A 57,021-nucleotide genomic window follows, 5' to 3' on the forward strand; every position below is an offset into this window, starting at 1 on the left:
CCGGCCTGCTGCTGGTTATGGCCGTGGGCCGGACGGTTGGTGCCGTTGTTGCCCCAGCCGGCGTGATGCTGGTTGTGGCCCTGGCCCGGACGGTTGGTGCCGTTGTTGCCCCAGCCGGCGTGATGCTGGTTGTGGCCCTGGCCCGGACGGTTGGTGCCGTTGTTGCCCCAGCCGGCCTGCTGCTGGTTATGGCCGTGGGCCGGACGGTTGGTGCCGTTGTTGCCCCAGTTGTTCTGCTGTTGGTTGTGGCCGTGGTCCGGACGGTTGGTGCCGTTGTTGCCCCAGCCGGCCTGCTGCTGGTTGTGACCGTGCTCCGGACGGTTGGAGCCATTGCCGGGCCGGTCAAAGGCCCAGGACGGATCCCGGGCAATCTCGGGGCGACCGCCTTGACCCGGACGGCCTGCGCCGTGGTTGTGGTTCCCGCCCTGGGCGCCCGGATGGCGATCGATCGGGCGCTCGCGTGGCGGGAGCGGGGCGTTGTTGCTGGTGCCGTGATGGCGATTGTTCGCGCCATCGGCCCTGTGATGTTCCTTGCGGCCCTCCGCCTTCGGCTGGTTGTCAGGCCTGGCGTCACCCTGCTTCCTGATGTCGCGATGCCTGGCTTCGAACCGCTTTGCGCCGGCCTTGTCGGCCTGCTGGCCGGTATGCTCCGGACGATGGTGCGCCTGCCCGGCGCCGGTTGTGTTGTTAATATGAGTCATTGTTCAAATCCGCATTCATGGGGTTGATACACGGGAACAACCATCGCCCCAGGGCCGGCATCCGGACACCTGCGCTGACTACGCCCAAGGGTCGTGTTAACTACCTAGTAACCATCCGTAGTCGGAGACCGGCCCGGCGGCGCCTATGCCGGTTTCAGGGCTGCCCGCTGATCTTGCGGCGCATGGCCCACTGGTACAGGCGCGGCGATGCCCGCACCATCCAGGACGCCAGCCTGGCGACACGGCCGACGGGGATGAACTCCCGGCCCTTTTCCAGGCCGCGCAGGATCACCCGCGCGGCATCGTCGGGCATCATGTAGTCGACCCCGTCAGCGGCTGCACCCGGCCGCACGATGCCGCCCTCGGCGCGTTCCGGATTGCCAAGGTTGGTGGCGATGAAACTCGGCGCGGCGATCAGCGTGCGGACGCCGTAGGGGGCTTCCTCGGCGCGGAGCGAGCCGAAAAAGCCTTCCATGGCATGCTTCGACGCGGCATAGGCGGTGCGGTTGACCAGCGGGGCGAAGCCGGCGACCGACGAGATCGCCAGGTGGGTGCCGGCGCTGTCCCGAAGCGGCTGCAGAAAGGCCCGCGCCATGGCCACGGCGGCAAAATAGTTGATCTCGAACACGCGGCGGTGGGACGCGTCGCCGGTTTCGCCGAACGGAGCGATCTGCGACACGCCGGCATTGTAGATGACGAGATCGATGGAGGGCCGTGCCGCGATCACCCCGGCGGCTGCACGCTCCAGCGCATCCGCGTCGGTCAGGTCGACTTTGACCGGCGTGCGGTCCGGCGAAGCTTCCAGCCCGGCGATGTTGACATCCATCAGCACGCAGTGCCATCCGCCGGCTTCGAGCCGCGCCGCCAGCGCGCGCCCGAGACCGCCGTTGCCTCCCGAGATGACAGCGGTCTTCACAGGCCGGCCTCCCGCTTCCACAGATCGAAGACCTCGGCCGAGGTCAGTTCGGGCCGGTAGCCGAACACCGACTTGAGCCGGGTGTTGTCCAGCACAGGCCGGAATTGCAGGAAACGCACCTGTTCGGGGCCGTAGCGCGACAGGCCCAGGGGACGGGCGATCCCGAGCGCTGCCCGGATGAGCCAGGCCGGCAGGCGGAGCACCGGCTTGCCCAGCACGCGGGCCAGGGCGTCGACCCCGAGCCAGCCGTCGCCGGCGACGTTGAAGATGCCGGGTGGGCCATCGGTGGCGGCGCGCTTGAGAATGCGGGCCAGATCCCGGGTCCAGATGAAGACGAAGGGGCTTTCGCTGCCCCGGACCGCCAGCAGGCGCTTGCGGTGAAAGAGCGCGGTGATCTGGTTCTCGACCCCGGCGCCGAGCACCGTGCCGACCCGCAGGACCACCTGTTCGAGGTCAGGATGGGTTTCGCGCGCCGCGGCCAGCATCTCCTCGACCTGGCGCTTGTGATCGGAGTAGGCGAATTCGGGATTGCCGCGGCACGGCGTGTCCTCGTCCATCGGAACGGGGTTGCCGGCATGGTAGCCGTAGGCCGCGCCGGAACTGGTCACGACCAGCCGCTTCACGCCATGGCGGAGGCAGGCCTCGAGCACGTTGCGGGTTCCGGTGACATCGACGGCATGGGCGGCCTCGCGGCTCATGCCGGGCGGCGGCGTGACGATGGAGGCAAGATGCACCACCACCTCCGGCCTTTCCTCGCCGATGACCAGGGCCGGGTCCTGGCCGGTGACATCCATCGCGCGGAAGCGCATGTCATCCGGCAAGGCGCCACGATCGAGATCGGTGGCGACGACATCCGCGCCCGCCAGTTCCGCGACCAGTGCCCGGCCGACCATGCCGGCGGCTCCCGTGATCAGCAGGCGGCTCACCGCGGCGCCTCCGTGCGGCCCATGACGGAGGCGAGCGCGATGCCGGAAATGGCATGCCAGATGCCCCAGAAGGCAGCGACGACAGCCATGCCGCCCAGGCCGCCGAAAAAGCCGAAGATCAGGACCAGCCCCAGGCCGGAATTCTGGATGCCGGTCTCGATGGTCACCGCGCGCCGGTCGTAGGGTGACAGGCGGGCCAGCGTGGCGGTGGCATAGCCGCCGCCGAAGGCAAGCGCATTGTGCAGGATGACGAGACCGGCAATCCCGCCGGCATAGGCCAGGAACTGGGTCCAGTTGGCGGCAAGCGCGATGACGACGAAGGCCACGAAGATGCCCATCGACAGCCATTGCAGCGGCCGGCGGATCCGTAATGTCATGTCCGGGCGCCGGGCATTCAGCGTGACGCCGAGGACGAGCGGCAGGATCAGCATGAGGCCGACCGTGACGGCGATCTGCACGGGGTCGATCCGGGTGGCGCGCAGGATCTGCGCGGTCGGTTCGTAGAGGCTGCCCCAGAAGGCGATGTTGAGCGGGGTCAGGACGATGGCCGCCACCGTCGCCAGCGCGGTCATCGAGACCGACAGCGCGGCGTTGCCACCGGCCCTGTGGGTGATGAAGTTGGAGATGTTGCCGCCCGGGCAGGCGGCGACAAGGATCAGGCCCAGCGCGATGGAGGCCTGCGGCTGCACCACGAGCACCATCAGGAAGGTGAGCAGCGGAAGGACCACGAACTGGGAGAACAGGCCGACGACCAGCGGCCTGGGTGCCCGCAGGAGAAGCTGGAAATCGCCCGGTTTCAGATCGATGGCCACGGAAAACATCACCACGGCGAGGATGGCGTTCAGCAGCATCAGCGAGCCGGGCGCGAAATTGAGGACGGCGTCGTCGATCATGTCATCTGCCTCCGAGCCGGACGATCCACTTGCCGACGGCTGTCCTGTAGGTCGCCTTGTCGACGTAGTAGGCCATGCGGGGAAGGTCGATGTAGTTCATCCCGCCGGTCGCGCGCGAGAAACCCCTTGCCTTCGTTTCCTTCAGGGCCCGGGCGGCATCCGTTCCCTTTCGCAGCCCCTCGATGTAGCGCACCACCATTTCGGCCTGCTCGTGGCGGCCCTGCCAGCCGAGGCCCGATGCCTCGACCATGCCCAGCACGAAAAGATCGTCGCGCCCGGGGTGCATGCAGTTGAGAAAGAGATGCGGTGCGTCGCCCTGCCAGTTGAGCAGGGCGCTTTCGATGAAGGGGTAGTCGAGCTTGTAGCCGGTGGCGGCAAGGACCATGTCGTAGTCGGTGCTGGTGCCATCGCGGAAGTGCACCGTCCCGCCTTCGAAGCGGTCGATGTCGGGCCGGACCCGGATATCGCCGTGACCTGCATGGTAGAGTACCAGCGAATTGACCACCGGATGGCTTTCGTAGAGCTTGTAGTCCGGCTTGGGGAAGCCGTATTTCTGCGGATCGCCGACGAACCACTTGAGGATCGCCTGGTCGACCTTGCGCTTCAGGGCCATGGGCAGGCGGATAGCGCCACCCAGCGTGTCGGCCGGCCTGCCGAATATGTATTTCGGGACGAAATAGTAGCCGCGCCGCATCGAGAGATCGCACAGCGTGGCATGATGGATCGCATCGACCGCGATATCGCAGCCCGAATTCCCGGCCCCGATCACCAGGACGCGCTTGCCATCGAACTGGCTGGCGCTCTTGTAGGCGGAGGAGTGGATGAGTTCGCCGTCGAAGTGGCCCTTGAAATCCGGCATGTTGGGCGTGCTGAGCGTGCCGTTGGCGATCAGCAGTCCCGAAAAGGTTTCCGTGTGCTCGGTTCCGTCACGCTCCCGCCAGGTGACGTTCCAGCCCTCGCCGTCGCCGCCCAGGGGGACGCAGCGCAGAACCTCCGCGTTGAACCGGTAGTGGCGGTAGAGATCGAAATGGCGGGCGAAATCGCGGAAGTAGGTCTTCAGTTCGCGGTGCGACGGATATTCTGCGACCTCCTCGCGCATGGGGAAATCCGCGAATTCCGTCATCCGCTTCGACGAGATCAGGTGCGCCGATTCGTACATCGTGGAGCGCGGACCGTCGATGTCCCACAATCCGCCGACGTCGTCGTGCAGTTCGAAGCCCTGGAAATCGATCCCGCGTTCGGCGAGCAGCTTTGCCGTCGCCAAACCCATCGGCCCGGCCCCGATCAGGGCCAGCCGGCCTTGTCCCTCGTTCAATGGCTCCTCCCGAGCTCGTTTTTCTTATCTTGAACAAATGTTCTAAATAAGACAAGCTGTTTCCATGACTGCTCCGCAAGCTGCTGAAACCACGCGAAAAAGGGCGCCGTCAAAGCGTTCGCTCGCCACCCGTGACCGGGTGCTGGATGCCGCCGAGCGCGTGTTCGCCGACAAGGGTTTCGACGGTGCGACCATCCGGGACATCGCGGAGACGGCCGGGGAACCCATCGGGTCCGTGCATCACCATGGCGGCGGCAAGGAAATGCTGTTCCACCAGGTCGTCAAACGCCGGGCGGAACCGCTCGCCAGGGCCCGTCTCGACGCGCTCAAGACGCTTCGCCGCGACGGACACCCCGGCCTGGAAACCCTGCTTTCGGCCTTCTTGCGGCCGCTGTTCGACCTGGCAAAGGACGAGCCGCGATGGCGCCACTATGCCCGGCTCGTCGCCTATGTCTCGGCGGACGATCGCTGGCGCGCCATCGCGCGGGACTGTTTCGATCCCACCGCGGCGATCTTCCTGGAAGAGATCGCCGCGCTCCTGCCGGGAATCACGCGGAACGAGGCGGCCGAGGGGTTCGTCTTCAGCGTTTCGGCGATGCTGGCGCTGGCCACCTCGCAGCAGCGCATCGGTGCGCTGGGGGGCGGGGAGGCGGCCGACGAGGCGGCACAGATCGACCACCTGATCCGGTTCTGCGCCGGGGGGCTGTCAAACCGGCGGGCCAGAGACTGAGCCCCGCTTCCCGTCAGCCGATTTCGTGGATGCGAACGGATCCCTCGCACACCTCGCGAGCGATCTCGACGACGTGGCGGTGGTGGGTGAGATAGATCGCCTGGCCGGTTTGCCCGATGCGCTCCATGATGCGGCAGGCGGAACGCGTGCGCTCCTCGTCAAAGGTCTCGAAGATGTCGTCACAGAAGAAGGGCAGGGACGTGCCCTGCGCGGCCAATTGCTCGTAGGCGGCGGCGCGCAGCGCGAGGTAGAGCTGGAAGCGGGTGCCCTTGGACAGGTCTTCGACGCGTTTCGCGGTTCCGCCCGCATCGATCACCAGCAGGATTTCCGATGAGCCGTCGGGCTGGCTGCGCAACTGGGTGTAGGCGCCGTTGGTCAGCGTCGTGAAGGCGGTCTCGGTGGTGGCCATCATCTGGCTGCGATGCGCATCGCGGTAGCGGCGGATGGCCTGGTCGGCAAGGCGCAGTCCCAGCGTCAACTCCAGGTATTGCAGCGCCGTTTCCTCGATCTCGAGTTCCAGCGTGGTCTTTTTCTCCACCAGGCGCGCGATACCGTCATCCCCCGTCACAGCAGCAAGGTCGCGCCCGGCGGACGTGCGCGTCTCGATCGCCGCGGTCAGGCGGCGCTCGATATCCTCCATGTCGGACTGGAGGATCGCGGCCCGGGCCGTGAGTTCGGGCATGCTGGTGCCGGACAGCGCCCGACGCGCGGCATCGAGATCGGCCGCGGAGAGCGCATCGAGAAGCTGGCGGGTGAGGCTTTCGCGGCGCTGGCGCAAGTCATCCGCCTTGCGCGCTGTGGCCATGGCTTCGCGCAGGTTGGCGAGCGTTGCGGTGGCAACCTCTTTGGGAAACAGCGCGGCAAGTTCGCTCGCCTGCCTGCCGATGCCGGCCAGCCGCTGCCTGGCTTCCTCCAGGGCGGCGCTGTCTTCCGCCTGCCTGCGCAGCGCATCGGCGCGGCGGGCGGCATCGCGCTGCGCGGCTTCCGCCCGCTCGCGCAGCCGGTCAAAGGTTTCGAGCGGGTTTTCGTCTGCCGGCATGCCAAACCGGCCGGCAAGCGCTTCGACGCGGTCGATGAACTGGCGCTGGTCCTCTTCCATGGACGAGACCTGGCGGCCGGTGGCCAGACGTCTCGTCTCGTGCTCACGCAGGTTGCGCAGCGGTTCCAGCGACCGCTCCAGCGTTGCCGATGCGACGGCGCCGCCAAAAAGGCGTTCAACAAGGCCGGTCCAGGCATGGCGGGAGGCCTCGGCCTCGGCTGCGCGGCGTTCGCGCGTCATCTTGCGCTCGGCAAGGTCACTCTGGAGCGTCCGGGCGCGCTCGTCGGCCGCCTTGACAGCTTCGGCATGTTCGCGTTCGGCGCGGGCCAGTTGCCGGGCCGTCTCCAGGCAGGCACCGAAGGTCGGGTCGGCGAGATCGAGGAGGGGCCGAAGGGCGGCGGCGAGCGCTTCTGCCTTTTCCAGCATCGGACCGTTCTGCTCGCGGGTCCGCTCCAGACGTCGATGGGCCTCCACTGCCACGCCATGGCGATCGACCCAGGGAAAGAAGGCCGCCGGCGACGTGGCGGGGTCCAGGCCGGCGGCTTCGGCGACCGCTGCGACCTGTTCCCTGATGGCGGCCAGTTCCGCCTGCAGCGCCTCCAGCCGGGCCTCGCCCTTTTCCGCCTGGATGCGCGCGTCCGATGCGGCCCCCTCGGCGAGACGAAGTTCGGCGAGGTCGCGGGTGCGGGCAAGACGCCGGGCGGCCATGTCGTCGACACGCAGCATGGCGGCCTCGAACCTGTCGGCGGTCTCGGGAGACAAGGCTTCGCGGTGTGCAGACCAGCGTGCGTCACGATCCTTCAGCAGCGCGTTGGCCTCGCTGTCGCCAATCAGGGCACCGGCGGCGGTCAGACGGGCGATCTCGCTGGCGCGCAGGTCCGCGGCCTCGCGATGTTCGGCGATCCGCTCGGCCTGCGCCGCGATGGCACCTTCCAGTTCGAAGTAGCGGTCAGCCAGGGACCTGGCGTCCTCGCGAGGCATGGTGCAGGGAGGGAGCGTGGCAAAGGTCCGGCCACCGAGCGCCATGGCGTCGAGGCTGTCACGGGCCTGTTCTTCCGCGGCGCGGATGGCTTGGCGGGCGGTGGCCTCGGCCGGCGCCAGGCGCTCGGCGTCGAAGCGGGCCAGAAGCGCGGCGACTCCCTGGCCGGGCGGAGGGGCGGCCTTCACGTCCGCTGCATCGGCCAGCGCCTTGCGAAGCCGGGTTTCCAGGTCTTCCACCTCGCGCGTTTCGCCGTCGCGATCGCGTTCTGCCTGGCGGACAGCCTCACGGGCCTGTTCCAGTTCCACGATCTCGGCGGGCGAGCGGACCAGCCCGAGCGGATCGACAGCCTCATCCGCACCCAGGTCGCGGGCCGCATGGCGCATGTCGTGCAGGATATCCCGCAGGATGGACCGGCGGCGATCGAGATCCTCGGCCGCGGCCGTGTAGCGGCTGCGCAGCGTGTCGAGTTCCGCCAGGTCGCCGGCGAGGTGGAGGCTCGGCGTGTCGACGTCAATGGAGGCCAGCGTTTCGTCAAGGGCGGCGAGGGCGGTTTCTAGGCGGCTGGCGGTCTCGGAGACCCTGGCCTGTTCATCGGACAACGCGAACAGCTCCGCGTCCCGGCCCTCGATGCCCGCTGGGTAGCCGGCGAGCGGCGCGATGGCCGACTCCAGTTCATCGATGGCGGCAAGCCAGGGCAGCGCCTGGCGCATGGCTGCGACGCTCTCCGCTTCACGGCGCAGGCCATCGCGCTCGGCGCGGGCGGCCTTTTCCTCGTCGCTTGCCTGGGCCAGCGCCTGCTTGAGCTTCTTCCACGCGCTGGCAGAGACATCATCCTCGCGGATCTGCCGGTCGATCTCCGCAAGCTCGCGCTTCAGTTCGGCCATGCGGGTCTTGCTTGCGCGCGGGCGGTAGAGCGCGGCCGCCTCGTCGCGCACCTGGTCGAGCACGGCATTCAGGTCGGCCACGCCGGCGGCGGCGGAAAACAGCAGGCGGCCGATGTCGCCCTTCGCATTGGCGATATCCTCGCCGCCACGCTCGATGGTCTCATCGTCGAGACACAGGAGATTGCGGTAGTCGTCCAGCGACAGGCCGCCAAGATGGGCGGAAAGCGCATTCTCCGGTACCGCTGTCCCTGACGCATCGACGAGGGAGGGCGCCTTGGTCGGCATGCGTGTGAAGGCGTGGGGCGCACCGTCGATCTCCAGCGTAGCCGACACGCGCAGGTTCTTGCGCTGGTGCTGGAAATCGTAGGGCTCGCGGTGGGGAAAACCGTAGAGCAGGCGAAGGAAAGCTTCCTTGGTCGTCGTCTTGCCGGCCTCGTTCGGTCCATGGATGACATGGAAGTCGGTGGCGCCTCCGGCCGGGCCGAAATCGAAGCCCTTGCCGGCAAAGTGGCCGAAGAAGTCGAGGTCGAGCCGCCTGATCCGCATCACTTGCCCGCCCCCTTCATCCGGGCGACCAGGCGGGCGGTGCCGGTCTCGGCAAGCTGGCGGCCGAGCGCCGATGCCGCGGCCTCGTCGGGGATGAGGGCAGCGCGGCGGTGCGGGGGCAGTTCGGCCAGCGCGGCGTCAAGCTCGCCGCGCAGCGTCTCGGAAAAACCGGGCTCGCGGGCAATCGTCTCCATCAGGCGGGCGAGTTCGTCGGTGGCTGCCGTGCGCTCGCCGGTCTCCCGTGGCTCATGCAGGTCGAGAACGAGCTTTTCCAGCCAGAGGCGACCTGTCTCGCGGGCGAGGTCCGCAACGGTCTGCATCCAGACGTCACGGTCGCGCAGGATCTGCCAATGGCGTTGCGGCCGGCCGGTCAGCGTCAGGCGGAGGATGCCATCCCCGGCGACGAGACGCGCCGCGATGTCCGCGAGGGCCTCGCGCAACCGGGCGCGAAGGGCATCGTCGTCCTCGATATCCGTGATGTCGATGGCGTGGGGCGTGAACTCGATGCGCGCGGTGGGGATTTCACGAACATCGATGCCAGCCTCGCCGAGGGTCAGCAGGGTCGCGGATTTCGGCCCGGCCTCCCCGATATCGCGTCCCTGCGGGATGCCCGGCATGACCACCCAGGGCGACTGCGCGTGGACCTGGCGCTTGTGCACGTGGCCGAGCGCCCAGTAGTCGAAGCCCATGCCGGTGAGTTCGGCAACCGAGCAGGGCGCATAAACGTCATGGCCCTCGGCACCGGCGAGCGACGTGTGCAGCATGGCGATGTTGACGGCATGGGGAACCGGCGGGGCGAATTTTCCGAGCAGGCTCTCCGGCGCGTGCCGGCCGGCGAAGCTGACGCCATGGATCCAGATACCCTCGGCCAGTTCCACCTTGCCGCCCCGTCCGTCGAAGACATGGACGTTGTCGGGCAGCGACAGGTCGCCGGTGATCGGGTTCTCGGCGTCGTGGTTGCCCTTGATGGTGAAGACCCGGATGCCTGCCTGGCGGAGCCTGTCAAACTGTCCGGTCAGAAACGCCGCCGTGCTGGCGCTGCGCTCGGCGCCATCGAAAAGGTCGCCGGCGATCAACAGGGCGGCAACGTTCTCGGCAATGGCGATGTCCACGATGGTCCGGAAGGCATCGCGGGTTGCCGCCTGGACGACGGCGCGCAGGCTTTCGTCCTTGAGGGCGAGCGACTTCAGCGGCGAATCGAGATGGACGTCGGCGGTATGGAGTATGCGGGTCACGCGTCGGCCTTCTGGTGGGCAGTCGAAGTGCGATCCTGAATCGCTTCCACAGAAGAACGGTCAGACGGCCGCGAAGTCAATGACGACGGCGGCCCGAGGGAAGGACGGGCGGCAGACGCGAGGCCTGCCGCCGGTGCCGGGAAGGCGCGCGCTGGCGCCGGGTTTCAGGCGGCGGCCAGGCCGGCATCGAGTGCCGAAAGGATGGTCGCGACATCGGCTTCGGTCAGGATCAGCGGCGGCGAGAGGATGATGTTGTTGCCGGAAATCCGGACCATGGCCCCGGCGTCATAGGCGCCGCGGTGAATGCGGGCGATGGCGGTCTTGTCGATGGGCGTCTTCGACGCGCGGTCGGAGACCAGTTCCAGCGCGCACATCAGGCCGTGACCGCCGCGCACGTCACCGATGATGTCGTAACGGTCCTTCAGGTCGTTGAGGCCGGCGAAGAGCTGGGCACCGCGGGCCGCGGCATTGTCCTTCACGTTCAGGCGCACGGTTTCCTTCAGGCAGGCGACGGCTGCCGCCGCACCCACCGGATGGCCCGAATAGGTGTAGCCCGAGCCAATGGACCCGGCGCCGGTGGCGTCCTTCTCGAAGACCTCCGCGACAGCCTCGCTGATCATTACCGCGCCGAAGGGGAAATAGCCGTTGGTGATGGCCTTTGCGGTGGTCATCAGGTCGGGCCTGACGCCCCAGTGACGGCTGCCGGACCAGCTTCCGGTCCGACCGAAGCCGGTGATGACCTCGTCGGCGATGAGCAGGATGCCGTAGCGGCTGCAGAGTTCGCGCACGCCGGGCATGAAGCTCTCATGGGGCGGGATGACGCCGCCGGCGCCAAGCACGGGCTCCATGATGAAGGCGGCGATAGTCGAGGCATCCTGGAAGCGGATCTCGTCCTCGATGGCCGCCAGCACGAGGCCTGCCAGCTTCGCCGGATCGGTCTCGTTGAAGGGGTTGCGATAAGTGTAGGGCGCCGGCACGTGGTAGCAGCCCGGCATCAGCGGCTCGTACTGGGTGCGGAAATTGGCGTTTCCGTTCACGCTGGCGCCAAGGGTATGGGTGCCGTGGTAGCCCTTCTTGAGGGACAGGAATTTCACCCGCCCGGCCTGGCCGCGCAGCTTGTGATACTGGCGAGCGAGACGCAGGGCGACCTCGACGCTGTCCGAGCCACCCGACGTGTAGAAGGCGCGTGTCAGGCCATCGGGCGCGAAGAAGTCCTTGAGCACCTCGGCCAGTTCGATGACCTGGTCGTTGGTGGTGCCGCGAAAGATGGAGTAGTAGGGTAGCCGGTCGAGCTGGCGGGCGATCGCCTCCTTCACGGGAGCACAGGAATAGCCGAGGTTGACGTTCCACAGGCCGCCGACGCCGTCGACGAGGCGCCGGCCGTCCACGTCGATGATCTCCGCGCCCTCGCCGCCGACGATGATGTCGGGCGGATTGGCCTGCATGTCGCCGGGATGGGCCATGGGGTGCCACAGGTGGCGGGCGTTGTGTTCCTTGAGGAAATTGGCGTCTTTCATGTCGGCCTCTCCAGTCAGATTTCGTTGTTGCCGCCGGAATTCCAGGCGTTGAGGATGGTCGCCGGGACCGTTCCGCCAAGGGCGCCGGTGATCCTCGAAACCCCCGCTGGCAGCCGGCGCAGGATTTCGCTCCGCGTGGTGCCGGTCATCCGCGGAACGGGCACCGCGACGGCCAGGGCACCGATGACGTTTCCTTCCGGTCCGGTGACGGGCGCGGCCACCGAGGAGACTTCGTCGTCGAAGCCCTTTTCGTTGATCCCGAAGCCGCAGGCACGTACGGCGTCCAGCGCGGCGCGAAGTTGCGGTCCGTCGGTGATCGTTCCGGACGCATGCGCGGGGAGCGGACCCTTCAGCACGTTTTCGCGAAGGGAGCCCGGCCCGAAGGCCAGGACCGCGAGCCCGGAGGAGGTGGCATGCAGGGGCAGCACCTCGGCGTCATCGAAATGCACCTGGGTGCCATGCAGGCGCGGGTCGAAATGATAGACCGGCGAAAGCCTGGCGCCCTGCAGCAGCGAGAAATGGACGAGTTCGCCCAGGTCCTGTGCCAGGGCTTCGACGATCGGCGCGACGACGGAGCGCATCGGCATGGTGGCTTCGCGCACCGCCGTGAGGCGCAGGATCGCCGGGCCCAGGCGGTAGGCGCGGGTGGCCGGATGCTGTTCCAGGAAGCCGTTCTCGGTCAGTTCAACGAGATGGCGATGCACGGTCGCCTTGTCGCGGCCGGTCAGGCGCACGAACTCTCCCAATCCCAAGGCGGGCGTCGCGCTTGAGAAAAGGTTCAACAGTTCCAGTGCCTTGGTGATCGTTCCCATGCCGTCCCGAATTTGTCTGCCGTGATCTGAAGGTTTCCGACGAAGCATTTGTTGACAGAAAAACGATTCTCTTGCAAGAATATTTGATACCAATGGTTTGAATAATGAACCTCACAGGGGAGAACTGACATGAAAAGATTTCTGGCTGCAGCCGCCGTGACGCTCGTCGCGGCCATGCCGATGCCGGCCTTCGCGGAATATCCGGAAAAGCCGGTGGAGTTCGTGGTGCCGTTCCCGCCCGGTGACCTGGAGGACGTGCTGACGCGCATGATCGCGGACGAGGTCCAGGCGACCTACAACGTGCCCGCCGCGGTGGTGAACAAGCCCGGCGGCGGCGGCGGTCCGTTCCCGGGCGCGGCGGAAGTCGCCCAGGCGCCGGCGGACGGCTACACCATCGGCTCGTTCGTTGTCGGCGTGCCGCTGGTCGGCCCCGAGGTGGGCATCCCGGCGCTGAACCCGGACCCGTTCGACCCGGTCGGCATCTTCCTGACCTATCCCTTCGTGATCGCCACGTCGGCTGATGCGCCCTACAAGACGATGGAAGAGCTGGCGACCTATGCCAAGGACAACGACGTGGCCCTCGGCCATTTCGGTTCTTTCCTCATCCCGACCCAGATGACCTTCGCGCTGGCCAAGAAGATGGGCTTCGACTGGGGTTCGGAAGCGGCCTTCGACGCGCTCGACTGCAACACGCTGGCCTCCGGCGATGCCGACGTGATCAACACCACGCTGCAGCTCATCCTGCCGTGCCTCGACAAGGTCAACGTGCTGGCTTCGATCGGCGAAAAGCGCATTCCGCTGACGCCGGACACGCGCACGGTCGGCGAGATCGTCCCGAGCCTCGACCTGCACCTGTGGAACGGCCTGTTCGTGCGCAAGGACACGCCGGCCGACGTGCGCGAGAAGATCGCCGCGGTGGCGCAGAAAGTGGTCACCTCGGACAAGGCCAAGGAACTTTCCGAGCAGACCGGCGCCCTGATCTACTGGCAGGATGCCGAGGCCTCCAAGGCGCAGATCGAACGCGACAAGGCGTCGCTTGCCACCGTCATGCAGCTGATCGGAAAATGAGATCGGCCACGGCCCCGGGCTTCGCTTCCCGGGGCCATCCCGTCCGGAGGGCGACATGAGCCGCATCAAGACCCTGCAGGATCTCTTCCGGCGTTACCGGCGGCCGGGTGATTTCGTCATCGCCTTCCTGTCCTTTGCGTTCGCCCTTTTCCTGGCGGCGAACCTGCCTTTCCAGACCACCTGGGTCGCGCGGACGAAGCTGTTTGCCCAACCGGCGTTCTGGCCCACCGTGGCGATCGCCTTCATGGTCCTGTTCAGCACGCTGCACATGATCGGCGCGCTGGTTTCGGAGCGGATCCCGGGACGGCTGGCCGAGGTGATGCAGTGGATCAGGGCCATCGAATATGCGCTCTGGTTCATGGCCTACGTGCTGCTGGTGCCGATCCTCGGATACCTGCCGGCGACCCTCGTCTTCACGGTGACGCTGACCTTGCGCCTGGGCTATCGCGGCTGGCGCTGGATGCTTGCCGCCGTCGTTTTCGGCGCGGCGGTCGTCATCCTGTTCAAGACGTTCCTGCATGTGAAGATCCCGTCCGGCGCGGCCTACGAACTGATGCCGCCCGGGGCCTTGCGCAGCTTCTTCCTTACCTATCTCTAGGGGACCCGCATGGACGCCTTCCTTTCCGGCCTCCACATGATCCTCGTTCCCGAGGTGGCGCTCGCGCTGCTGGTCGGTTCGCTCGGCGGGGTCATCATCGGCGCCATCCCGGGTGTCGGGGCGGCCGTCGCCATCGCCATCCTTCTGCCGGCCACTTTCAGCTTCGAACCGATCGTCGGGCTGACCATGCTGCTCGGCATTTACGGCTCGTCGATGTACGGCGGTTCGCTGCCCGCCATCCTCATCAACACGCCCGGAACGCCGGTCAACGCGCTGACGACCTATGACGGTCACCCGATGACCAAGCGCGGCGAGGCGCTGCGCGCGCTGGGCCTGGCCTACGGTGCATCCTTCGTCGGCGGTATCCTGTCGATCGTGGCGCTGATCGTGCTGTCGCCGGTGCTGGCGAAAGTCGCGCCGATGTTCGGATCGCGCGAGATCTTCCTGGCGGCGCTGCTCGGCATCGTGCTGGTGGTCGTCGCGCATCGCGGCCAGACGTTCGCGGCCGGATCGCTGGCGGCCTTCGGCGTCTTCCTCGGCACGATCGGGCTGGAGCCGGTCAAGTATACCCAGCGGTACACCTTCGGCTTCGATTTCCTGGCCTCGGGCGTCGATCTCATCGTGGTCGTCCTCGGCCTCTTCGCGGTGAGCCAGGCCTTTGTCCTGCTGGTCGATCCCGATCATGCGCCAAAGTCGCAGCATGTCTCCGGCAACATGTTCAAGGCCATGCTCGGCGTGTTCCGGCACAAGCGGATTGCCTCGGTCGGCTCATCCTTCGGCGTGCTGATGGGGATGATCCCGGGCGTGGGCGAGTTCACGGCGCAGTTCCTGACCTATACCTATGCGCAGAAGACCTCGAAGGACCCGGATGCCTTCGGCAAGGGCAGCCCCGAGGGCCTCGTCGCGTCGGAAAGTGCGAACAATGCCGTGCCGGCCGCGGCGATGATCCCGCTCCTGGCGCTCGGCATTCCCGGCGAAGCGCTGACGGCGATGATGCTCTCGGTCTTCTACGTGCATAACGTGGTTCCGGGACCGGGACTCTTCCGCGACCATCTCGATTTCATCTACGCGCTCTACATCGCGATGATCCTGCTCAACGTGCTGGTGGTCATCTTCGTCGGGCTGAGCTCCAACCTGCTGATGAAGATCATCCAGATCCCGACCCGCTTCCTCGGCATGACGATCCTCACGCTGGCCTTCGTCGGCGTCTACAGCCTGCGCAACTCGGTGACGGATGCCATGCTGGCGGCCGGCTTCGGGCTGCTCGGCCTGGTTCTGAAGCGCCAGAACCTGCCGATCGTGCCGATCATCCTCGGCATCGTGCTGGGTGGCATCATGGAGGTGAAACTGCGCTCCGCCATGGCGCGGGTGAAGACGCCGCTCGATTTCGTCGACCGGCCGATCGCCGCCTTCCTGGCGTTCGCCATCGTCGCCATGATCGTCATCCATTTCTGGGGCATTGTCCGGGAACGCCGGCTCAGCGAGCCGGAGTCGGCGCATGACCACGACATTCATGACAGCCAGCAGGGGTAGGCCATGAACACGGAGCGGACCATTCTCGTCGTCGGGACCTATGACACCAAGGACGACGAACTGTCCTACATCGCGCAGGTGATCGAAGGGCAGGGCGGGCAGGTGCTGACGATGGATGTCAGCGTGCTCGGCGATCCGTCCGAACCGGCGGACATCTCCAAGCACGAGGTCGCGCGGGCAGGCGGCAGTTCCATCGAGGCGGCGATCGCGGGCGAGGACGAAAACCGGGCGATGCAGATCATGGCGCGCGGCGCCGCGGCGCTGGCCAGCGGGATGCATGCGGCCGGCCGTTTCGACGGCGTGCTGGTGCTGGGCGGCACGATGGGCACCGACCTGGCGCTCGACGTCTGTTCCGCGCTGCCGCTGGGTGTCCCGAAATACATCGTCTCGACGGTCTCCTTCTCGCCGCTGATCCCGCCGGAACGCCTGCCGGCCGACATCCAGATGATCCTGTGGGCCGGCGGTCTCTACGGGCTCAACTCGGTGTGCAGGGCGTCGCTGTCGCAGGCCGCCGGCGCGGTGCTTGGCGCGGCGCGGGCGGTGGAGCCGCCCAAACGCGACCGGCCGCTGATCGGCATGACCAGCTTCGGCAAGACGGTGCTGCGCTACATGGTGGCGCTGAAACCGGCGCTGGAAGCGCGCGGCTTCGAGGTGGCGGTGTTCCACGCCACGGGCATGGGCGGGCGGGCCTTCGAGAGCCTTGCCGCGGACGGCGCCTTCGCGGCGGTGATGGATTTCGCGCCGCAGGAACTCGGCAATCACATCATGGGCTCTTCCATCAGCGCCGGGCCCGACCGCATGACGGGTGCCGGGCGGGCGGGCACGCCGCAACTCGTTTCGACCGGCTGCTACGATCTCGTCGATTTCGTCGGCTGGCAGGCGGTGCCGCCCCGGCTTGGGGGGCAGGACGTGCACGCGCACAACCGCCTGCTGTCCTCGGTGATGATGACCGCCGACCAGCGCCGCGAGATGGCGCGCGCGATGTGCGCCCAACTCGCCACGGCGACCGGCCCCGTCACGCTGCTCCTGCCGCTCGAGGGCGGCAACGAATGGGACCGGCCCGGCGGGCCGCTGTCGGATCCGGACGGGCTTGCCGCCTTCATCGAGGAAATCCGCCGGTGCTGCCCGGCCAATGTCTCGCTGATCGAGATCGGCGCCCATATCAACGATCCCGCCTTCGCGGAGGCCGCGCTGGCCCAGGTCGACGCCTGGATCGCGGACGGGACACTGCCGGACGCCGGCTAGCTTTTCCCGCAGTCCTGGATACCGGACCGGCTGATGGATGCCGGCGCTCATGGCGTCGGCCGCCGGACCCGTTTCGACCATCGTTTTGCCTCGCCACCGCTTCGCTCCATGGCGGACGGCCCCTCGCCATTTCCGGGCTTGACAACCGCCGATAAATTTAACATGTTAAGTTTTATGGAGGAGGATCCATGGCCCACCTGATGATCGAATATTCGGCCGCGCTCGACGAGGACGGACTGATCGCGCCGCTCTGCCGGGCGACGCATGCGGCCATGGTCGGCTGCGGCGTCTTTCCCGTCGCCGGCATCCGCGTTCGCGCCCACAGGGCCGACCACGCCATCGTTGCGGACGGCCTGGAGCAGAACCGGTTCGTCGCGATGACGCTCAGCGTCGGCGCCGGACGACCGACAGCAGTCCTGCAGGACGCCGGTGCGGCGATCTTCAGGGCGGCCCAGGAAATGCTGGCATCGCCCCTGTCCGAACCCCATTTCGCGCTTTCCCTTGAGATCCGGATCATCGATCCGGAACTGAGCTGGAAAGACACGCCCATCCACGCCCGGCTGTCGGGCAAGACGTGAGGACTGACCATGAGCGTCGTTGAAGCCAATCTCGCAAAGGCAGAGGCCTACCTGCTGCGGTTTCGCCGGGGAGGCGTGCAGAACCACATCGACGGCGCTTCCGTGCCGGCGGTGTCCGGCCGGACATTCGAAACGGTTTCCCCGGTCGACCTGTCTGTCCTGGCATCGGTGGCCCGCGGCGGCGCGGAGGACATCGACCGGGCGGTCGCCGCGGCCAAGGCCGCGTTCCCGTCCTGGTCGCGCACGCCGGGTGCGGAACGCCGCAAGATCCTGATCCGGGTCGCGGAAGCGATCGAGGCGCGCGCCGAGGAAATCGCCTTCACCGAGTGCATGGACACGGGCCAGGCGCTGCGCTTCATGTCCAAGGCGGCCATTCGCGGCGCGGCCAACTTCCGTTTTTTCGCCGACCAGGCGCCCTCGGCCGAGGATGGCGCGGTCACGCGCACGCCGACGCAGATGAACACGACATCGCGCCGCCCGATCGGCCCGGTCGGCGTCATCACGCCGTGGAACACGCCGTTCATGCTGTCGACCTGGAAGATCGCGCCGGCGCTGGCATCGGGCTGCACGGTGGTGCACAAGCCGGCGGAATTCTCGCCGATGACGGCCAAGCTGCTGGTCGAGATCGCGGAGGAGGCGGGGCTTCCCAAGGGCGTGCTGAATGTCGTCAACGGCTTCGGCGAGGATGCCGGCAAGCGGCTGACGGAACATCCGGACATCAAGGCGATCGCCTTCGTCGGCGAAAGCCGGACGGGATCGATGATCATGGCGCAGGGGGCGGCGACGCTGAAGCGCGTGCATTTCGAGCTCGGCGGCAAGAACCCGGTCATCGTCTTCGACGACGCCGACCTCGAGCGCGCCGTCGATGCGGCGACCTTCATGATCTACTCGCTCAACGGCGAACGCTGCACCTCGTCGTCGCGCCTGCTGGTGCAGGACACGATCTACGACGACTTAACGGCCCGCGTGGCCGAGGTGGCCAAACGGATCAAGGTCGGCCACCCGCTCGACCCCGAGACGGTCGTCGGCCCGCTCATCCACCCGGAGCACGAGGCGAAGGTGCTGTCCTATTTCGACCAGGCGCGCCAGGAGGGAGCGACCATCGCGGCGGGCGGCGAGAAGGTGGGCGAGGTCGGCTGCTACGTTGCGCCGACGCTGTTCACCGGCGCGACCAACGGGATGGCGATCGCCCAGGAGGAGATTTTCGGACCGGTGCTGACGGCGATCCCGTTCAAGGACGAGGACGAGGCGCTGGCCCTGGCCAACGACGTCCAGTACGGCCTTGCCGCCTACCTCTGGACCAACGACCTGAACCGGGCGATGCGGATGACCGACAACCTGGAAGCCGGGATGATGTGGGTGAACTCGGAAAACATCCGCCACCTGCCGACCCCGTTCGGCGGCGTCAAGGCGTCCGGCATCGGGCGCGACGGCGGCGACTGGTCGTTCGACTTCTACATGGAGACGGTGAACGTCAGTTTCCCGCGCTCGCTGCACAAGATCCCGAAGCTCGGCGGCTGATCCACCGCACCCGGAACAATTCGAGGGAGAGACCAGAATGCCGATACCGGCCCCGAACCTCTATCCGCCGTTCAACATCATCCGCCTCAGCCATGTCGATTACGGCGTGAGGGACCTTGCCGCCAGCAAGGCCTTCTACGTCGATACGCTCGGCCTGCAGATCACCGACGAGGATGACACGGCGGTCTACCTGCGTGCCATGGAAGAGCGGGGCCACCACTGCGTCGTCCTGCACAAGTCGGATGCGCCGCACGTCAAGGCGCTGTCGTTCAAGGTCTTCGACGAGGACCAGCTCGACAAGGCGCATGACTGGTTCATGGCGCAGGGTCACGCGGTGACCTGGGTGGAGCGGTCGTTCCAGGGCCGGACGCTGGCGACGACCGATTGCTTCGGCATGCCGATCGAGTTCTTCTTCAGGATGGACCGGCTGGCGCCGATCCACCAGAAATACGCGCTCTACAAGGGCGTGAAGCCGCTGCGCATCGACCATTTCAACTGCTTTGCGCCGGATGTCGACAAGGCGGTCGGCTTCTACAACGAGATCGGCTTCCGGGTAACGGAATATACCGAGGACGAGGAGAGCAAGCGGCTGTGGGCGGCCTGGACGCACCGCAAGGGAGGGGTGCACGACATCGCCTTCACCAACGGCACCGGCCCGCGCCTGCATCACACGGCCTTCTGGGTTCCAACGCCGCTCAACATCATCGACCTGTGCGACCTGATGTCGACGACGGGCTATCTCGCCAACATCGAGCGCGGCCCGGGGCGGCACGGCATTTCCAATGCCTTCTTCCTCTATGTCCGCGATCCCGACGGGCACCGGATCGAGATCTACTGCTCCGACTACCAGACGGTCGACCCGGACCTGGAAGCCATCAAGTGGGACCTGAAGGACCCGCAACGCCAAACGCTCTGGGGCGCACCGGCACCGCGTTCCTGGTTCGAGGAAGGCTCGCTCTTCGAGGGGCTGGAACCGGTGGCCTCGACACTCGGCGCCTCTCCCATCATCGCACCGTGAGGACAGCATGACAGAGAAAGCTCCTCGGATCGCCGCGTTTCACGCCAATGGCGCCGACCGCTACGGCGCCGTCACGGACGACGGGATCATCGACCTGACGCCAGAATTCGGTGCGCGTTTCAAGGGCCTGAAAGAGGTGATCGAGGCCGGCGCGCTGGGCGACCTGGTGCAGGCGGCGCAAGGCCGCGCGCCGGCGTTCCGGGACCGGGACGTGACCTATCTCATTCCCGTCGCCAACCCGGAAAAGCTGATCTGCGTGGGCGTCAACTTTCCCGACCGCAACGCGGAGTACAAGGACGGCCAGGACGCCAAGTCATATCCCTCGCTCTTCATCCGTTTCCCGCGGTCGTTTACCGGCCACGGCCAGAACCTGGTACGGCCGCCGGAAAGCCCGCAACTGGATTACGAGGGCGAGATCGCGATCGTGATCGGCAAGGGCGGCCGCCGCATTGCGCGGGAAGAGGCCTATGACCACATCGCGGCAATCACGCTGTGTAACGAGGGCACGATCCGCGACTGGGTGCGCCATGCCAAGTTCAACGTGACGCAGGGCAAGAACTGGGACCGTTCGGGCGCCATCGGCCCCTGGCTCGTTCCCTTCACCGATGCGGCGCAGCTCGACGACATCACGCTTGAAACGCGGGTCAACGGGGAGGTGCGGCAGTCCGACCGGACCGGCCGGATGATGTATGATTTCCGCTACATCGTGGCCTATGTCTCGACGTTCACGACGCTGGTTCCAGGCGACGTCATCGTCTGCGGCACGCCCACGGGCGCCGGCGCGCGCTTCGATCCGCCGATCTGGCTGAAGCCCGGCGACGTGATCGAGGTCGAGGCGGAGGGCATCGGCATCCTGCGCAACGGCGTCGAGGACGAGGCATGTTGAGTGCGGCCGAAATCCGCCAGGCGGCCGCCGACCTGCTGACGGCGGAGGAGACGCGCCGGCAGACCGGCCTGCTGTCGCTGCGGCATCCCGGGATGACGCTCGACGACGCCTATGCCATCCAGGCTGCCCAGATGGAGCAGAAGCTGGCGCAGGGCCGTTCCATCCTCGGCTGGAAGATCGGCCTGACGTCGAAGGTCATGCAGGAGGCGCTCGGCATCGATACGCCGGACTCCGGCGTTCTCTACGACGACATGCTGTTTGCGACCGGCGGCACCGTGCCGGCCGGGCGGTTCATCCAGCCGCGCGTGGAAGCCGAGATCGCCTTCGTCATGAAGGCGTCGCTGGGCGCCGATGCGACGCGCGGGGACGTGCTTGCAGCAACCGAAGCCGTGGTGCCGTCGCTGGAGATCCTCGACACGCGCATTCTCCGCGTCGATCCGGAGACCGGGCAGGCGCGGACGATCGTCGACACGGTCTCCGACAACGCGGCCAATGCGGGGATCGTGCTGGGTGCCGAACGCCATGCGCCGGAGGCACGGGACCTGCGCTGGACCGGCGCCATCGTGCGCAAGAACAGCGAGGTGGTGTCGACCGGTCTGGGCGCCGCGGTCCTCGACGATCCGGTCATGGGGATCGTCTGGCTGGCCCGGCGGATGGGGCAATACGGCAAACGGATCGAGGCCGGCCAGGTGATCCTGTCGGGCAGTTTCATCGCGCCGCTGGAATGCCCCGCCGGTACGGTGATCGACGCCGATTTCGGCACCTTCGGCACTGTCTCGATCTCTTTTGCGTGAGGCGACGGCGCGGACGCGCGGCATGGGCGCTCCGGCTTGATCCAGGTCAATGCCGGGATCGCGGCGCGGCTCAATGATGCACATGTTAAATATTGGGAGGAGGCCCGATGGGCAAGATCGTTCTGGCGGCGAAGTGCACGCATGTTCCCACGATGCTCATGTCGGAACAGGAGGGGCGGCTGAAAGGCTGCCGCCAGCCGGCAATCGACGGTCACCGGACAATCGGCGACATGGCGCGGGCCGCGGGCGCGGATACCTTCGTGGTTCTGGACACGCACTGGCTGGTGAACGCGGGCTATCACATCAATGCCAATCACCGCTTCAAGGGCATGTTCACGTCGCACGAGTTTCCGCAGTTCATCCGCGACCTGCCCTATGAATACGAGGGCAATGCCGCGCTCGGCGACCTGATCGCGCAGACGGCGCGGGACATGGGCGTCTACACGCTGAGCCACCAGGTCGACAGCCTCGACCTCGAATACGGCACGCTGGTCCCGATGCGCTACATGAACCCGCAAGCCGACCTGAAAGTGGTTTCCGTGGCGGCGATGTGCACCGTGCACAGCCTGGAAAGCTCGCGCCGGCTGGGAGAAGCGATCCGCGCCGGCATCGAGGCGTCCGACAGCAACGTGGCGCTCATCGCGTCGGGTTCGCTCAGCCACCACATCTGGGCCAACGAGGACTACGAGGCCAACAACGGGACCTTCACGATCTCGTCGAAGTTCAACGAGGTCGTCGACCGCCGCGTGCTGGAGATGTGGCAGGAGGGCGATATCGAGCTGTTCCTCGAAATGCTGCCGGATTACGCCCGGCATTGTGACGGCGAGGGCGACATGCACGACACGGTGATGCTGTTCGGTGCGCTTGGCTGGGACGCCTACAAGGGACGGGGCGAGGTGGTGACCGAGTATTTCCCGTCCTCCGGCACCGGCCAGACGAACGTGGTGTTTTCCCTCTGACGGGCGGGCGGCGCGGCTGGCTGAATTCCAACCGGCGCCCGCCAACGTTGACGCATGTCAATTCCAGGCAAGCGGCCTTGTGAAAGCATTTCCTCATGCAACGCGTGGCCTGTGCCCGCAGCGGATGGAGACAAGGTGATGGGTTTTCGAAACATGACGAAGGCGTGGTGGCCTGCCGGAGTGCTGCTTGCCCTGGCAGCTTCGCTTTCCCCTGCGCATGCCCGCGACTGCGCGACGATCGGCACCACGGAACTGGTCGATTCCGTGCGCTATTGCGTCGACAGCGTGCTCGAACCGCAGTCGGGCAACTGGTACGGCGCCGACAACCTGATCGACGGGGCCGGTGACACCGCGTGGTGCGAGGGCGTGAACGGTCCGGGGCTCGGCCAGCGGATCGTCATCTCGATCCGGGGCGGCGCGCCGTTCGACCGGATCATGCTGTGGAACGGCTACCAGAAGAGCCGAACCGCCTTCACCCGGAACGGTCGTCCGAGCGCGCTCAGGGTCGAGACCGATCTTGGCGAAAACATCACCTTCCAACTGCCGGACAAGCTTGGCGAAGTCGTGCTCGGGCTGAACCGGATGGCGGTTCGCTCGGAGGTCGTGCTGACCATCGAGGATATCTACCGCGGGTCGCATTACGCCGATACCTGCATCAGCGACGTTTTCATCGATTTCGAATCCGGCCGCAATTTCCCGATGAATGGCGGCAACAACTGACGCCGGGGGCGGCCGCTCCGTTTGCAGGACGCCGCTGCCTCCTCAGAAATCCAGCCGGGCCCTCAGGAAGTCGAGAACGTCCTTTTGCGCGGTGTCGAACTCCAGCAGGCCATGGCTGGAGGCCATCTCCCCGTCCCGGTAGACGATCGACCTGCTGCCGTTGCCGGGATCCTGGAAGCCGGCGCAGTTGCCCCTTGTCCAGCGATCCTGGTACCAGGGGTCTGCCTCGCCGACGAGGGTCAGCACGGGTTCGCTTGCCGGCGCCTTGATCCCGCGATACTCCGGCCATGGCGCCTGGCATGTCCAGCCTTCCGCGACCCGGGCGCGAACGCGTTGGCGTTCGTTCGCCGCCCGGAACGTGACGGCGGCGACGGCGCCTTCGCTGAAGCCCATGAGAACCATTTTTCCGCCATCGACGACGGAAAGTTGCCTGGCCATCTCGATGGCATGGCCGGCATCGTTGCGGCGCAGGACGAGGGTGCCGCGGAAGAGCCCGCCTTCCCGGGTCTCGACGTTGCAGGATCGCGGGTAGGTCTTTCGCGCCAGGCTGGCCGGCGCAATGACAAGAAATCCGTTGTCCGACAGGAATTTCATCCGCCTGTGCGTGCCGGGCCAGATGCCGCTGCAGCCATGCAGGTAGATGACGGTCGGGTATTTCTTTCCGCCTTGCCGCAGCAGGTCATCGGTCGTTCCCTGCCTGGACCGTCCCGGCGCGACCGGAATGCGGACGATGGCTGCCTTCCAGGTGCGATCCAGTTCCGCCGGATCGTCCCAGTCCTTCCACGAGAGATCGGCCGGGGCCGAGAAAGCCTTCGAACTGTTGTGCAGGCCTTCGTCCTGCGCCGACGCCGGGAAGGGCAGCGCGACAGCAGCGATGACCGCGATGGCCGTGAAAATCCGCGTTGCCCGCATGGGCGGCTGGAAAGCCAAGTCTTCAGCCTCCGTACGTTGCGGCCGGTTCGCTCAGCCGGTGTCTCCGAAATGGCGAAGAGCGGCACGGGCGATCGGCTCGCCCCATTCCTGGACGAAGTGCCCGGCCTCGTCGACGATCATCGGTTCCGGACAGCCACGTATGGTGTCACGCAACGTGCTCATCACCGGCACGCCCAGGACCGGGTCCTTCGCGCCCACGGCCATGAAGCTTTGGCCCTGCCATTCCGTTTGCCAGAACTGCCGCGCGCGCCTGGCCGTCTCGACTCCCTCCATCCCGGGCTCGATCATCACGAGTTGCGGAAAACGGCGCACGCCGGCCTTGTACCGCGCGTCCGGGAAGGGGGCCTCGTAGGCCAGCGCCTCGGCGTCGCTCAGGTGGGGACAGGCCCGCTTCATCAGCGCAGCACAATCCAGGTCGGGCCGGCTGGCCACGTAGTTCCGCCAGTGCCGGAACCCGTCGCCGACGCCTTCGCCGACCGGTATCGCCGTGTTCATGACGATCAGCCGGGAGAAGCGCTCCGGCATGTCCATCGGCAGCGTCAGCCCCAGGATGCCGCCCCAGTCCTGCACGACGAGTGTCACGTTCTGAAGATCAAGCCGTTCAACCAGGGCCAGCATCATGTCGCGATGAAAATGAAAGCCGTAGACCCCGTCATCGACCGGCTTGTCGGACCGCCCGAACCCAAGCCAGTCGGGCACGACAACGCGGGCGTCCGAAGCGGCGAACACCGGGATCATCCGCCGGTAAAGATAGGCCCATGTCGGCTCGCCGGGCAGGCACAGGAAGGTCCTTGCGGCGTCCTTGCGGCCTTCGTCGAGAAAATGCACCCGAAGGCCTTCGTAGCCCTTGAGCGTATCGACATAGTTCGGGGCGAAGGCATAACCGGGCAGGTTCGAGAACCGGTCGTCCGGCGTTCGCAACACGTCCATGAGCAGTCCTCCCTCCCGCCGGTTGACGCGGCATTATGTCGGGCGAAGGCGCGGCCCGCAATCTTGCCATGTAAGGGCCGGCCATGGCGCCTTCCCTTTCCTGCAGGCCCGGGCCTGTTTCGCGCCCGCCCGGCTGCCGGCAGACGTCCTGTGGTCGCTCAATCGCTGCCGCGTTCGATCATCTCGTCGAGCCTGGCGACAACCGATTTCGAAATGGAATGGCTCGCCCTTGTCTCAATCAACGGGCAGGGACCGGAAAGGCGTTTCAGGGCATCGGCGATCGAAAACCCGTCTGCCGCGGTCTGTCCGCCAAGTTCATCCCAGGTCAGTGGCATTGCCACCGGTGCACCGGCGCGATTGCGGACGGAATAAGGAGCAACGGCCGTGGCGCCACGTTCGTTGCGCAGCCAGTCGATGAAGATCCGTCCCTTGCGCTTCTGTTTCGACATGCTGGCCGTGAAGCGGTCAGGATAGCGGTCCGCGCAATGCGATGCGATGGTTTTCGCGAAGATGCGGACGGTCTCCCAGTCCGCTCCCCGTCGCAATGGAGCGATCACGTGAACCCCCTTTCCGCCCGTGACCATGGGAATGGCGGGAAGATCAAGCTGCCCGAGCAGGTCGCGCAACCCGATGGCGGCGTCGGTCACGGCGCTGAAGCCGAGGCCTTCATCGGGATCGAGGTCGAAGACGAGGCGATCCGGCTGTTCGAGACGGTCTTCCTTCGCCCCCCAGACATGGAACTCGATGGTGCCCATCTGCACGGCGGCGACGAAACCCGCCTGTTGCCGGATCACCATGTAGTCTTCGCCGCCGCCGCCCGCTTCCTCGATGGCGATCGCATCGATTTCCCGCGGAAATCCCTTCCCGGCGTGCTTCTGGAAGAAGCAGCCGGTGCCGGCTCCCGAGGGACAGCGCAACAGCGAGACGGGCCGGTGCCCGGCAAGTTCGAACAGGCGTTCCCCCGCCGCGTCGCAATAGGCCGCGAGGTCGCCCTTGGTGATGCCGGCCTCGCTGAAAATCACGCGATCCGCATGGCTGATCGTGATGCCCCGGAAGGCGGTTTCGGCATCGTCTTGCCTGTCCGGCTTGTCCTCGCGTGTCACCTCGCTGGCCTCCTTGTCGTCGCGCAGCCCCTGGAAGACAGCATGGCGGAGAATGCCCTGTCCGGTAAATTCGCTGAATTCAATCTCGGCAACGAGATCGGGCCGGACCCACCGTGCGGCGGAGGGCAGTTCTTCGGTCTGCCGGGAAAAGGGTGATGTCTTTCGCCCGCGACGACCAAGCCTTGCCTCGAGCGTGGCAAGGGTCTCGCCGTCGAAACCCGTGCCGACCCGTCCGCGATAGACGAGATCCTCTCCCTCCATGGTGCCCAGCAGCAGCGACGCGAACGGACGGCCCCTGGCCGAGGAGGGCGAATATCCGCCGATCACGAACTCCTGGCGACGGGTCGCCTTGACCTTGAGCCAGGCGCGGCTTCGGGTGCTGTCATAGGTGCTGCCGGCGCGCTTGGCGATCACGCCTTCTCCGCCGGCATCGGCAATCCGGCGGAAGACATGCGCTCCATGTCCGGTGACGTGTTCACTGTACCGCACCGCCTTGCCCCGGACCGGGGACAGGAGATCCTCCAGCTTCGCCTTGCGCGATTCGATCGGATCGCCGGTCAGGTCCCTGCCGTCGAGTTCCAGGAGGTCGAATGCCATAAGTCGAACCGGCCGGCCCTGCTTCAGGTCATCCTGAAGCCGGGAGAAGCCGGATCCGGACCCCGAATCCCGCCCGGTGATGACCTCGCCGTCGATCAGGGCGCTGCGGCAATCGAGGGCGCCAAGGGTTTCGGGCAACCCGGCATAGCGGTCGGTCCAGTCCTGGCCGGAGCGGGTGTACAGGATGACGCCGCCGCTGCCGATCGAGGCAAGGGTCCGGTAGCCATCGAATTTGACCTCGAACAGCCAGTCGTCACCCTCCGGGACTTCATCGACAAGCGTGGCCAGTTGCGGTTCGACAAAGGCCGGATTTGCCAGTCGCCCCTTGCGCTTGCCGCGGCGGCCGGGTGTGACCGGTTTGCCGCGTTTTCCGGAAGCGATGTCAGAAAGTGTCCGGTCGCTGACGACGCTTGTCTCGTGAGCTTCCGTCAGGCTGTCGCCGCGCGAGGCGAAGTCGTCCTTCTCCTTGATCAGCAGCCAGTTCTCGCGGCTTTCGCCCGTCTTCGGCTTCATTCGCACCAGGACCCAGTTGCCCTTCATGCGATTGCCATGGAGGGTGAACTTCAGGTGCCCGCCGGCGAGGCCTTCCGCGGGGTCGGAGAGCGGGTCCCAGACGCCCTGGTCCCAGATCATCACCGCGCCGCCGCCATACTCGTCCTTCGGGATCACGCCTTCGAAATCCGCGTAGCCGAGCGGGTGGTCTTCCGTTCTCACCGCAAGCCGCTTTTCCGCCGGATCGAGGCTCGGCCCCCTCGTCACTGCCCAGGACAGCAGCACGCCGTCCCATTCCAGCCGGAAATCGTAGTGAAGCCGTGTCGCGTCGTGTTTCTGCACCACGAAGACCGGCTTGCCGCTGCGCTTCTTCCCCGATGCTCCGCCCGGTTCCGGCGACTTCCGAAAGTCCCGCCGGCGCCGGTATTCCTCGAGCCTGTCCCTTGCAGCACCCATGGGTTATCCCGATTTCCGCCTGCCTGACGATTTGCCGGAACGCGACCCGGTCTCGCTCTTGCGTCCTGAACCGGAATTTTTCCTGCGACCGGATTTCTCAAGGCTTTGCTTCAGGGCCGACATCAGGTCGACGACATTGTCGCTGCCGCGGCCGTCACCCGGCTCGTCCTCGGTGGAGACCCTCTTCCTCTTGCGGGACTTGCGCTTGCTCTCGACGAGATCGCGCAGCGCCTCTGCGTAGTTGTCGTGGAAGGCGCCGGCGTCGAACGGCGCGGTCTTCCTGTCGATCAGCGCAACCGCCACATCGAGCAGGTCTTCGTCGGACTTCTCGTCTTCGATCGACGAGAACAGGGGGTCGGCATTGCGGATTTCATCGGCGTAATGCAACGTCTCCATCAGCAGCCCGTCGCCGCAGGGGCGAATGGCGACAAGGTGTTCCCGGCCGCGCATCGTGATCTGCGACAGGCCCACCCGTTCCGTTTGACGCAGCGCATCGCGAAGAACGCGGTAGGCGTCTTCGGCCAGTTCGTCGGCCGGGACGAGGTAATAGGGCTTGTCGTAGTAGAGCGGCGGGATTTCGCAGGCACCGACGAATTGCACGATGTCCATTGTCTTTTTCGTTTCCAGGCGGATCGCGTCGACCTCGTCGGGATCGAGGAGGATGTAGTGATCCTTCTCGTATTCATAGCCCTTGACGATGTCTTCCTGCTTCACGGGGCCGACACCGGAAACGACCTTCTGGTAGTACACGGGCTTGCCGGTATCCTCGTGGATCTGGCGAAAGGAAACCCGCCCGCCGGATTTGCGTGCGCTATGGACTTCCACCGGGATGGAGACCAGCGACAGCCGCAAGTGGCCCTTCCAGATCGCACGAGAGACCATGACTGTTCATCCTCCCCCTAGCCGGGCAGGCCCGGCAGCAGCTTGTCGAGCGTGACCGGGTAGTCGCGCACGCGAATGCCGGTCGCGTTGAAAATGGCGTTGGTGACGGCGGCCCCGGCGCCCGAGATGCCAAGCTCGCCGATGCCCTTGGTCTGGATCGGGTTGGCCCAGGGATCGCGTTCTTCCAGGAACGCGACGTCGAGACGGGGCACATCGAGGTTGACCGGGATATGGTACTCGGCCAGGTCACGGTTGACGACATGGCCGTCGCGCGGATCGTGAACCAGGTTTTCGGTGAGAGCGGCACCGATGCCGAAGATCATGCCGCCGAAACATTGAGAGCGTGCCGTTTTCAGGTTGAGGATCCGGCCGGCTGCGAAGACGCCAAGCATCCGGCGCACCCGCGTTTCACCCGTCACGGAATTGACGGCGACCTCGGCGAAGTGGGCGCCGAAAGCGGCCTGCTGCATCTCCTGTTTCGTGTCGCCGGGCTCGATGTGACCGGTCGCTTCCATGGCCTCGTCGACCAGGTCGGAAAGGCGGGTCTGCCGGTTGCTGACGGTGGCCACGCCATCCTTCAGCGTCATCTCGCCGGGATCGCAGCCGAGCCTTGCGGCCAGGGCGGCGCGAAGGTCCTGGCAGGCGAGGAAGACTGCCGAGCCGACCGAACCGGCGCCCCAGGAGCCGCCTGAACCGGATCCCGGCGGAAACGCCGTGTCGCCAAGTTCCACCGTGACGTCCTCCGGCGCCAGGCCCAGCATCTCGCCAGCCACCTGTCCGAGAATGGAATAGGTGCCGGTCCCGATGTCGGTCATGTCGGTCTCAACGGTGGCGGTGCCGTCCGTGTTCAGCCGGACCCGCGCCTGGGCTTCGCTGAGGATATTGCTACGGGCCGCAGACGCCATGCCGAGGCCGACCAGCCATTCTCCCTCGCGCTTCGCACCGGGCCTTGTGTTGCGCCGGTTCCAGCCGAAAAGGTCGGCGCCGGTTGTCAGGCAATCCGCAAGCCCGCGCGACGAAAAGGGCTTGCCGTTTTCCGGATGCCGTTCCGGAATGTTGCGCAGGCGCAGTTCGACCGGGTCCAGTCCCAGGTGATGGGCCAGTTCGTCCATCGCGTTTTCAAGCGCAAGCATGCCGACGGCTTCGCCGGGCGCGCGCATCGAGCCGGCGCAGGTCCGGTTGAGACGCGCAATCCTAGTCTCGTAGTGCCGGCTGGCGCCGCCGTAAAGGAAATGCGTGGCGATCTGCACCGGTTCGCTGAAAGCCTCGCCCGGCAGGTTGGAGACCCGCGCATCGTGGCCGATGGCTGTCAGCCTGCCATCCCTGTCCGCGGCAAGGCGCACGCGCTGCCACGTCTCGGAGCGCCGCGAGGTCATCTCGAAGACCTGCGCGCGGGACATCACCACGCGCACGGGCCGGCCGATCGCCCGGGCGGCAATGGCGGCGGCGACCGCCTCCGGGCCGATGCCCAGCTTCGAGCCGAAGCCGCCGCCGACGTAGCGCGAGACGATCCGCACGTTGTCCGGGTGGATGCCGAGTGCGTCGGCCAGTTCGTTGCGATTGTATTTCAGCATCTGGTAGGCGCCGTGGAGCGTCAGCCTGTCGCCGTCCCAGCGGGCCAGCGCGGCATGCGGTTCCATCGGGGCGGCGCTTTGCGACGGTGTCGTGTAGATGGCGTCGATGCTGGCCGCCGCATCGTCCATCGCCGTGTCGAAGGCTCCCTGCTCGAGGCGTTTCCCCTCCGGCGTCTCGACCTCGCGGGCCGTTTCCGGATCGATGTCCGCAGTCTCCACCCCGTAGCGGATGTCCAGGAGGTGGGCCGCGTGGCGTGCCTGCTCGAATGTATCCGCGACGACGAGGGCGACGGGCTGGCCGAAATGATCGACCTGGCTCGTGTCCTGTGCCGGCGCCCCGTTGGCGGTGCCCTGGGCGGGCCTGCGAACCATGCGGCTGTCGGTGATCACGCGCAGAACGCCTTCCAGCGCCAGGGCATCACCGGCATCGATCGAGGCAACCCGGCCATTGGCGATGGTTGCGCGCACCAGCACGCCGACGGCCTCCGTACCGTCGCCGCTCTCGGCAGCATATACGGCCCGGCCGCTGACTTTCAGCGGTCCCTCGCTTCTGGCAAGCTCCCGGCCAACGGTGCCCTGTGCCATGTCGGCAAGGACGTCGGACTGGCGTTCGTCCATCTTCAAATGCTTGTTCATTGGGTCAATCCCGTGGCCTGCCGCAGGACGGCCCTGAGCGTGCGGTGCGCCAGGGCGATCTTGAAATCGTTGCCTCCATACCCGCGGGCTTCAGCGAGAAGGCGGTCTGCGGCCTCCTGGAAAAGAGCCCCGGACGGGGGCTTCCCTGAGAGCAAGGCCTCCACCTTCCTGTCGCGCCATGGCTTGGGCGCAAGCCCGCCAAAGGAAACGGCAACGTGGTCGAGAACGCCCTCATTCATGGAGATGACGGCGGCGACCGAGACCAGCGCAAAGGCATAGGATGCGCGATCGCGGACCTTGCGATAGACCTGTCGCGCCGCCAGCGGGGGCGGCAGCAGCACGGCCGTGACCAGGTCGCCGCTGTCCAGTGTCGTCTCCACATGCGGCGTGTCGCCCGGGAGCGCGTAAAACTCGTCAAGCGCAACGGTGCGCGTCTTGCCCGCCGCCGACTGGATTTCCACGCTGGCATCGAGCGCCATCATCGCGACGGCCATGTCGGAGGGGTGCGTGGCGATACAGCTTTCGCTGGTGCCAAGGATTGCATGGTTGCGGTTGAACCCGTCCAGCGCATGGCAGCCGGAGCCGGGCTCGCGCTTGTTGCAGGGCATGGCCGTATCCTGGAAATAGGGGCATCGCGTGCGTTGCAGCAGGTTGCCCGCCGTCGTTGCCTTGTTGCGCAACTGGCCTGAAGCGCCTGCCAGCAGCGCGCGTGAGAGCACCGGGTAATGCCGGCGCACTCTCGGGTCGGCCGCCAGGTCGCTGTTAGTGACCATGGCGCCGATGCGCAGGCCTCCATCGCCGGTCCGTTCGACCTGCCGGAGGGGAAGACGGCTGATGTCGATCAGCTTGTCCGGCCGCAGGACCTCCAGTTTCATCAGGTCGAGCAGGTTCGTGCCCCCGGCAATGAAATGCGCTCCACTGGCCAAGGCCGCCCGTGCCGCCGCGTTCGACGAAACGGCGCGTTCGTAGTCGAACGGCTTCATTTCACACCGCCTTTCGCCACTTGCCCGATGGCATCGACGATGCCGGAATAGGCGGAACAGCGGCAGATGTTCCCGCTCATGCGTTCCGCGATTTCCCTGGCGTTCAGGGTCACCGGTCCGTTGAGATCAGGTGAAACGTGGGACGGCCAGCCATCGGCCGCTTCCCGGAGCATTGCCGTCGCGGAGCAGATCTGGCCCGGCGTGCAATAGCCGCACTGGAAGCCGTCGCAGGCCAGGAATGCCTCCTGCAGAGCGGAGCGGCTCTCGTCACTGCCGATCCCTTCGATGGTGGTGATCTCGTCGCCGTCGTGCATGCAGGCGAGCGCCAGGCAGGCGTTGATCCGCCGCCCGTTGACGAGAACCGTGCAGGCGCCGCACTGGCCATGATCACAGCCTTTCTTGCTTCCGGTCAGATGAAGATGATGCCGAAGCGCATCGAGGAGCGTCGTCCGGGGATCGGCCTCGAGCCGATGGTCGGCGCCATTGATCCTCAAGCCGGTCTGGATTTTCGTCACGGGAACCTGCCTTGTGTTGTTGGGTCGCAGCGCGGTGCGGCGAGGGCGGCATGGCGATGCCGGATGCCGGATCGGTTCAGCGAGGCAAATGCGCGGATGATCCTCCGGGTTCCGTCCAATCTCTCGCGGATCATGCCGAACTCGTCTTTCCGTGGCCCGCCGCGCCGGCTTCAGAACAGGAGCAGCAGCGCAACCACGATGATTGCAGCGAGCCCGGCGACGAAAAGGAACCGTTCCTTCCGGCTTTCCAGCACGATCCGGCCCTGACGGGCATTCCGTGCGTCGAACGTCTGCTCTTTCTCAGTTTCCTCGGTCATGGGTGCTTCCGGTGTTCCGGGCCGGAAATGAGTTTCGGCCTGTCCCGGAAAACGTACGGCGGGCCCGCGGTGTTCCGGATCCCGCCGGGCGGTATCGGCAGGACGAAACCACCACCGATGTCATCCCGCGAAGGAACAATCGGGAACCCGGGGACATTGACCGGGTTAACAGCGATAGGATCGAACCGATGTCCCTGCGCACATTCCGACGCAACAAGCTGACCCGGCCGATATTCGACTGGGCCCAGGATCAGCTTCCAACGCTTTCCGAAACCGAACGCGACGCGATCGACGCCGGCGAGGTCTGGTGGGACGCCGACCTGTTCAGCGGAAATCCCGACTGGGACAAGCTGTTGCGGATCGCGCCAGCCAGCCTTTCGCCCAAGGAACAGGACTTTCTCGACGGTCCCTGCGAAGACCTCTGCGCCATGCTTCATGACTGGGAGATCACACGGGCGGGCGATCTTCCTGCCAATGTCTGGCGCTTCATGAAGGAGAACCGGTTCTTCGGCATGATCATTCCGGAGGACTATGGCGGGCTCGGCTTTTCCAATTTTGCCCATTCGGAGGTCGTCCGGCGGATTTCCACCTGCTCGGTCACGGCCGGTGTGACGGTGATGGTTCCCAATTCGCTTGGACCGGGCGAGTTGCTCATGCAGTTCGGAACGCCGGAGCAACGGCAATACTGGCTGCCGCGGCTTGCCAGCGGGCAGGAGGTTCCGGCCTTCGCGCTCACAAGCGAGCATGCGGGCTCCGATGCCTCGGCCATGCAGGACACAGGAGTCGTGTGCAGGGGGCAATGGAACGGCAGGGAAACGCTGGGTCTCCGTCTCAACTGGTCGAAGCGCTACATCACGCTCGGGCCCGTCGCCACGGTACTCGGACTGGCCTTCAAACTGGAAGATCCCGAGGGCTTGCTTGAGAACCCCGACGGGGAAGGCATTACCTGCGCCCTGATTCCGACCGACCTGCCGGGCGTTTCGATCGGCCGGCGACACATCCCCTGCGGCCAGGTCTTCCAGAACGGCCCGAACGCGGGGACCGATGTGTTCGTGCCGCTCGATCACATCATCGGCGGGCCGGACCATGCCGGCAAGGGCTGGATGATGCTGATGAGCGCGCTTGCCGCCGGGCGAGGCATTTCACTTCCGTCGCTGTCCTCTGCCGCCGCGTCCATGTCGGCCCATGCGACCGGGGCCTATGCCCGCATTCGGGAGCAATTCGGAATTCCAGTCGGCAAGTTCGAGGGCGTACAGGCACGGCTCGGACGCATGGCGGCGAACGCCTATACGCTCGATTCGGCACGACGGCTGACCTGCGCCGGGCTCGACGAAGGCCGGAAGCTCGCCGTCATTTCCGGCATCATGAAATCGAACGCCACCTACCGGATGCGCGAGGCCGTCGACGACGCCATGGACGTGCATGCCGGCAAGGCCGTGATCGACGGTCCGAACAATTATCTCGGCAACTTCCACAAGGCGGTGCCGGTCGGCATCACGGTGGAAGGCGCCAACATTCTCACCCGCAACATGATCATCTTCGGCCAGGGCGCGATCCGCTGCCATCCTTACCTGCTCGACGAGATCCTCGCGCTTGACGAGCGGAACAAGGATGCTGCGCTTGATGCCTTCGACAAGGCCTTCTGGGCGCATGTCGGGCACTCGGTGAAGACCGTGTTCCGCGCTGCGGGCCGGGCCTGGACCGGTGCGGCTTTCGCCCCCGCACCGCCGGGGACCGGCAAGGCAAAGAGCATCTACCAGCGGATGTCACGTCATGCCGCGGCTTTCGCCCTCATCTCCGATTTCGCCCTGCTGACGCTGGGCGGTTCGCTGAAGCGCAGGGAAATCCTCTCCGCCCGCCTCGGCGACGTTCTCTCCGAGCTCTACCTCTTGTCCGCGGTCGTGAAGCGGTGGGACGACGACGGGCGCATCGAGGAGGATTTTCCCCTTGTCCACTGGGCTGCGGAGGATTCGTTCGCACGGATTTCATCCAGCCTGGACGCGGTTCTCGCCAACCTGCCGAACCGGGCAGCGGCCGGTTTCCTGCGGTTCGTGACGCTGCCGGGAGGTTCCCACCGCGGACCATCGGACGACCTGACGCGTCGCTGTGCCGAACTGCTGCTCGCACCATCGCCGACCCGCGACCGTCTCACCGCCGGGGTGCGGGCCGTCCGGGGAGAGGGCGCCCTGAAGATGCTGGAAGATGCCTTCGCCATGGTCGTGGATACCGATCCGACTCGCAGCAAGCTGCGGCGCGCGAAGGTGCCGCTCGACGCGGCGGTCGGCAAGGGGGTGCTGACCGAGGAGGAAGCGCAGCGGCTGCACAAGGCCAACGAACTGGTCGCGCGGGTTGTTGCCGTCGACGATTTCGAACCGTCGGAAATCGGCCGAGGCTACGACGCACACGAGCGGCGGGAGGCCGCCGAATGACAGAACGGCCGGTATACCTGATCAATGGCGCTTGCTTGCGACCACCGCATCGCGGTGGACGGTGCCTGGTTCGGGTTTCCGGAAGTGCGGCTTGGCCTTCATCCCGGTCTTGGCGGCACTTTCCGCCTGCCTCAACTGATCGATCCGATCGAGGCCATGACGATGATGCTGACAGGTAAGTCCGCGCATACGAAAAAGGCCAAGGCGCCGGGAATCGTCGAATGCCTGTGCCAGGGCGTCGTGGCGGATGCCGACACGCTCGATGCGGCGATGATCTTCGCAACCGGGTTCGCACCGTTCCGGGGCGGGCCGATCCACCATGCCCGGCAGCGCGGCGCGAAGGAGATCGCCGAACGGCTGACCGTGCTCGCATCGCGGTACGGCCCTCGCTTTGCGCCTGACAAGGGCTGGAACAGCCTTGACTGAGAAGGTCCTGGCAAGGGAAAGGTCTGCGGAGACCGTCGCCCGGCAGATCATCGAGCGGACGGGCGGCACGATCCGCCTTGCGCTGCCGCTGGGACTCGGCAAGGCAAACGGCATCGTCAATGCCCTGACGACAGCGGCCTGCGACGATCCGTCGATCAGCCTGTCCATCCTGACGGCGCTGACCTTGCAGAGACCGGCCATCGGGTCCGACCTGGAGCGCCGTTTCATCGAGCCGGCGGCCGATCGCCTGTTCGGCGCCTACGAACCCCTGATCTACGCAAAACTCGTGGACGATGGCACCTTGCCACCGAACATCGAGGTGCGGGAGTTCTTCCTCCAGGCAGGGCGCTGGCTTGGCAACGCCTATGCCCAGAGCCATCACATCTCGGCCAATTACACCCACGCGCTTTCCTACGTGCTCGACTTTGCCCCGAACGTCGTCGCCCAGCTCGTCGCGGAGAATGCGCAGGGAGAGATCAGCCTGAGCTGCAATACCGATATCACCGCCGATCTCCTCAAGGCCCGGCGGAATGGACGTGCTGCCTTCCACTTCGCCGTCGAGATCAACGAAAACCTGCCCTTCATGCCCGGACCCGCGGTGATCGATGGCGGCGAGGCAGACCTGATGCTGGCCCCGGACCGGGCGTTCGAGCTGTTCTCGGTTGTCCGCCGGCCGGTCAGCCTGCCGGACCTGGCCATCGGCCTGCACGTATCGCAACTCGTTCGCGACGGCGGAACGCTCCAGATCGGGATCGGCTCGATCGGCGACGCCATCGCCCAGGCACTGCTGCTTCGCCAGGGCAACAACGGAGACTACCGGTCCGTTATCGGCCGCAATCCCTTCCCCTCCGGCGAAGCTGAAGCCCATGACGGCCGTTTCCGCGACGGGTTGTATGCCGCCACCGAAATGCTGGTGGGCGGCATTCTCGAGCTGTTCGAGGGCGGCGTGATCCGTCGCGAGGTCGATGGTGTCGCCATCCATGCGGGCTTTTTCCTGGAATGCCGGGAGTTCTACCGGCAACTTCGGGACATGCCGCCGGAAAAGCTGGCGAAGATCGCGATGGTACCGGTCTCCTTCACCAATTCACTTTACGGCGACGAGGCGGCCAAGCGGGCGGCAAGGCGCGATGCCCGCTTCGTCAACAACGCGATGATGGTGACCTGCCTCGGCGCCGTCGTGTCCGACGGAACGGGGGACGGCCAGGTTGTCAGCGGTGTCGGCGGGCAGTTCAATTTCGTCGAACAGGCGCTGGCGCTCGAAGGGGGACGGTCGATCATCACGTTGAACGCGACGCGCGAAAGCAAGGGCAAGACGGTGTCCAACATCCGCTGGAGCTACCCCCACGAGACCGTGCCGAGGCATTTTCGCGATATCGTCGTCACCGAGTATGGCGTCGCCGACCTGCGCGGCAAGACCGACGCGCGGTGCATTGCCGCCATGCTGGACATTGCCGACAGCCGTTTCCAGGCGGACCTGCTCGAGCAGGCGAAAGAAGCCGGCAAGATCCGGCGCGATCACGCGATCGACGTCTCCCGCCGCCGGAACACGCCCGAGCGCGTGGCGCAGTGGCTTGCACCCCAGCGGGCCCGCGGATTGCTGCCGCCGTTTCCGTTCGGCACCGATTTCACACCGACCGAACAGCGGCTGCTGCCAGCGCTCGCCCTGCTCAAGCGGGCCGGCGGCTCCTGGCCGGCGCTGTTGCAGATCGCCGCCCGGGGATTATTTTCGGGGGAGGGGCAGGAAGACTGCCTCGACCGGCTCGGCCTTCGCCATGGCCGGACCTGGAACGCCTGGCTCTTGAAATGCCTCGTGAAGGGTGCCTTGGCGCAGGGTGCGCAGGCGCGGTGACAGTCGCGGCCTTGCCCCACCGGCAGGGCGCCATTCAGCCGGGTTCCGGAACCACGCCTTTCGGCAATGCGATCTCGGCAAGCGTGGTTTCGTTCAGTTCCTCGATGAAGCGGGATTCGGCGCGCGACAGCTTCGACTTGAGCCTGCAGCAGCCGAGGATGGTGCAGGCATTTCCCGCCGGGCCGAAGCACTCGACCAGAGCCTGGTCCTGTTCCAGGAGGCGAACGATATCCCCGAGGCGCAAGGTTTCCGCGGGGACGCGCAGACTGGCCCCGCCGCCGCCGCCACGCCGTGTCTCGACGATGCCGCCGCGGGCGAGTTGCTGGATGATCTTGGAAAGATGATTGCGCGAGAGGCCGAAGAAATCCGCCATTTCGGCCGTCGAGAAGGCCCGGTCCGGCTCGCTCGCCATGCGCATCAGCATGCGAAGACCATAGTCGGTGAAAGACGTCAGCCGCATGAAAGCTCCTTGAGGTCAACGAATAGGTATTTACATTACCCATTAAGGGGAGTAGGCCCAGACCAGATCCTTGTCAAAGGGGAAGCCTCATGCCAACCGTCAATCCAGCAATTGTTTCCGTGCGCCCCGAGGTGACGGCGGACCTGATGGAGCGGACCGGGCTGGACGAGGCCAAGCTCGAGCGCCTGGTTCACTGCTTCTACGCCAAGGTCAGGAACGACGCTGTGCTCGCTCCCGTGTTCGCGGACCGGATTGCGGACTGGGGCCCGCATCTCGACCGGATGATCGCCTTCTGGTCGTCGGTCGCCTTGATGACGGGACGTTACAGCGGTGCACCGATGGCGGCACACCAGGACCTGCCGGTGGACTGGCCGGCCTTCGAACGATGGCTCATGCTTTTCCGCGAAACAGCGGCGGAAACCTGTCCGCCCCAGGGCGCGGCCCATGTCGTGGCGCAGGCCGAGCGGATCGCCCGGTCGCTCCATGCCGCGATCGCATGCCGGCGGAGCGAGATCGACGTCCGGCCTGTCACGGAGCAGGACGTGCCCTTCTAGACACCCAGGAATTGGAGACCCGGAATGCTCATGCCTGCCCATGGCGACACCGCCCAACAAGCCCGACCGTTTTCCATCCTGGCGCAGGCGGTCGCCGGCCGGGTGCTCGATCCCCTGCTGATGCGCACCATCCGGCGCCTGGCAGACAAGCACCGGTCGATCTTCGACCGGCTCGGCCCGCATGTCCGGTCCAGCTTCATCATCGACCCGGTGGAATTTCCCTTTGTGCTGCACCTCGTCGCAAACCCCGAGGCGCTGACATTCCGGACCGTGCCGCGCGACGCCCTGCCGCTGCATGACGCGCTGATCCGTGGACGGTTCCGCACCCTGTTCGACCTGGTCGACGCGGGTGCGGACGGCGATGCCTCCTTCTTCTCGCGCGACCTGGAAATCCTCGGCAACACCGACGCCGTGGTGACGCTGCGCAATGCGCTCGACGACATCGACGGTTCGATCGCGGCGGATACCGCCGACCTGTTCGGTCCGCCAGGGCGCATGGCGCTTGCCATGGTGCGGCGTCGCGGGCTGGCCGGCGCCGGGAAGGCCGCGCGATGATCCGTCCCGATCTCATCTGTCCTGCCGGGACGCCTGCCGCCCTGCGCACGGCGGTCGATGCGGGCGCCGACGCCGTCTATTGCGGTTTCCGCAACGCGACCAATGCGCGCAACTTTCCCGGCCTGAACTTCACCAGGGAGGAACTGGGCATTTCCATTGCCTATGCGCACGAGCGCGGTGCCAAGGTTCTCCTCACGCTCAACACCTATCCGCCAGCCGGCAAGGTCGACCTCTGGCAGGAAGCGGCCGACACGGCCGTCGCGCTCGGCATCGATGCGCTGATCGTCGCCGACATGGGCGTGGCCCATTACGTGGCGGCGCGGCACCCCGACGTGCGCCTGCATCTCTCGGTCCAGGCCGCGGCCTCGAACCCGGAGTCGATCCGCTACTACTGCGACCATTTCGGCGTGAAGCGCGTCGTGCTGCCCCGCATCCTGACCGTGGCCGAGATCAAGCCCATTGCCGAGGCGATCCCCTGCGAGATCGAGACCTTCATCTTCGGCAATCACGGGCTGATGGTGGAGGGACGCTGCAGCCTGACCAATTACGTGACCGGCCAGTCGACCAATCTCGACGGTGTCTGTTCGCCGGCCAGCGATGTGGACTATCGCAAGGAGCCGGGCGGAGCCGTCGCCAGTTGTCTTTCGGGCAGCGTCATCGACCGTTTCGGCGCCGACGAGATGGCCGGCTATCCGACGATCTGCAAGGGCCGGTATACCGCGCCGCACCGGCCGGACGGCTACTATGCCTTCGAGGAACCGGTCAGCCTGAACCTGGCCCGCATGCTTCCCGATCTCATCCACGCCGGCGTTCACGCGTTCAAGATCGAGGGGCGGCAGCGGTCCAAGAGCTACGTGCGGTCGGTGGTGTCCGCCTTTCGCACGGCCATCGACGAGGTGATGGCGGGACGGCCACCGAACATCGCCGACCTCGTCAGCCTCACCGAGGGGCAGAAGCAGACCCAGGGCGCATTCGAATCCAAGAAGTGGAGGTGAGGCCATGAGCGTGGAACTGACGATCGGGCCGATCGCCTACCACTGGCCCACGGCAAGGAAGCGGGACTTCTATGCGCGCATCGCTGACGAGGCCCCGGTGGCCACGGTCTACCTTGGCGAAGTGATCTGTTCCAAGCGCTCGCCGTTCTTCGACGCGGACTTGCCCGGCGTCATCGAACGGTTGCAACGGGGTGGAAAACGGGTGGTGCTGTCGACGCTTGCCGAGGTGGTCCTGCCGCGCGAGCGCCACGCCACCCTGCAGCTCTGCAGCCAGGATGACTTCGAGGTCGAGATCAACAACGTCAGCGGGCTTGCTGCGCGCGGCAACCGGCCCCATCGCATCGGCCCCTTCCTCAACGCCACCAACGAGGCGACGATCTCCTGGATGGCGGGGCAAGGGGCAAGCCATGTCTGCCTGCCGCATGAATTGCCGGCACCATCGTTGGCCGTCGCGGCCGGAGCCGCGCGCGAGCTGGGCATCACCACCGAACTGCAGGTGTTCGGGCGGGCGCCGCTGGCCGTTTCGGCGCGCTGCTACCATGCCCGGGCGCATGGCCGGCACAAGGACAATTGCCAGTTCGTCTGCGAGGATGACACCGACGGCATGCCGCTGGTCACCGTTGCCGGGGAGGCCTTCCTCCGGGTCAACGGTATCCAGACCCAGTCGGAAAGTTATGTTTGCCTGGCCGCGGAACTGGCGGACATCGTCTCCATGGGCGTTTCCGCGCTGCGCCTGATGCCGCAGGACGTCGATATGGTGGGCGTGGCGCAGGTCTTCCCGGCATTGCTCGATGGCGGGCTGGACGTGGACGCCGCGACCGGCCGGCTCGAGGGGCTTTGCAGCGGCATCCGGTTCTCCAATGGCTTTTTTCACAAGGTTCCGGGCCGGCACTACGTTCCGGTCCATGCCGGCGACAGGGTGCTTCAGTGACCGGACCGGGTGATACCGCGGGCGATGGCGATGACCTGGTCAGACGGCTGGACGCCATCCTTTCGGGGGTTGACCTGGATTGTGCCTGCCGGGAGCGGCTGAGCGAAGCGCTCAATGCGTTTGGCGCGATGGAGAGGCTGCGGCACCGGCGCGCGCGCCTCGACGACGCGCGAAGCCAGGTGGCCGGCATCCTTTCCCTGCTGAACCTGCTGGGCGAACTGGACAGCATCGGGTTCCAGGAAGCCGACGGCTCCGTCTTCGATGAAATCGCACACCTCTTCGAAGACGTGGCGGAAGCGGCCCATCGCGGGGCCGCCGACATGCGGGCACTTGCCCGGGCGGACCCCACGGACGGTCTGCCGCGATCGCTGCGGGCGATTCCCCGGGCCTGATCCGGCGGCGGGATTGCGGCCGGCATCGCGGTCGGCACGATCTACCGCTATTTCCCGTCGCGTGCAGACCTGTGCGCCGCCATCGTCAGCACGACGTCGCAACGGGAAGTCGATGTCATGCAGGCCATCGCCGAAACCGATGCATCGGCCTCCGACAGGATCCGCGATGGGGTGCGAACATTTGCCCGGCGCGCGATGCAGGGCCGGCGGCTCGCCTACGGGCTGATCTTCGAACCGCTGGATCCCGCCGTCGAGACGACCCGCCTGCAATACCGGCGTGCCATTGCCGGCGTTTTCGAGGAAATCGTGCGGGACGGGATCCGGCGCGGAGAATTCCGCGACCAGGATCCGAGGATCGCCGCCACCTGCATCGTCGGTGCCTTCATGGAAGGGCTGATCGGTTCCCTGGCGCCGGACGCCGAAAGCGAGCCTAGCCGGCAGAAGGAAAATGCCGCGGCCATCGCAAGCTTCTGCCTGGCCGGAATCAGGCACTAGCCCCGGCCGCGCCTCGACCTGAACCAATTGGCGAAGCCGTTGCCGCAGCGAAAATGTGCGGCATGCGTCTTTCGGTCACGTATGGTCTCGCCCTGCGGGCTAAACCCTCCGTTCACTTTTCCCGCCGAATTTCCGGCCGTGTCGGAAGCTGTAGAGGGACGGTTCTCCGAAAAGCCTCCGCCATGATGGCGACCCCCGATTGTCGTTTCATCCAGTTGGATCGTGCGTCGCGGCACCGTTCGGTTCGTGGCGTTGCGGTCAGAACACGAGTTTATCCCATGCTCCTCCAACGGTTCCGAATTTCCACGCGCATTCTCTGCGCTTCCCTCGTTCCCATGGCCGCCTTCACCATTTTCGCGGTGATGCAGATCCTGTCCCTCAAGGCGGACGCCGACCACTACGGCGCCACGCAATCGCTGATCCGGCAGGAGCGCGTGCTGTCGACGGCGATCCACATGCTGCAGAAGGAGCGCGGCTACTCGTTCGCCCATGTCGGGTCTCAGGGGCGGGACATGGGGAGCGAACTGATCGCCGCCCGCAAGGACACGGACCTCGCCCTTGCCGGCATCGCGGAGACCGGGGCGACGCTGAACGGCTTCGATGCGGCGAGTTTCGCCGGAGCGGTCGAGACCATGTCCGCTCAATTGCAGAAGCTTGCCGGCATGAGGGACAGGATCGATGCGCTGGACCTGACGGCCGGAGAGGCGGGCGGCTATTACACCGCGACCATCGCCGCCATCCTGAACACGAGCCGCGAAATGACGGGCCTCCTGGGCGATCCCGAGCTGTCGCGCGAATTCGACGCCTACCTGGACGCGGTGACGGCCAAGGAACTGGCCGGCCAGGAGCGTGGCCTCGGTGCCGCGGCCATCGGAGCCAACCGGTTCCAGGATGGCGGCTTCGGCCGCTTCGTCGACCTGATGGGCGGGCAGTCGTTCCTGATGGAACGCTTCCTCTCGGCGGTCGAGGGCGATACCGGTGCCCAGGTGCGGGAAATCTACGGCGAAGGCCTTCCGCGGGAACTCGCCTCGATGCGCCAGAGCCTGATCATGGGCGGTGTCAACGGCATGGTCTTCGGGCTCGACGGCAAGCATTGGTTCGATACGGCCACGGCGTGGATCGAGCGGCTCAACAAGGTCGCGCTGGTCGCCTCCGAAGACATCAAGTCCAGGGCGGCCCTGGGCGAGGAACGGGCGTCCTCCAGTCTCCGGTTCACCGCCGCGGCCCTCGTTCTTGCCACGCTTGGCATGGCCGTGTTCCTCGTCTTCCTGGTGCGCAGCATCAACGGTCCCCTCAAAGGGCTGTCTTCGATTCTCAAGGGCATGGCGGCCGGAAACCTGGACGCGGACATCACCTATGCCAGCCAGTCGAACGAACTGGGCGACATGGCCCGGTCGGTGCTGGACCTCAAGGAGGCGATCCGCCGGCGTGTGGAGGAGGAGGCGGCGGTTCAGGCGCGGCGTGCCGAAGACGATGCGCGGCGTTCGGAAGAAGAGGCAGAGCGCATCAAGCGGCAGGCGGAAAGCACGCGCTTCGCCGTGGGTGAACTCGGCGGCGGCCTCAACCGGCTGGCCGATGGCGACGTGACCTACCGCATCGAACACCATTTCGTCGATACGCTCGACGCGTTGCGCGAAAACTACAATGTCTCGATGGACCGGCTGCAGGAAACGCTGGCCAGCGTGCAGGACGGCGTGCGCAACATCGATGCCGGCGTCAGGGAAATCCGGGTGGCTTCCGACGACCTGGCCGGACGCACGGAGCAGCAGGCGGCCTCGGTGGAGGAAACGGCCGCCGCGATCGAGGAAATCACCACGGCGGTCAAGGATTCGGCCGCACGTGCCGCGGAAGTCGGCCGCATTGTCGGGAAGGCGACGCAGGCGGCCGAGAAATCGGGCGATGTCGTGCGCCAGGCGGTCGAGTCGATCGGCCGGATTGCCGCGTCATCCAAGGAAATCGAACAGATCATCGCTGTCATCGACGACATTGCCTTCCAGACCAACCTGCTGGCACTCAATGCCGGCGTGGAGGCTGCGCGCGCCGGCGAAGCGGGAAGCGGATTCGGCGTCGTGGCCGGGGAGGTGCGCGAACTGGCGCAGCGCTCCGCCCGGTCGGCGAAGGAAATCCAGGCACTCATCCAGTCATCGGCCAGCGAAGTGAAGGACGGCGTCGACCTGGTGAACCGCACCGGTGAGGCACTGTCCGGCATCATCGAGGAAGTGCAGCAGGTCAATGCGCATGTGTCGGCTATCGCCGCGGCGGCCGCGCAGCAGTCCACCAGCCTCGCCGAGGTCAGCATCGCGGTCTCCAGCATCGATCATTCGACTCAGACCAATGCCGCGATGGTGGAGCAGACCACGGCTGCTACGCACGGGCTGGAAAAGGAGGCCGGAACGCTCAGCCGGCTCGTGGCGCAGTTCCAGGTCGGCGCGGCCGGCTACGGGGCTGCCGACCAGAGAGGCATGCACCGGCGGAACGAAGGGCAGGCTGCGGCCGCCTGATCGGAAGCTGTGACAGGGCCCGGCTGCCTCGGACCGGTTTGCCCGGACGGAGCCGATCCGGCGCCAGCCGGACCGCTATCGCGCCGCCGAATGCAAGTCCATGCAGGTCCGGCCGGCAGGGGGGGCGGCAAGGACCTGCAGGGCGGCAATCACGCGGTCTCCCGCGCGTGGGTCAATTCCGTCCTCAACGATTCGAAGAACTGGGCGGCCAGCTTCTTCGCCGTGCCCTGGATGAGGCGCGAGCCCAGTTGCGCCAGCTTTCCGCCGATATCGGCCGTGGCCTCGTATCGCAGCAGGGTTTCGTCGCCCCGGTCTTCCAGCTTGACGGTGGCACCGCCGCGGGCGAAGCCGGCAATGCCGCCATTGCCTTCGCCCGACAGTGAGAATGTCTGCGGCGGGTTTTCCGGATTGAGCGTGACGTTGCCGGAAAAACGCGCCTTGATCGGGCCGATCTTCAGCGCGACCTTTGCTTCCAGTTCGCTGTCGGACACCTTGGTGAGTTCCTCGCAGCCGGGGATGCAGCGGCGCAGGATTTCCGGGTCCTGCAGGGCCTCGTAGACGCGGGAGCGAGGGGCGGGAATGGTCAGTTCGTCGGAAAGGTTCATCGTTTTCCTCAACAGCAGGGAAGTTTGAACCCGGTCAAGAGGGCCAGGTCCTCAGGCGTGGACGGCAGAAGGATGCGGGCGAGCAATCCCGGTTTCGGTGGCGGTTTCTCTTTTGACGGCGCCGGGGTTTCAGCCATGTGCGTCTCCCCGTCCGCCAGAGCGGCGCAGCACCGTGATTTCAGCCAGGATCGACAGGGCGATCTCCTCGGGCGTGATGGCATGAATGTCGAGCCCTGCGGGGGCCTTGACGCGGGCCAGCGACGCGTCGTCGATGCCGTCGGCGCGCAGGCGTTCGGCCAGGGTTGCGAACTTGCGCCGCGAGCCGACGAAGGCAATGTGATCAGCCGACGATGACAGGGCGGCGCGCAATGCCGCTTCATCGCCCTTGCCCTGCGTGGCAACAACGATGAAGCGCTGACCGCCGGGCCGGGCATCGAGGGCAAAGCCGTCCTGCACCTGGTCTGCCGGGCCTTCGCGCAGGTCCGGTGCGGCCAGCGTGCGGTGGAGGTCGAAATGGGCTGCCAGGGCCGACAGTGCCAGCGCCACGGGACTTGCGCCGAAGACAACGAGTCGGGGCATGGGCAGCACCGGTTCGATAAAGATGTCCATCGAGCCTTTCGACGGGCAACCGTTGCGGGCAAAGCGAATGCCGTGGCGCTCCTCGCCCGGCGATACGCCGTCGGCGGTCAGCAATTCTTCCGGGCGGAGCGATACGAATTGCGCCCGGCAATCGCGGATTGCGGCGGCGCCGGCCTTGCCGACCGCGGAGCGGGCGCAGCCACCGCCCACCCAGCCTTCGGCGATGGTGCCGTCGGCGAGCACGATGGCCTTGGCGCCCGGCTTGGCGCTGGTGGCATCGACGGTGCGCACCACGGTGGCGATGGCGAAGGGTTCGCCGGCATTGCGCAGGCTCTCCAGCGTTGTCTGAAAACGGTTATCGAGGCGTGAAGCGGTCATAGGCGGGCAAGCTCCTTCTCAAGGGCTGCAAGGTCTTCGAGCGTCGCGGCGGGGGCGAAGAGATCGAGGTAGGGCAGGGCGGCGGCCATGCCGGCGGCCACGGGGGCATAGTCGCGCCAGCCCTTAAGCGGGTTGAGCCAAAGGATGCGGCAGCCACGCCGGGAAAGGCGCTCGAGGGCGGCGGCGAGTTCGTCCGATGGCGCGCTGTCATACCCGTCGGAGAGGATGATGACGACGCTGCGCCCGTTGACGAGGCGGCGGGCATGGGTGGTGGCGAAATGATGGAGGCCGGCGCCGATCCGGCTGCCGCCGCCAAAGCCGTCGGCCAGCAGTGTCATCCGGTTGAGCGCGCGCAAGGGATCGTCGTCGCGCAACGCCTCCGTCACGCGCACCAGGCGGGTGTGGAACAGGTATGCATCGGCGGATGCATCGGCGCGCATCAGTCCGGCCAGGAAGGCGAGAAAGGGGCGGGCATAGGGTGTCATCGAGCCTGACACATCGACCAGCGCCGTGATGCGCACCGGGCGATCCGGCTTCTGGCGGAAGGCAAGGCGCATGGGTTCGCCGCCGGTGGCCAGAGATGCGCGGATTGTGCGGCGCAGGTCGACGCGCGCGCCGCGCCGGTCCGCCCGGGACCGTCGCGAACGGCGGTCGCGCAGGGCCAGCCCGAGGCGATGCGCCAGCTGTTCCGCGGCGCGGATGTCTTCGGGCGCGACCAGCTCGCGCAGGTCCTTCTTCATCCGGTTGGTGATGGTGGTGGCCACAAGGCGGCCTTCGCCGCCGTTTTCGCTTTCCCCCGTGCCATCGCTGTCGGGCGCGTCCGCCTTGCTGCCGGACGCGCCGGTCCGTCCTTCGGCGGTTCGGCTGTTCCGGGTATGGGCAGGGCTGGCCGAGGGGACCGCCCTCGTGCGCACCCGCCCGCCATTGCGCCAGTAGCTGTCGAAGATCGCGTCGAAACGCGCCCAGTCCTCCACAGAGCCGCAGGCGACCGTTTTCAGTGCGCCGCGCACCGACGCCTCGTCGGCCGGCGTCGCGGCCAGCGCGGCCAGCGCTGTTTCGGTTTCGGCGATGCCAAGTCGGAAGCCGTTGTCGCGCAGGTGCGCCATGAAACCGACGATCCGGGCGGCCGGGCCGGGATCGCGCGCGGCAAAGCGGGTGACGGCGCCCCTCATGCCGCTTTCCCCGCCAGGCGTTGGGCAACTTCGGTGGTGATGGCGGCGCGGTCGGCCTGGGTCTTGAGCAGAGTAGCCAGCGCCGCCTGCAGGATGGCCGGGTCGTCGGAGAGGTCGGCGAGGCCGAGACCGGCCAGCGCGGCAGCGAAATCCAGCATCTCCGCGATGCCGGGCTTCTTCTCCAGTTCCTCGCGGCGCAGCGACTGCACAAAGGCGACGATCTGCCCGGCCAGAGCGTCTTCCACCTGCGGGCAGCGCGCTTGCAGGATGGCGAGTTCGGTGGCGCGGTCGGGATAGTCGACATGGGCGTAGAGGCAGCGCCGGCGCAGCGCATCGGACAGGTCGCGCGTTCCGTTGGCGGTCAGGATCACCATGGGCCGGGTGGTGGCGGCGATGGTGCCGAGTTCGGGAATGGTGATCTGGAAGTCGGAAAGGACCTCCAGGAGATAGGCCTCGAACTCCTCGTCGGCGCGGTCGATCTCGTCGATCAGCAGGACCGGGGCGACGGGCTGGCGCAGGGCGCGCAGCAGCGGGCGCTCCAGCAGGTAGTCCTCGGAGAAAAGCCGCGCCTCGACCGCATCGCCGGTCTCGCCGGCCTCGGCGTGGGCGCGGATGGCCAGCAGCTGGCGCTGGTAATTCCATTCGTAGATGGCCTGGGCTGCATCCAGCCCCTCGTAGCATTGCAGGCGGATCAGCGCGCAGGACTTCCACTGCGCCAACGCACGCGCGACCTCGGTCTTGCCCACGCCGGCGGCGCCTTCCAGCAAAAGCGGTCGGCCAAGCTGGAGCGCCAGGTGGAGCGCCATGGCGAGATCGGGGGTGGCAACGTAGCCCTGGCCGGCCAGGCCGGACTGGATGTCAGCGGGTCCTGTCATGGGTGGTGGCGGGACGACGCCAGGCAAGGCCTGCGCCGCCCCCTCCCTTTTCATCCGTGGAGCCCGAGATCGCGGGCGATCTTCCAGATGCGCCAGTGATCGTGCGGCATGTGCGAATGGCGCAGGCCGAAGGCGCGGAAGGCATCGTGCACCGCGTTCGAGAAGGCCGGGACCGAGCCGACGTTCGGGCTTTCGCCCACACCCTTGGCGCCGATCGGATGATGCGGCGAGGGCGTCTCGGTATGGTCGGTCGTGTAATGGGGCGTCTCCCAGGCCGTGGGCAGGAAGAAGTCCATCAGCGTGCCGGTCTTGACGTTGCCAATCTCGTCATAGGCAATCTCCTGGCCCATGGCGATGGCATAGCCCTCGGTCGCGCCGCCATGGACCTGCCCCTCGATCACCATCGGGTTGATGCGGGTTCCGCAATCGTCCAGCGCGTAGAACTGCCGGACTTCGTGCTCGCCCGTATCGACATCGATCTCCATGACGGCGATGTAGGCGCCGAAGGGATAGGTCATGTTCGGCGGATCGTAGTAGCTGACCGCTTCCAGGCCCGGTTCCAGACCCGGGATGGCCTGGTTGTAGGCGGCGTAGGCGATCTCCTTCATGGTCTTGAAGCGTTCGGGCGCGCCCTTGACCACGAACCGGTCGACATCCCATTCCAGGTCGCCGTCATGCACCTCCAGCAGGTAGGCGGCAATCATCTGCGCCTTGGCGCGGATCTTGCGGCCGCACAGCGCCGTGGCCGCACCGGCAACCGGCGTGGAACGGCTGCCATAGGTGCCGAGGCCGTAGGGCGCGGTATCGGTGTCGCCTTCCTCGATGGTGATGCTGTCGGCGGGCAGGCCGGTTTCGCTGGCAATGATCTGGGCGAAGGTCGTGGCATGGCCCTGGCCCTGGCTGATCGTCCCGAGGCGGGCGATGGCGCTGCCGGTCGGATGGATGCGGATCTCGCAGCTGTCGAACATGCCCATGCCGAGAATGTCGCAGTTCTTGACCGGTCCGGCCCCGACGATCTCGGTGAAATGGGTGAGCCCGATGCCGAGCAGCTTGCGCGTACGGCCGGCCTTGAAGTCCTCGATCCGCTGCGCCTGTTCGGCGCGCAGCTCCTTGTACCCGACGGCTTCCAGCGCCTTGTCCCAGGCGGTGTGATAATCGCCGGAATCATATTCCCAGCCCAGCGCCGACTGGTACGGGAACTGGTCCTTGCAGATGAAGTTGATGCGGCGCAATTCAGCGGCGTCCATGCCCAGTTCGATGGCCAGAACCTCGATCATGCGCTCGATGAAATAGGCGGCTTCCGTCACGCGGAACGAGCAGCGATAGGCCACGCCACCAGGCGCCTTGTTGGTGTAGACCCCATCCACGCCGACATAAGCGACGGGAATGTCATAGGACCCCGTGCAGATGTGGAAGAAACCGGCGGGGAACTTGGTCGGATCGGCGCAGGCATCGAAGGCGCCATGGTCGGCCGTGACATGGCAGTGCAGACCGGTGATCCTGCCCTCCTTCGTGGCCGAGATGCGCCCCTTCATCCAGTAGTCGCGGGCAAAGGCCGTGGCCGAGAGGTTTTCCATGCGGTCCTCGATCCACTTCACCGGCTTTCCGGTGACGATGGAGGCGACGATGGCACAGACATAGCCGGGATAGACGCCGACCTTGTTGCCGAAGCCGCCGCCGATATCGGGGCTGACGACGCGGATGTTGTGTTCCTCGATGCCGGACAGCAGCGAAGCGACCGTGCGCACCACGTGCGGCGCCTGGAACGTGCCGTAGACGGTCAGCTTGCCATTGACCTTGTCCATGCTCGCCACCGTGCCGCAGGTTTCCAGCGGGCAGGGGTGGGTGCGGTGGTAATAGACCATCTCCTCGGCGACGACCTCGGATGCATCGATGGCCTGTTCGGTCGCTTCCTTCTCGCCGGCTTCCCACAGGAAGATGTGGTTGTGGTGGCGGCGCGGGCCATGGGCGCCCTCGGCGCTGCCCTCCAGATCCTCGCGCAGGACCGGGGCTTCCGGTTCCAGCGCCTTGAACGGATCGACGACGACCGGGAGTTCCTCGTATTCCACGTCCACCAGTTCCGTGGCGTCGGCCGCGATGTAGCGGTCGGTTGCAACGACGAACGCGACTTCCTGGCCCTGGAACAGCACCTTGCCATCGGCCAGCACCATCTGCTTGTCGCCGGCCAGCGTCGGCATCCAGTGCAGGTTGAGCGGCGCCAGGTCGGCGGCGGTCAGAACCGCGATCACGCCAGGCAATGCCATGGCGGCCTCGGTGTTGATGGATTTCACGCGCGCATGGGCATAGGGCGAGCGGACGAAATCGCCGAACAGCATGCCGGGCAGCTTGATGTCGTCGACGTAATTGCCCTTGCCCTGGGTGAAGCGGACATCTTCCACCCGCTTGCGGCTGGCGCCCATGCCCTTGAGGTTTGCAATGCGCTGTTCGCGGCTCGGCGTCATGTCGTTCATTCCGCGGCCTCCTTCTGGTTCATCTGGCTGGCGGCCGCGAGAATGGCCTTGACGATGTTCTGGTAGCCGGTGCAGCGGCACAGGTTTCCAGCCATGCCGAAACGCACCTCCTCCTCGGTCGGGTTCGGGTTCTCGATGAGCAGCCGGTGGGCGCGGGTGATCATGCCCGGCGTGCAGAAGCCGCACTGAAGCCCGTGATGCTCGCGGAACATTTCCTGCAGCACGTGCAGCCCGTCGGGATTGCCCAGGCCCTCGATCGTTGTGATATCGGCGCCATCGGCCTGCGCGACGAATACCGTGCAGGCCTTTACCGACTTGCCGTTCATGTCCACCGTGCAGGCGCCGCAATGGGTCGTCTCGCAGCCGATATGCGGCCCGGTGATTCCAAGCTGCTCGCGCAGGGTGTGGATCAGCAGTTCGCGCGGTTCGGCCAGCACGTCGCGCGTCTCGCCGTTCACCGTCAGGGTGACTTGCATCTTCTTTGCCATCTGGCTCTCCTCCCTCAGGCCCGCGACCAGGCGCGGCTGATGGCGCGGGCGAGCATGACGCCGGCCACGTGCCGCTTGAACTCGACGGGACCGCGGTTGTCCTGCTGCGGGTCGATGTCGGCGAGCATGGCCGTGACGGCCGACCTGACCGCTTCGTCGCCGCAATCGCTGCCGGCAAGTGCCTCCCCGGCGGCCTGCGACCAGACCGGCACGTCAGACAGGTTGGTCATGGCGACGGAGGCCGAGGCGACCGTGCCGCCGTTGCGGGTGAGCAGGACGGCCGCCGCCGCCGTCGCATAGTCGCCGATCTTGCGCTTCTGCTTTTCGTAGGCGTAGCCGCCGGCCGGCGGGGCAAAGCGGATATGGGTGAGGATCTCGTCATCGGCGCGCGCGGTAACATAGGCGCCGTGGTAAAACTCGCGCGCCGCCACGTCACGGCTGCCGTCGGGGCCCTCCAGGGTGAAGGTCGCGCCGAGGCACTGCATGAGGCCGGGCATGTCGTTGCCCGGATCGCCATTGGCCACGTTGCCGCCTACCGTGCCGAGGTTGCGCACCTGCGGATCGGCGATCTGCAACGCGGCCTCGCGCAGAAGCGGCACCGCCGCGGCCAGGCCCTCATGCGCGATGAGTTCGGCCTGGGTCACCATGGCGCCGATGGAAATGCCGTCGGCCGACACGGTGATCCGCTTGAGGTCGCCCAGCCCCTGCAGGTCGACCAGGTGCGTGGCGCCCGCCATGCGCATCTTCATCAGCGGGATCAGGCTGTGTCCGCCGGCGATCACCCGTGCCTCGTCGCCATGTTCGGCCAGAAGTCCGATGGCCGCGGCCAGGTCCGACGGCCGGTGGTATTCGAACGATGATGGTATCATGTGCTCCTCCACTCATGCGTCGAATGGACGCATTTGCAGGCAGGCTAGGGCGGCGCGTGGCTGCAGGCGCAGTGCCATTCAACGAGTGCAGCCGGCTGGTGCACGAACTGCGACATTGCTGCACGAACTGCGAAAAGGGCCGCGAGCGGGAGCCTAGAGTCCCAGTTCCTCACGGAATTGCGACAGGCGGGTTCGGCTGACAGGAATCCAGAGATGTTCGGCGCCCTGCACCGAGCACTGGCCGGAATCCTTCAGGCGCTCGAACTTCACCACATGGGCGGGATTGATCAGGTAGCTGCGATGCACCCGCAGGAAGCCCGCGGGGGTGAGGCGGTCCTGCGCTTCCGAGATCGACCAGGGCGAGAACAGCGTTTCCGCGCCGACATGAAGCCGCGTGTAATGCCCCTCGGCGCGTACCGCGGATATCACGGCCGGGTCGAGAAAGAAGGTCTTGCCGCCCTTCTCGTGCGGGACGCGCAGGCTGGTGCCGGCGCCGAGGCTCTGCGGCCAGGCCTGCCCGTGAACGGGGCCGGCCTGGGTGGATGTGGCCGCCGCGGCCGGCGCCGTTTCGCCGCTGTCGGGCTGTCCGGCGGGAGGGGTGAACGTGATCCCGGTCAGCAGGAAGGCCGCGGAAATCAGGAAGGTCGACAGGGTGACGAGGATGGCCAGCGTCTCATTGCTGATCGCCGGGCCGATCGCGCCCGGCACGCCGGCGGGCAGGAAGCCCGTGCCGGCCATGGCAATGAAATGCACGAGCACGACGGCAGTGCCAAAGCACCCGGTTCCCAGCACGATGTTGCGCCGACCGCGTTCGGAATAGGCGACGCGAACCGCCAGCGTCGACAGGGCGATGGAGGCGGCGAAGGCGCCGCCGAGGCCGAAAGGGGTGTAGACCGGCAGGCACAATTCCATGCCGGACATGCCGATGTAGTGCATTGCCACGATGCCAAGCCCGATGACGGCGCCGGCCAGCGCCAGGTTGCCGTTGGTGCGCTTGCGGAAATGCAGGATCAGCAGGGCCACGCCCGTCATCAGGATGGCCACAAGCGCCGAGATCAGCGTGGTCAGCACGTCGTAGAAATAAAGGATGGGCAGTTGCAGGCCCAGCATCGCCACGAAATGCATCGACCAGATGCCGCCACCCAGCGCCACCGAGGCCATGGAGACGACGGCCTTGCGCCGCCCCGTGTCGAGACGTGACGCGCCGCGCGTCAGCGACAGGCCGGTAAAACCCGCCATCAGCGCGATGGCGAAAGCAACCGCGACGAGGCGCCAGTCATGGCTGTATTCCAGCACCCAAAGCCTCCCAACTTTCGGATTGCCGATCGATCATACAATTGCTGGCAAGCGACCGGAAGAGCGGATCTGACCGGCAAGGGCGCTCTTTTGACGGGAACGCGCAGGTTCATCAACCGGACGGCTCCGGACACCGCCTCTCGTCGTGGCCCGGCGCCATCGGCAACGGATTGATGGATGCGCCTCTCCCGGATCGTGGACGATCACGCGGACGGTTCCGCGGTCATTGGCGCTGACGGGCTCAACCGGAAGCGGTGGGGAGAAGTGTTCTGCTTGACCGGCACCGTGACGACGGCGCCGCGCTTTTACAGCAAATGCAAGGCATCGAACACCAGGGAAGCATGGCCGCACGCCTGCGCCTCGCCTATCCGGGTCCTGCATGACCGGCCAGCGGCTGCGCACTCGACGACATGGCGATCCGGCCGCAGGTTGAGCGGGTCTCGCCGCGCGACGTCCAATACTGTCAGGGAATTGAGGATGGTGGGCGTGACTGGGATTGAACCAGTGACCCCTACGATGTCAACGTAGTGCTCTCCCGCTGAGCTACACGCCCATCCGTGGAGCGGCATAGACCACAAACCGGGGGCGGGCGTCAATAGGGTTGCGCGGCAAAAAACGCTTCGCCGGGAAGGCATGAAAAAAGCCCGCGCAAGGCGCGGGCCCGGCCGGCGTGAAACACCTGTCGCGGCTGGCCGCTCAGGCCGCTTCCAGCATCTTGGAGACCTCGGCCACGAGGTCGCGCAGGTGGAACGGCTTGGACAGGATGCGCGCATCCTTGGGTGCCTTGGAATCGGGGTTAAGCGCAACCGCGGCAAAGCCGGTGATGAACATCACCTTCAGGTCGGGGTCGATCTCGGTGGCGCGGCGCGCCAGCTCGATGCCGTCCATCTCCGGCATCACGATATCCGTCAGCAGGAGGTTGAAGGGTTCCTCGCGCAGCCGCTCGAACGCCGAGGCGCCGTTGTCGAAATCGCAGACGTCGTAGCCGGCCTTCTCGAGCGCCTTCACGAGAAAGCGGCGCATGTCGTTGTCGTCTTCTGCCAGTAGGATGCGCGTCATGATCCCATTTCCATATGCGCGGGGCCCCGCCCGCATGCGTTAACCATCGGTATTCTATGCCTTTGGGGGAGTAAACATCAAGTGAACGAAAGGTTCCGCAGTTTCGCCTCCGAGGCCGTGAAACACGGCCATGCAACGGCTGGACAGGCCCGGCGGTGCCTGCCATTGTCTTTTCATCGAGGGACGGAGACAGCATGAACGAGGCGAATACCGGCGTGGCGGACGATTTCCGGAGTGTCCCGGCCCATTACGTCGTGGAACCCGACAGCCAGACCGTCTGCTTCGTTTTCAATTCGCCGCACAGCGGGCGCCACTATCCCAGGCGCTTCCTCGACATGGTGCGCCTCGACGCACACGGGATCCGCCGTTCCGAGGACTGCCATGTCGACCTGCTGTTCCGCCATGTCGCGCGCCAGGGCGCGCCCCTGCTGGCGGCCAATTTCCCGCGCGCCTATCTCGACGTGAACCGCGAGGCCTTCGAACTGGACCCGAAGATGTTCAGCGACAGTCTGCCGTCCTTCGCCAACATGCGCTCGGTGCGGGTGGCGGGCGGCCTCGGCACCGTTCCGCGCATCGTGTCGGAAGGCGTGCACATCTATGATGGCAAGCTGCGCGCGGCGGAAGCGCTGCTGCGGGTGGAGCATGTCTACAAGCCTTACCATGCCCGGCTGCGGCGGATGCTCCTGTCCACCCATGCCCGGTTCGGCCATGCCGTGCTCGTCGACTGCCATTCCATGCCGGCATCGGTCCGGACCGGCGACAAGTCCGGCTCGGCCGACTTCATCGTCGGCGACCGGTTCGGCACCTCGGCCAGCGCCGTGGTGAGCGAACATGCCATCTCGCTTCTCAAGGGGATGGGCTATGCCGTTGCCTACAACAAGCCCTATGCGGGCGGGTTCATCACCGAGCACTACGGGCGGCCGCCGCGCGGGCTGCACGCCATCCAGATCGAGATCAACCGCGGCCTCTACCTGGACGAGTCCAGCTACGAGCCGTCTGCCGGCTTCGCGTCGTTGCGCGACGACCTGGAGCGTTTCACCCAGGCCCTGACAGGCATGCCCGCCGACTGGCTTTCACCCTCGGTCATGGCCGCCGAGTAGGCCGACGGTCGTAAAAAAAGACCGCGGCGCAGGGCGACGCGGTCCAAGTCTAGGGAGGAAACGCCCAAGGAGGGCATAGACAGGATCAACCTGTCCGATTACAGGTTATGCTGCACCGCAAAAAAGTCAACCCGCGTTAACAATCTTTTCATCTTCTCCCTTGGTACACATACCGCTGCGTCACGGCGCGGCTCACAGGACACCGACATGGCGCTGCCCGGATATGCCGAATTCTTTCGAGAAGCCGCCGCGGTCGCGGCCCGCGAGGGCCTGCCGCGCTTTCGCACCGGCGTCAGCGTCGACAACAAGCTGGATGCCGGTTTCGACCCGGTGACCGAAGCAGACCGGGCCATCGAGCGCGCCATTCGCGACCTGATCGGCAAGGCCTACCCGGGCCATGGCATCCTGGGCGAGGAAGAGGGGGCGGAGGGGCTCGACCGCGAACACGTCTGGGTTCTCGACCCGATCGACGGGACACGCGCCTTCATCTCCGGCCTGCCGGTATGGGGCACCCTGCTCGGCTTGACCCGGGATGGCGATGCGGTGGCCGGGATGATGGCGCAGCCGTTCACCGGCGAACTCTACTACGGCGACGCCACCGGCGCCCATTACGAAGGGCCCGGCGGCGCCCGGCAGTTGAAGACGCGGCCGACAGGGTCTCTCGGCGAGGCGACCCTGTTCACGACGTCGCCGGCGCTCTACGCGGGCGACAAGCGGCGGGGTTACGACCGGCTTGAGGCGGCGATCCGTTTGCCGCGCTACGGCACCGACTGCTATGCCTTCGCCATGGTGGCGGCAGGACACGCCGACTTTGCCTGCGAGTGCGGCCTGAAGCCTTATGACATCGTCGGGCTCATCCCGATCATCGAGCAGGCCGGCGGCATCGTGACGCGATGGGACGGCGGGCCGGCGGAAACCGGCGGCGACATCCTTGCGTCGGGGAATCCGGCGCTGCACGAACAGGCGCTGGCGCTTCTCAACGGCGCCTGACGGCGGCGCTCAGGCGGTCGGCTGGCCGGTGAAGAAGGCCAGGGCCGCGGCAAGGAAGGGGGCGCGGTAGATATCGGCTTCCTGCATGATTTCATGGCGCGCACCGTCGATGGTGATGCAGGACCCCGAGCGCATGCGCTGGCCATATTCCTCCACGGCACGCAAGGGCACGATCTGGTCGGCGCCGGCCGCGGCCATGAGTGTGGGAATGCGCAAGCCGGCAATATATTCCGGATCGGACACCTCGCGGATGGCCTGGACGGCCGCATTCACCCAGGCGGCAGTTGGCCCGCCGAGCGCCAGTTCGCGGTGTTTCTCGTACAGGATGCCATTACGCATGTATCGCGCGTAGTCGCTGGTCAGCTTGTTGCCGGTGAAGGGCGCAATCTCTCGCGGCCGGCGGCCGCCGGCGATGTACATGGTCCCAAGGCCGATCATGGTCAGGAACCTGGCCAGTCCGCCAACCATCGCCTGCGAAAAGGGCGGATGGCTGAGTTCCAGCAAAGGCGAGGCCAGGACCATGCGGCGCACGCGATTGACCATGAGGTCGCTGGCAAGCAGGGCGACCAGCGCGCCCGTGGAGTGGGCCAGCACGTGAAACGGTGCGCGGCAATCGGGCAGGATCACGTCGGCGAAGACCTGCTCGTAATCGGAGACATAGGCCTCGAAACTGTCGACGTAGCCCTTGGACGGGTCGCGCAGCATACGGCTGGACCCG

Annotated in this window: 50 protein-coding genes, 1 tRNA gene and 2 pseudogenes (1 of these 53 only partly in view); 24 read left to right on the forward strand and 29 right to left on the reverse strand. The window is 66.3% G+C overall.

The window, feature by feature from the left end; genetic code table 11:
* The 5 genes and pseudogenes from CSC94_RS09005 to CSC94_RS09025 form a co-directional block, all read right to left on the reverse strand.
* Window positions 1-701 (reverse strand): annotated as a pseudogene (locus tag CSC94_RS09005) (hypothetical protein); the annotation flags it as partial.
* A 154-nt stretch (window positions 702-855) separates the two neighbouring features.
* A complete protein-coding gene (locus CSC94_RS09010; RefSeq protein WP_099306007.1) occupies window positions 856-1,617 on the reverse strand; it encodes an SDR family NAD(P)-dependent oxidoreductase in 762 nt (253 codons plus the stop codon).
* Window positions 1,614-2,543: an SDR family oxidoreductase gene (locus CSC94_RS09015; RefSeq protein ID WP_099306008.1), complete on the reverse strand. Its 930-nt coding sequence runs from the start codon at window positions 2,541-2,543 to the stop codon at window positions 1,614-1,616. Before CSC94_RS09015 ends, CSC94_RS09010 begins: the two co-directional genes overlap by 4 nt.
* On the reverse strand, window positions 2,540-3,436 hold the full coding sequence (locus tag CSC94_RS09020; RefSeq protein WP_099306009.1) for a bile acid:sodium symporter family protein: 897 nt from the start codon (window positions 3,434-3,436) through the stop codon (window positions 2,540-2,542). Before CSC94_RS09020 ends, CSC94_RS09015 begins: the two co-directional genes overlap by 4 nt.
* A 1-nt stretch (window position 3,437) precedes the next feature.
* Window positions 3,438-4,751, reverse strand: coding sequence for a flavin-containing monooxygenase (locus CSC94_RS09025; protein ID WP_099306010.1), 1,314 nt, complete (start codon window positions 4,749-4,751; stop codon window positions 3,438-3,440).
* A gap of 64 nt (window positions 4,752-4,815) precedes the next feature.
* On the opposite strand from CSC94_RS09025, the gene CSC94_RS09030 reads away from it, so the two are divergent.
* Window positions 4,816-5,481 (forward strand): TetR/AcrR family transcriptional regulator, encoded by a 666-nt coding sequence (locus CSC94_RS09030; RefSeq protein ID WP_099306011.1) that lies wholly within the window; start codon window positions 4,816-4,818, stop codon window positions 5,479-5,481.
* Between the two features lie 13 nt (window positions 5,482-5,494).
* Here CSC94_RS09030 and CSC94_RS09035 read toward each other — a convergent pair whose 3' ends face one another.
* From CSC94_RS09035 to CSC94_RS09050, 4 genes are all read right to left on the reverse strand, one after another.
* Window positions 5,495-8,932: an ATP-binding protein gene (locus CSC94_RS09035; protein WP_099306012.1), complete on the reverse strand. Its 3,438-nt coding sequence runs from the start codon at window positions 8,930-8,932 to the stop codon at window positions 5,495-5,497.
* The gene (locus CSC94_RS09040) at window positions 8,932-10,167 is read right to left on the reverse strand and encodes a metallophosphoesterase family protein (protein ID WP_099306013.1); all 1,236 of its coding nucleotides are present in this window, start codon (window positions 10,165-10,167) and stop codon (window positions 8,932-8,934) included. Before CSC94_RS09040 ends, CSC94_RS09035 begins: the two co-directional genes overlap by 1 nt.
* A gap of 164 nt (window positions 10,168-10,331) precedes the next feature.
* Entirely contained in the window at window positions 10,332-11,684 is a 1,353-nt protein-coding gene (locus CSC94_RS09045; protein WP_099306014.1) for an aspartate aminotransferase family protein, read from the reverse strand.
* A 14-nt stretch (window positions 11,685-11,698) separates the two neighbouring features.
* On the reverse strand, window positions 11,699-12,496 hold the full coding sequence (locus CSC94_RS09050) for an IclR family transcriptional regulator (protein WP_099306015.1): 798 nt from the start codon (window positions 12,494-12,496) through the stop codon (window positions 11,699-11,701).
* Between the two features lie 129 nt (window positions 12,497-12,625).
* Here CSC94_RS09050 and CSC94_RS09055 point away from each other — a divergent pair, with 129 nt between their 5' ends.
* From CSC94_RS09055 to CSC94_RS09105, 11 genes are all read left to right on the forward strand, one after another.
* Window positions 12,626-13,564, forward strand: a complete 939-nt coding sequence (locus tag CSC94_RS09055) for a tripartite tricarboxylate transporter substrate binding protein (RefSeq protein WP_165784383.1) — start codon at window positions 12,626-12,628, stop codon at window positions 13,562-13,564.
* 55 nt (window positions 13,565-13,619) lie between these two features.
* Window positions 13,620-14,162 carry a tripartite tricarboxylate transporter TctB family protein gene (locus tag CSC94_RS09060; protein WP_099306016.1) on the forward strand — a complete coding sequence of 181 codons (543 nt, stop codon included), beginning with the start codon at window positions 13,620-13,622 and terminating at the stop codon, window positions 14,160-14,162.
* Window positions 14,163-14,171: 9 nt separating this feature from the next.
* Complete coding sequence (locus tag CSC94_RS09065; protein ID WP_099306017.1) at window positions 14,172-15,695, forward strand: tripartite tricarboxylate transporter permease; 1,524 nt, start codon at window positions 14,172-14,174, stop codon at window positions 15,693-15,695.
* Between the two features lie 3 nt (window positions 15,696-15,698).
* Window positions 15,699-16,940 (forward strand): Tm-1-like ATP-binding domain-containing protein, encoded by a 1,242-nt coding sequence (locus CSC94_RS09070; protein ID WP_099306018.1) that lies wholly within the window; start codon window positions 15,699-15,701, stop codon window positions 16,938-16,940.
* A gap of 188 nt (window positions 16,941-17,128) precedes the next feature.
* Window positions 17,129-17,518, forward strand: coding sequence for a 5-carboxymethyl-2-hydroxymuconate Delta-isomerase (locus CSC94_RS09075; protein ID WP_099306019.1), 390 nt, complete (start codon window positions 17,129-17,131; stop codon window positions 17,516-17,518).
* A gap of 9 nt (window positions 17,519-17,527) precedes the next feature.
* Window positions 17,528-19,039 carry a 5-carboxymethyl-2-hydroxymuconate semialdehyde dehydrogenase gene (hpaE, locus tag CSC94_RS09080; RefSeq protein ID WP_099306020.1) on the forward strand — a complete coding sequence of 504 codons (1,512 nt, stop codon included), beginning with the start codon at window positions 17,528-17,530 and terminating at the stop codon, window positions 19,037-19,039.
* 37 nt (window positions 19,040-19,076) lie between these two features.
* Window positions 19,077-20,057: a 3,4-dihydroxyphenylacetate 2,3-dioxygenase gene (hpaD, locus tag CSC94_RS09085; RefSeq protein WP_099306021.1), complete on the forward strand. Its 981-nt coding sequence runs from the start codon at window positions 19,077-19,079 to the stop codon at window positions 20,055-20,057.
* A 7-nt stretch (window positions 20,058-20,064) separates the two neighbouring features.
* Window positions 20,065-20,943 (forward strand): fumarylacetoacetate hydrolase family protein, encoded by an 879-nt coding sequence (locus tag CSC94_RS09090; protein WP_099306022.1) that lies wholly within the window; start codon window positions 20,065-20,067, stop codon window positions 20,941-20,943.
* The gene (gene hpaH, locus CSC94_RS09095) at window positions 20,937-21,737 is read left to right on the forward strand and encodes a 2-oxo-hept-4-ene-1,7-dioate hydratase (protein ID WP_099306023.1); all 801 of its coding nucleotides are present in this window, start codon (window positions 20,937-20,939) and stop codon (window positions 21,735-21,737) included. The genes CSC94_RS09090 and hpaH overlap by 7 nt, the downstream gene beginning before the upstream one ends.
* Before the next feature lie 107 nt (window positions 21,738-21,844).
* Window positions 21,845-22,696 carry a 3,4-dihydroxyphenylacetate 2,3-dioxygenase gene (hpaD, locus tag CSC94_RS09100; protein WP_099306024.1) on the forward strand — a complete coding sequence of 284 codons (852 nt, stop codon included), beginning with the start codon at window positions 21,845-21,847 and terminating at the stop codon, window positions 22,694-22,696.
* Between the two features lie 138 nt (window positions 22,697-22,834).
* Window positions 22,835-23,416, forward strand: coding sequence for an NADase-type glycan-binding domain-containing protein (locus tag CSC94_RS09105; RefSeq protein ID WP_099306025.1), 582 nt, complete (start codon window positions 22,835-22,837; stop codon window positions 23,414-23,416).
* 42 nt (window positions 23,417-23,458) lie between these two features.
* Here the strand turns inward: CSC94_RS09105 and CSC94_RS09110 are convergent, their stop codons facing one another.
* The 8 genes from CSC94_RS09110 to CSC94_RS09145 all read right to left on the reverse strand — a co-directional run bounded on the left by CSC94_RS09110 (window position 23,459) and on the right by CSC94_RS09145 (window position 32,834).
* A complete protein-coding gene (locus CSC94_RS09110) occupies window positions 23,459-24,346 on the reverse strand; it encodes a dienelactone hydrolase family protein (RefSeq protein WP_133122860.1) in 888 nt (295 codons plus the stop codon).
* Window positions 24,347-24,379: 33 nt separating this feature from the next.
* The gene (locus CSC94_RS09115; RefSeq protein ID WP_099306027.1) at window positions 24,380-25,279 is read right to left on the reverse strand and encodes a haloalkane dehalogenase; all 900 of its coding nucleotides are present in this window, start codon (window positions 25,277-25,279) and stop codon (window positions 24,380-24,382) included.
* 158 nt (window positions 25,280-25,437) lie between these two features.
* Window positions 25,438-27,927: a DNA ligase D gene (ligD, locus tag CSC94_RS09120; RefSeq protein WP_099306028.1), complete on the reverse strand. Its 2,490-nt coding sequence runs from the start codon at window positions 27,925-27,927 to the stop codon at window positions 25,438-25,440.
* Window positions 27,928-27,930: 3 nt separating this feature from the next.
* Complete coding sequence (gene ku, locus CSC94_RS09125; protein ID WP_099306029.1) at window positions 27,931-28,809, reverse strand: non-homologous end joining protein Ku; 879 nt, start codon at window positions 28,807-28,809, stop codon at window positions 27,931-27,933.
* A gap of 17 nt (window positions 28,810-28,826) precedes the next feature.
* Complete coding sequence (locus tag CSC94_RS09130; protein ID WP_099306030.1) at window positions 28,827-31,019, reverse strand: xanthine dehydrogenase family protein molybdopterin-binding subunit; 2,193 nt, start codon at window positions 31,017-31,019, stop codon at window positions 28,827-28,829.
* The gene (locus tag CSC94_RS09135) at window positions 31,016-32,002 is read right to left on the reverse strand and encodes an FAD binding domain-containing protein (protein WP_099306031.1); all 987 of its coding nucleotides are present in this window, start codon (window positions 32,000-32,002) and stop codon (window positions 31,016-31,018) included. Before CSC94_RS09135 ends, CSC94_RS09130 begins: the two co-directional genes overlap by 4 nt.
* Window positions 31,999-32,517, reverse strand: coding sequence for a 2Fe-2S iron-sulfur cluster-binding protein (locus tag CSC94_RS09140; protein ID WP_245408307.1), 519 nt, complete (start codon window positions 32,515-32,517; stop codon window positions 31,999-32,001). Before CSC94_RS09140 ends, CSC94_RS09135 begins: the two co-directional genes overlap by 4 nt.
* 170 nt (window positions 32,518-32,687) lie before the next feature.
* Entirely contained in the window at window positions 32,688-32,834 is a 147-nt protein-coding gene (locus tag CSC94_RS09145) for a peptide ABC transporter permease (RefSeq protein ID WP_099306032.1), read from the reverse strand.
* Window positions 32,835-33,022: 188 nt separating this feature from the next.
* Between CSC94_RS09145 and CSC94_RS09150 the strand changes: the two genes are divergently transcribed.
* The 3 genes and pseudogenes from CSC94_RS09150 to CSC94_RS09160 all read left to right on the forward strand — a co-directional run bounded on the left by CSC94_RS09150 (window position 33,023) and on the right by CSC94_RS09160 (window position 37,538).
* A complete protein-coding gene (locus CSC94_RS09150) occupies window positions 33,023-35,263 on the forward strand; it encodes an acyl-CoA dehydrogenase (RefSeq protein ID WP_099306033.1) in 2,241 nt (746 codons plus the stop codon).
* 24 nt (window positions 35,264-35,287) lie between these two features.
* Window positions 35,288-35,497 (forward strand): annotated as a pseudogene (locus CSC94_RS25270) (enoyl-CoA hydratase/isomerase family protein); the annotation flags it as partial.
* Between the two features lie 184 nt (window positions 35,498-35,681).
* The gene (locus CSC94_RS09160; protein ID WP_245408308.1) at window positions 35,682-37,538 is read left to right on the forward strand and encodes an acetyl-CoA hydrolase/transferase C-terminal domain-containing protein; all 1,857 of its coding nucleotides are present in this window, start codon (window positions 35,682-35,684) and stop codon (window positions 37,536-37,538) included.
* Between the two features lie 34 nt (window positions 37,539-37,572).
* Here the strand turns inward: CSC94_RS09160 and CSC94_RS09165 are convergent, their stop codons facing one another.
* Window positions 37,573-37,998, reverse strand: a complete 426-nt coding sequence (locus CSC94_RS09165; protein ID WP_099306034.1) for an Rrf2 family transcriptional regulator — start codon at window positions 37,996-37,998, stop codon at window positions 37,573-37,575.
* 89 nt (window positions 37,999-38,087) lie between these two features.
* On the opposite strand from CSC94_RS09165, the gene CSC94_RS09170 reads away from it, so the two are divergent.
* From CSC94_RS09170 to CSC94_RS09200, 7 genes are all read left to right on the forward strand, one after another.
* Window positions 38,088-38,552, forward strand: a complete 465-nt coding sequence (locus CSC94_RS09170; RefSeq protein ID WP_099306035.1) for a group III truncated hemoglobin — start codon at window positions 38,088-38,090, stop codon at window positions 38,550-38,552.
* A gap of 24 nt (window positions 38,553-38,576) precedes the next feature.
* Complete coding sequence (locus CSC94_RS09175; protein WP_205853267.1) at window positions 38,577-39,107, forward strand: SCP2 sterol-binding domain-containing protein; 531 nt, start codon at window positions 38,577-38,579, stop codon at window positions 39,105-39,107.
* Complete coding sequence (ubiU, locus tag CSC94_RS09180) at window positions 39,104-40,102, forward strand: ubiquinone anaerobic biosynthesis protein UbiU (protein ID WP_099306036.1); 999 nt, start codon at window positions 39,104-39,106, stop codon at window positions 40,100-40,102. Before CSC94_RS09175 ends, ubiU begins: the two co-directional genes overlap by 4 nt.
* 4 nt (window positions 40,103-40,106) lie before the next feature.
* On the forward strand, window positions 40,107-41,033 hold the full coding sequence (gene ubiV, locus CSC94_RS09185; protein ID WP_099306037.1) for a ubiquinone anaerobic biosynthesis protein UbiV: 927 nt from the start codon (window positions 40,107-40,109) through the stop codon (window positions 41,031-41,033).
* Window positions 41,030-41,425, forward strand: a complete 396-nt coding sequence (locus CSC94_RS09190) for a hypothetical protein (RefSeq protein ID WP_099306038.1) — start codon at window positions 41,030-41,032, stop codon at window positions 41,423-41,425. The genes ubiV and CSC94_RS09190 overlap by 4 nt, the downstream gene beginning before the upstream one ends.
* A 117-nt stretch (window positions 41,426-41,542) precedes the next feature.
* Window positions 41,543-41,920, forward strand: a complete 378-nt coding sequence (locus CSC94_RS09195; RefSeq protein ID WP_165784384.1) for a TetR-type transcription factor C-terminal domain-containing protein — start codon at window positions 41,543-41,545, stop codon at window positions 41,918-41,920.
* Between the two features lie 278 nt (window positions 41,921-42,198).
* Window positions 42,199-44,421 carry a methyl-accepting chemotaxis protein gene (locus CSC94_RS09200; RefSeq protein WP_165784385.1) on the forward strand — a complete coding sequence of 741 codons (2,223 nt, stop codon included), beginning with the start codon at window positions 42,199-42,201 and terminating at the stop codon, window positions 44,419-44,421.
* Window positions 44,422-44,570: 149 nt separating this feature from the next.
* Here the strand turns inward: CSC94_RS09200 and CSC94_RS09205 are convergent, their stop codons facing one another.
* The 10 genes from CSC94_RS09205 to cpdR all read right to left on the reverse strand — a co-directional run bounded on the left by CSC94_RS09205 (window position 44,571) and on the right by cpdR (window position 54,213).
* The gene (locus CSC94_RS09205) at window positions 44,571-45,026 is read right to left on the reverse strand and encodes an SRPBCC family protein (RefSeq protein ID WP_099306040.1); all 456 of its coding nucleotides are present in this window, start codon (window positions 45,024-45,026) and stop codon (window positions 44,571-44,573) included.
* A gap of 129 nt (window positions 45,027-45,155) precedes the next feature.
* Window positions 45,156-45,983: an XdhC family protein gene (locus CSC94_RS09210; protein WP_099306041.1), complete on the reverse strand. Its 828-nt coding sequence runs from the start codon at window positions 45,981-45,983 to the stop codon at window positions 45,156-45,158.
* Window positions 45,980-47,155 carry a vWA domain-containing protein gene (locus CSC94_RS09215; protein WP_099306042.1) on the reverse strand — a complete coding sequence of 392 codons (1,176 nt, stop codon included), beginning with the start codon at window positions 47,153-47,155 and terminating at the stop codon, window positions 45,980-45,982. Before CSC94_RS09215 ends, CSC94_RS09210 begins: the two co-directional genes overlap by 4 nt.
* A complete protein-coding gene (locus CSC94_RS09220; RefSeq protein ID WP_099306043.1) occupies window positions 47,152-48,030 on the reverse strand; it encodes an AAA family ATPase in 879 nt (292 codons plus the stop codon). Before CSC94_RS09220 ends, CSC94_RS09215 begins: the two co-directional genes overlap by 4 nt.
* Before the next feature lie 50 nt (window positions 48,031-48,080).
* On the reverse strand, window positions 48,081-50,501 hold the full coding sequence (locus CSC94_RS09225) for an aerobic carbon-monoxide dehydrogenase large subunit (RefSeq protein WP_099306044.1): 2,421 nt from the start codon (window positions 50,499-50,501) through the stop codon (window positions 48,081-48,083).
* On the reverse strand, window positions 50,498-50,989 hold the full coding sequence (locus CSC94_RS09230) for a (2Fe-2S)-binding protein (protein ID WP_099306045.1): 492 nt from the start codon (window positions 50,987-50,989) through the stop codon (window positions 50,498-50,500). Before CSC94_RS09230 ends, CSC94_RS09225 begins: the two co-directional genes overlap by 4 nt.
* A gap of 14 nt (window positions 50,990-51,003) precedes the next feature.
* Window positions 51,004-51,858, reverse strand: a complete 855-nt coding sequence (locus CSC94_RS09235) for an FAD binding domain-containing protein (protein ID WP_099306046.1) — start codon at window positions 51,856-51,858, stop codon at window positions 51,004-51,006.
* 153 nt (window positions 51,859-52,011) lie between these two features.
* Entirely contained in the window at window positions 52,012-53,154 is a 1,143-nt protein-coding gene (locus CSC94_RS09240; protein WP_099306047.1) for an MHYT domain-containing protein, read from the reverse strand.
* Between the two features lie 478 nt (window positions 53,155-53,632).
* Window positions 53,633-53,707 (reverse strand) — tRNA-Val (locus tag CSC94_RS09245).
* Window positions 53,708-53,850: 143 nt separating this feature from the next.
* Window positions 53,851-54,213 carry a cell cycle two-component system response regulator CpdR gene (gene cpdR, locus CSC94_RS09250; RefSeq protein WP_099306048.1) on the reverse strand — a complete coding sequence of 121 codons (363 nt, stop codon included), beginning with the start codon at window positions 54,211-54,213 and terminating at the stop codon, window positions 53,851-53,853.
* A gap of 194 nt (window positions 54,214-54,407) precedes the next feature.
* Here cpdR and CSC94_RS09255 point away from each other — a divergent pair, with 194 nt between their 5' ends.
* Both CSC94_RS09255 and hisN read left to right on the forward strand, forming a co-directional pair.
* Window positions 54,408-55,313 carry an N-formylglutamate amidohydrolase gene (locus CSC94_RS09255; protein ID WP_099306049.1) on the forward strand — a complete coding sequence of 302 codons (906 nt, stop codon included), beginning with the start codon at window positions 54,408-54,410 and terminating at the stop codon, window positions 55,311-55,313.
* Window positions 55,314-55,520: 207 nt separating this feature from the next.
* On the forward strand, window positions 55,521-56,303 hold the full coding sequence (hisN, locus tag CSC94_RS09260; RefSeq protein ID WP_099306050.1) for a histidinol-phosphatase: 783 nt from the start codon (window positions 55,521-55,523) through the stop codon (window positions 56,301-56,303).
* 9 nt (window positions 56,304-56,312) lie between these two features.
* On the opposite strand, the gene CSC94_RS09265 is transcribed toward hisN, so the two are convergent.
* Window positions 56,313-57,021: the 3' portion of an alpha/beta fold hydrolase gene (locus CSC94_RS09265; protein ID WP_099306051.1), read on the reverse strand. 266 nt of this gene lie beyond the right edge of the window; the window shows 709 of its 975 coding nt (coding positions 267-975); the start codon falls outside the window, past its right edge; its stop codon occupies window positions 56,313-56,315.

The sequence above is a fragment of the Zhengella mangrovi genome, assembly GCF_002727065.1.
GTDB lineage: Bacteria > Pseudomonadota > Alphaproteobacteria > Rhizobiales > Rhizobiaceae > Zhengella > Zhengella mangrovi.

Coding starts and splice junctions, on each gene's coding strand:
- CSC94_RS09105 (WP_099306025.1), top strand. CDS start 22,835: ATGGGTTTTCGAAACATGACGAAGGCGTGGTGGCCTGCCGGAGTGCTG.
- hpaD (WP_099306021.1), top strand. CDS start 19,077: ATGCCGATACCGGCCCCGAACCTCTATCCGCCGTTCAACATCATCCGC.
- CSC94_RS09115 (WP_099306027.1), bottom strand. CDS start 25,279: ATGGACGTGTTGCGAACGCCGGACGACCGGTTCTCGAACCTGCCCGGT.
- CSC94_RS09170 (WP_099306035.1), top strand. CDS start 38,088: ATGCCAACCGTCAATCCAGCAATTGTTTCCGTGCGCCCCGAGGTGACG.
- CSC94_RS09045 (WP_099306014.1), bottom strand. CDS start 11,684: ATGAAAGACGCCAATTTCCTCAAGGAACACAACGCCCGCCACCTGTGG.
- CSC94_RS09035 (WP_099306012.1), bottom strand. CDS start 8,932: ATGCGGATCAGGCGGCTCGACCTCGACTTCTTCGGCCACTTTGCCGGC.
- CSC94_RS09220 (WP_099306043.1), bottom strand. CDS start 48,030: ATGACAGGACCCGCTGACATCCAGTCCGGCCTGGCCGGCCAGGGCTAC.
- ubiU (WP_099306036.1), top strand. CDS start 39,104: ATGATCCGTCCCGATCTCATCTGTCCTGCCGGGACGCCTGCCGCCCTG.
- CSC94_RS09255 (WP_099306049.1), top strand. CDS start 54,408: ATGAACGAGGCGAATACCGGCGTGGCGGACGATTTCCGGAGTGTCCCG.
- CSC94_RS09215 (WP_099306042.1), bottom strand. CDS start 47,155: ATGAGGGGCGCCGTCACCCGCTTTGCCGCGCGCGATCCCGGCCCGGCC.
- ligD (WP_099306028.1), bottom strand. CDS start 27,927: ATGGGTGCTGCAAGGGACAGGCTCGAGGAATACCGGCGCCGGCGGGAC.
- CSC94_RS09195 (WP_165784384.1), top strand. CDS start 41,543: ATGCAGGCCATCGCCGAAACCGATGCATCGGCCTCCGACAGGATCCGC.
- CSC94_RS09150 (WP_099306033.1), top strand. CDS start 33,023: ATGTCCCTGCGCACATTCCGACGCAACAAGCTGACCCGGCCGATATTC.
- ku (WP_099306029.1), bottom strand. CDS start 28,809: ATGGTCTCTCGTGCGATCTGGAAGGGCCACTTGCGGCTGTCGCTGGTC.
- cpdR (WP_099306048.1), bottom strand. CDS start 54,213: ATGACGCGCATCCTACTGGCAGAAGACGACAACGACATGCGCCGCTTT.
- CSC94_RS09090 (WP_099306022.1), top strand. CDS start 20,065: ATGACAGAGAAAGCTCCTCGGATCGCCGCGTTTCACGCCAATGGCGCC.
- CSC94_RS09200 (WP_165784385.1), top strand. CDS start 42,199: ATGCTCCTCCAACGGTTCCGAATTTCCACGCGCATTCTCTGCGCTTCC.
- CSC94_RS09235 (WP_099306046.1), bottom strand. CDS start 51,858: ATGATACCATCATCGTTCGAATACCACCGGCCGTCGGACCTGGCCGCG.
- CSC94_RS09165 (WP_099306034.1), bottom strand. CDS start 37,998: ATGCGGCTGACGTCTTTCACCGACTATGGTCTTCGCATGCTGATGCGC.
- CSC94_RS09210 (WP_099306041.1), bottom strand. CDS start 45,983: ATGACCGCTTCACGCCTCGATAACCGTTTTCAGACAACGCTGGAGAGC.
- CSC94_RS09130 (WP_099306030.1), bottom strand. CDS start 31,019: ATGAACAAGCATTTGAAGATGGACGAACGCCAGTCCGACGTCCTTGCC.
- CSC94_RS09050 (WP_099306015.1), bottom strand. CDS start 12,496: ATGGGAACGATCACCAAGGCACTGGAACTGTTGAACCTTTTCTCAAGC.
- CSC94_RS09225 (WP_099306044.1), bottom strand. CDS start 50,501: ATGAACGACATGACGCCGAGCCGCGAACAGCGCATTGCAAACCTCAAG.
- CSC94_RS09205 (WP_099306040.1), bottom strand. CDS start 45,026: ATGAACCTTTCCGACGAACTGACCATTCCCGCCCCTCGCTCCCGCGTC.
- CSC94_RS09075 (WP_099306019.1), top strand. CDS start 17,129: ATGGCCCACCTGATGATCGAATATTCGGCCGCGCTCGACGAGGACGGA.
- hpaD (WP_099306024.1), top strand. CDS start 21,845: ATGGGCAAGATCGTTCTGGCGGCGAAGTGCACGCATGTTCCCACGATG.
- CSC94_RS09060 (WP_099306016.1), top strand. CDS start 13,620: ATGAGCCGCATCAAGACCCTGCAGGATCTCTTCCGGCGTTACCGGCGG.
- CSC94_RS09020 (WP_099306009.1), bottom strand. CDS start 3,436: ATGATCGACGACGCCGTCCTCAATTTCGCGCCCGGCTCGCTGATGCTG.
- CSC94_RS09030 (WP_099306011.1), top strand. CDS start 4,816: ATGACTGCTCCGCAAGCTGCTGAAACCACGCGAAAAAGGGCGCCGTCA.
- CSC94_RS09175 (WP_205853267.1), top strand. CDS start 38,577: ATGCTCATGCCTGCCCATGGCGACACCGCCCAACAAGCCCGACCGTTT.
- hpaH (WP_099306023.1), top strand. CDS start 20,937: ATGTTGAGTGCGGCCGAAATCCGCCAGGCGGCCGCCGACCTGCTGACG.
- hpaE (WP_099306020.1), top strand. CDS start 17,528: ATGAGCGTCGTTGAAGCCAATCTCGCAAAGGCAGAGGCCTACCTGCTG.
- CSC94_RS09135 (WP_099306031.1), bottom strand. CDS start 32,002: ATGAAGCCGTTCGACTACGAACGCGCCGTTTCGTCGAACGCGGCGGCA.
- CSC94_RS09070 (WP_099306018.1), top strand. CDS start 15,699: ATGAACACGGAGCGGACCATTCTCGTCGTCGGGACCTATGACACCAAG.
- CSC94_RS09065 (WP_099306017.1), top strand. CDS start 14,172: ATGGACGCCTTCCTTTCCGGCCTCCACATGATCCTCGTTCCCGAGGTG.
- CSC94_RS09230 (WP_099306045.1), bottom strand. CDS start 50,989: ATGGCAAAGAAGATGCAAGTCACCCTGACGGTGAACGGCGAGACGCGC.
- hisN (WP_099306050.1), top strand. CDS start 55,521: ATGGCGCTGCCCGGATATGCCGAATTCTTTCGAGAAGCCGCCGCGGTC.
- ubiV (WP_099306037.1), top strand. CDS start 40,107: ATGAGCGTGGAACTGACGATCGGGCCGATCGCCTACCACTGGCCCACG.
- CSC94_RS09055 (WP_165784383.1), top strand. CDS start 12,626: ATGAAAAGATTTCTGGCTGCAGCCGCCGTGACGCTCGTCGCGGCCATG.
- CSC94_RS09145 (WP_099306032.1), bottom strand. CDS start 32,834: ATGACCGAGGAAACTGAGAAAGAGCAGACGTTCGACGCACGGAATGCC.